Raw genomic sequence first — 56,659 nt, forward strand, 5'->3', positions numbered from 1 at the left:
CAGCAGGATCCGATAGGGCTGGCGGGCGGGATCAACCTTTACCAGTATGCGCCGAATGCGCTGGGATGGGTGGATCCGTGGGGTTTGAGTAGGTGTAGTCTTAAAGGAAAGTATAAAGAAATTGATAAGGCAGAATTACCTGATTGGATAAGGGATTCTTTCAAAGATGGAGAATATAAAACAGTTTTAACAACTGAGGATGTGACCTTGTATCGCGTTTTTGGTGGTAATGCGAAAATAGATGGCTCATTTGTTGGTACATCTCCGGCGCTGAATAAAATTCAGGCGAAAATAGATGCTGCACTTTTACCGGAATGGAAAAATACCAGACAATTCGAGGCAACTTTAAAAATCCCGAAAGGAACGATTCTTCAGATTGGGAAAGTTGAGAAGCAGATTATGAAATCTGGTGCAGTTCTTGAGGGTGGGGTGGACCAGATACTGCTTCCGCACGGATATCCTGTCAGTTGGATAACTGATGTTAGATTTTTATAATTGAGAAATTAACTATGAACAAGCAACAACTATTGGTTGAAATAGATAAGACATCTTCTTACATAGAAGGAGTTATGAATGGCGAAAATAAAGGGAGGTTAATAGTATTTATTGATGAGTTGAAGTTGCTTAAAGTTAAAGTTATGAATAACAGTATTATGAATAATCCTTTAAGAGGTTTTCCGCGTCGCTATGCTGAGATGTATAACGATTACCTCCATGCAATAACGGATGTAATGAGCAAAATTGAAAAGTCTGTCGATGCATATTTGGATAGCAACTAATTCTTGCTTTAGTATTAATGGCTTTGCCTTAATGAAAAGAGGTGGGCGAATCCTGTGGTTGCGCTTATACCTTTTTATATTGTTGTATACTTAGTAAAATAAGAGAGTGCTTTAACTAAGTTTTATTGGCTTTGTTTCTTTTTACTGACTAGAATGTGATAGTTGTCACTTTATTCTAATTAGATTGGAAATTGTTATTCTTAAATTAAATATAATTATAAATAATCTTACATCCATTGTTTACTACAGTATGATCAGCATCCATGATATGGTGCTGTAAATATCCAACAGATGTATGCTGGTCATAGGGCAATAGAGTTCGATAAAATCGATATTTTACCGGAGAGAGAATGATAGATTTTTTTCCTACAGTGAGGTTTTAGATTTTCTTGAAACATTTTTCCAAAAAAGGATTAAAAATGAAGAGTATCGTGAGGAGATGAACGCTATCATTGATGGTAGTCGTAAAAATAAAACAGTTTCAATACGGGCTATAGATGTTTGTTTTATGAATTATCGTAAGGTTATGGGTGATTTTAGTCTTCCTACAGATGAGGAGATGGAAATCTGGAAGCAGTTATTTAATTTTTGGCAGTGATGCTTGAATTAATTCAAGTGAATGTCGAGTTGTGCTTCGCTTTACAGTGGGTATTTAATTGCCATGTTTAGATGATGATTATTTTTAAAATATTTTCTTTATATGGAATGCAAGTCCTCTATTAGGGCTTTTGAGTCAAAGTTGAGTAATGGAATGGCTGTTTTTTTGTGCAATCAAAAAAGGTAAGCTTGTTATTATATCACCTGCATAATGATATGAAGTTTTGGTGCGGTAATAATGGTTTTTCCATTTCGCATTTCAATATCTAAAAAACTCTCTTTTTACCCTGTTGAGCCTATAAGGAGATAAAATGAACCTGCCAGGAATGAATCCCGAAAATAACTTACCGGGTTATGACATCGCAAGACTAACCGGTTATGGGGCACCTGATTTTGATTTCAAAGCGCTGGGTGCAGCAATGGATTGTACCCGGGAGTTTTATCAGGCTGGCATCATCTATGCAGATGGCGCACAGCGTTATCTTGTCCGGCCTGGTCAGCGTCATCCTAATGGCCAAAGTGGTATCGTCACACATCTTATTGTGACCAAAACGCCTAAGCAAGCCACAGCGTCTGATACGGGCAAGTCACTGAGTGAAGCAGTCAGCGCGACCTCAATGGGCACGGAGATTGCCTCGACCGTTCTTTCCTGTGGTGCCATGATTATCACCGCTGGCGTGGCGGTTATCGGTGCTTCAGCAACGCCGATAACGGCTGGCAGTAGCGGCGTGCTTGTCGCCATTGGTTATGCCGGTGCTGCGGCAACAGGTGTGCAGTGTATTAATGGTATCTACCGGGTTTATGATCTCGTCGAAAACGGTGGTGAAAACGTCGCGTGGCTGGACTCTCAGGAGTGGTACGTTGCCACTTCAACGTCTCTTGACCTTATTTCACTTGCCAGTGTGGGCGGTGCATTAAAAGAAGCCCTGGCAACATGGCGAGCGATGAAATCGGTCTCTTCTTTAAAAGCTACGGAGTGGCTCAGGAACTATCCAAGGCAGGACAGGGCGCGGCTTACTGAATTAATCATCAAGGCACAAAACCCGGGTATAACTAATAAAGAGCTCAAAGCCGCCATCCGTGCAGGACTTTATCCAAAACGTTTCCCTGTAGAGCCGGTGCAAAAAGAACTTGTTAAGCAACTCGCACAGGTCGTCACCAGTGCAGCGGCTGTGGCTGGCAGTGCTGTCAGTGGTATCATTGCTGCTCCAGGTAACGTCCCGCGTACCGGACGCTACATCGTGGGAACAATCCAGTCACTGGCGGTAATTTAATGCAATTTTTATCATGGCTTATTGGACGTAATATCACTGAACTCCTGCAACAGGGGCGCGAAATAGATCAGGCAATCGCACGGCAGGATGATTCCATACTTGCCCGATCTACTTCAGAGCTTGAGCGCTATTTTAAACAGCCTTCTGAGGCGCTGCCCCGGCAAAATGGCTTCCCCGTTGCAATTGTGCTGATGCTGTTACTGGTTGCATTTGCATTTAATCTGCTGACATTTCTGCACGCTTTACCTCCTCTGAGTCCACAGATACACGCGTTGAGTTATTTTGTTCCCTCAATTGTTGTTATTGGCGCGATACTCACGTCCAGTTACCTGCTTGCGCGAGGCCATACAGCGGGTGTGGCGGGACTGGCTTATGTCTGTGCAATATTGCTTATATCGACTGTTTTACTCCTGAGCTACAGCGTTGTTACTGCTAGCCACTCGGGCCTGTGGCTGATTCTGGCACTCGCTGCTTTAGTGGGTGCTCGCTGGGTACTGAATGGGCAGGGTTTCGTCCTGTTTGCCATTTACTGCCGGACACAACGCCTTGCCAGCGTCGCCCGGCAGCGTCGCATGAAATAACCCATACGGGTCTGTAGTGCTGTTATCGCGGAATATCCATTCCGCGACTCTCGTCATACCATCCACTTTTCTCTCAAACCTTAGGCCTGAAACTAAAAGCCAGATGTAAGTTACTCCCTGGTGAGTATTGATGATGAGAATAGCTCTGCGATATTCAGGTTTCCCTGGCTTGATTTCGATTTAGGTAACAACCTCAACCCTGAAGAGTGCGACGATATCTTTTCAGCAGACATCATGTAACTACGATAATGCAGGTTGTTTGTTGCCTTATAATGACTTGCAGCCAGGTTTTGAGCAGTTGCGACGGGACAATGCAGGCAACCCATTGGATTGCCCCATACGGGTTCAGACATCATGCATAAGCGCCGTGAACTATATCCGCTGGAAAAATGATATCCATGGTTATCACACCCGGGAAGGATGACGGTCAGACCCACTGGCACTTCCGTTACGAGGGTGAGCACCGCCTGACGGACGTCATCAGCGAGCCACGGGACCGTAATAAGCCGCGCACTAAGGTGAGTTTCCGCTACGATCCGCTTGGGCGTCGTATCAGTAAAACCAGCCAGCAACTATTACAGGGAAGACCGTCTGGCAACGCCGTCACGACGCGCTTCGTGTGGGAAGGCTACCGCCTGCTGCAGGAAATTCACGACGGCACTTTGCTGACCTATGTATACAGCGACAGCCAGAGCTATGAACCGCTGGCGTGTATTGATGGGATGGAAAGCCTGGAGATTTACTGGTTCCATAATGCGGCCAACGGAATGCCGGAGCTGCTGACTAACAGTAAAAGGACAAAAAGCCTGGGAAGGTATCAACAGCCCATGGGGCAAGCTGCTGCGCGAGTCCAGCCAGCGGATGCCGGGCTACGATCAGAACCTGCGTATGCAGGGCCAGTACCTGGACCGGGAAACCGGACTGCACTACAATCTGTTTCGTTATTATGACCCGGACAGTGGCCGGTTCACCCAGCAGGACCCGATAGGGCTGGCGGGCGGGATTAACCTTTACCAGTATGCGCCGAATGCGCTGGGATGGGTGGATCCTTGGGGGTTGATGAAGTGTAAAGACCCTGCGAAAGAAGCAACTAAGTGGCAGGGGCCACATAACGATAACTATCCATTCATAGATGTTTATGAGAATACAGTTATAAAAAAAGGGACGATACTTTATGCGCTTCATCCGAATGGAGATCAGTTACCTGCTTATACTGTGAGTCATCCTACTGTCAGACAATATAAAGGTAATCCACTTGGCTATCATGAGGCTTTGCAGGTTAAATTGGACCCAAAATATCCAATGCGTTCAAAGGTAAGAGCATATTCTGTTACAGAAGATATATATGTAGCCAGAGGACGTGCTGAAGCTAATCCTCAACATGGTAAGGGAGGGGGGCTGCAGTTCTATATTCCGGAAGAAGCCCGACTTAAACTGAAACCTGGGAAAGTAATTGACATATGAAAAAAATGAATTTAGACGAGTCAAATGGAGCTTTACTTATTGATGGAAATGAAATAGATCTTTCCTCTTACAGTGCCTTTACTAATTCTTCATTTTTTAAATGTGCTGATGATTTGACACCTTTTGGGAAATATTATTTTTTTTCAAAAGATGTCCTTTGGCATAATGAACCATTTTTTGTGGAGTTCAGACCATCCGTTTTTTCAATTAAGGGTAGTGTTTTTCTTACCAGCAAAACTGGTGAATTTTTTAAGAATATGAATGATTGGGAAAAAAGAGCAAACTTAAATATTTTAAAGGGAGAAGAGAGTAGATTGTTTGCATGGGTGCTAAATAGATACCCTAGTAATTATAAAGGTACAATAGAAAACCCTCCTTATGGTCATGTTTGGAGTTTTACATGGGGAGAAATAACAGTGCAGTCAGATACAAACGCATTTGAATGCGGGATATACATTAAATGGAGCTTAATTTAAATCTTCATGTTTTGCTTATATTTCAATGTAAAATATTTGTGTAAAATCATCATGATGATGCACTAATATTTGAAGGTTAAACGTGACTCAGAATGGAGTTGTAGCCGCTGGCAATAAGGTTTTCATTACTGCTCCATCTGAAAATATTAATGGTTTTAACCGCTGGTTTTATTGCTACAGATCAGCTCTGTTGTCGCATAAGTAAAACAACCTAAATTTGATTTAGAAAATACCTTCGGGCAGCTACATAATCCCGTGCTTTATGCTAGATGGTTCTCACCTGCTGTAGGAAATCTCCGACGGCTTTCCGCTGACCTACGTTTACAGCGACAGCCAGAGCTATGAGCCGCTGGCGCAAATGGATGGAGTTGAAAGCCCGGAGATTTACTGGTTCCATAATGCGGCCAACGGAATGCCGGAGCTGCTGACTAACAGTAAAAGGACAAAAAGCCTGGGAAGGTATCAACAGCCCATGGGACAAACTGCTGCGTGAATCCAGCGAGCGAGTTCCGGTGTTGGAGCAGAATCTGCGGATGCAGGGCCAGTACCTGGACCGGGACAAATTTGCTTTAGCAAATTTGAACATCGCTTCAGCGATGGCCCCAAGGGGGTGAGGCACCGAAGGGGCCGAATCAACCGGACTGCACGACAATCTGTTTCGTTATTATGACCCGGACAGCGGACGGTTCACTCAGCAGGACCCGATAGGGCTGGCGGGCGGGATCAACCTTTACCAGTATGCGCCGAATGCGTTCAGCTGGATTGATCCGCTGGGGTTGAGTAAATGTATAGGCCAAAGCAAGTCAGATCCATATAAAGGATGCGTCAGCGTATTTAAAAAAGTCGCACTCCGAGAAAATTAAGAAAGAAAACGTTGGAGTCTTTCAAAATAGATTCAATCAGATTTCGTAAAGCGACTGACTCACAATACGGGTTAAGATATTATGATGGTGTCGATGCTAAGGCGAGACGTACATATATTTTTGAGACATTCCCTGCTACTCCAAAAAGCCTGGCAGTGAAAACAGAATGGAATCAGATGACTAACGTGTCTCAGTTTAAAGTTAAGCCGGGTTCTGTAATTCTTAAAGGAAGGGCATCATCTCAGGGAGTCGGTTTGCCCGGCGGGAAGATGCAAAAATACATAACCGATCTCAATAACTTATTAGATTTATGAAAATGACAAAAGTAAATAAGGCAGTTGCAAAGATACAAAAAGCTATAGGTGAGCTTGATAAAGCTATTATCACTAAAGATACAAAAGTATTATCCGTAAGTTCCGTATCTCAACTTTCCAAATTTAAGGAAGCTTTTTTTGTTATATTAGAAACAATCAAATCGGATAATATCCCCCCTAAAAATGAAAGGATTATAAGTATATCAAGAATTATAGTTGATCAATGGCCTTTTTATCTTGAGTTGGGAAATATAATTATCGATGCAGAACAAGCTTATAAGGAAATATAGTTAAAAAAGCCGGAATTGGTCTAAATGATACTTTCGGCATTTACGTCAGTTACCCGTCGTCAGGGTAAGACAGCCCGCCTCCTCCCGGACGATAACAGCCTGCCCGGTCTAAAGCCCTGTCTCGGCCAGCCACCTACCCGCGATGCTGTACTGAGCGGTAATAAAGGGTGCCCGCCTTTTATTACCGAGCTAAAATCGACTTAGCCCAGCACGCGCTTTGCCTGGTACTGCAGTACATTGCGTCAAGGATCGACGTCACGGGCATCTGTTCTTCTTAGTCACTTTACCCGACTGCTTCCAACTTACGCGAGGTTCGTGATGCAAATGGTGGGGGCAGTACATCGACAGCAAAGCCGATGATGTGGGGGAATATGTGTATGCGGAAAACGTTATGAACCGCTGGCGCAGGTCGACAGCTATCAGCAGCAGGCAGAGGTATATGAGTATTACACAGAGATCAACAATCTGCCGGACAGGGTGATGGATGCACAGAATGACACCGCTTGGCAGGACACATTTGCCACCTGGGGTCCCAAAAAGCGGGAAAGCAGCGGCCTTGAGTGCGAAACGGGTCTTCAATATAACATTTTCCGGTACTATGATCGTGCTGGGTGCGTTATATGCAGCTATAGACAGGTTAGTGGCGATGCAATTTTTTATAAATACCACGGAAAAAATAGATTAGGTAGTGATTTTGATTACGTCACCAATAAGAAATATACTTCTGAGACAGAATTAAGGAAATATCTAGCCATTCTAAAATAATGGGGCGTCAAAATAGATAAGGTTACTACTTTTAAGCCTCAAAAATGAAATGGATTACTGAAGGTGCTGCTGCTCCGCAAATAAGTACTAACCGGCTTGAATTTTTGAAAAGGGGAGACTGTCAGGGACTGATAAGTATCAAGAAGTTATCAAAATCCACAAAAATCAGAACAGATTAAGTGAGTTTATAATAAAATGAATATATATAAAGCTATTGAGGTTTTAATCGAGCTGAATGTCTTAGTAGAGAGAAAGAACAAATTACAAGGAAAGAAGCTTTACAAATCAGCAATTGATATTTTAAAAGACGAAAGTTCTTCAATCATTGATTTAGAGCTTTTATATAGGAATTTTTGTGGGTATTTGGCTCATGGTGAATTTGATGATGAAGAGTATCAAAAAGTATTGCAATTGATCAGTTTTTTAGAAAAATAAAATCTCATTTGTTTAGATTTTTTTAAAATAGACATAATAATCAAATTGTAAGGCTGTTTTAGCTTTGAGCCAGCAGGCCGAGCAGTAGATTACATTTAAATATGATGCTCTGGGTCGCATTGTTGCTGAACAGGGGAGCGGGGCGAACTGGCTTAAGAGTATGACGAACTGGGAAATTATACTGCACTGACACTGCCGGATGGCAGCAACTTGAAGCAGCTTTACTACGGTAGCGGCCATCTACTGAGCATCGCATTAGATAATCTGCCGCGCATGTCATGCATAACCGCGTCACCGAGCTGAATGGTATTCGCTGGCAATACGATATCCATGGCCGTACCCCGGAGAAAGATGACGGGCATATCCGCTGGCCTTATCGCTATGATGGGGAGCATCGCCTGAAGAATGTCATCAGCGAGCCGCGTGACCGTAACAAGCCGCGCACAAAGGTGATTTTTCGCTACGATCCGCTTGGGCATCGCATCAATAAAAAACCAGTCAGCCGCTGTTACAGGGGAGACCGTCGGCCAATGCCGTCACGACGCGCTTTGTATGGGAAGGCTACCGTCTGCTGCAGGAGATCCACGACAATACTGCTGCGCGAGTCCAGCCAGCGAATGCCAGTCGTTCAGCTGAACCTGTGGATGCAGGGCTAGTACCTGGAGTAATTTTGCTTCAGCAATTTTGAACATCGCTTCAGTGACGGCCCCACCGGGTGAGGCACCTCAGGGGCCGAATCAACCGGACTGCACTATAATCTGTTTCGTTATTATGATCCGGACAGTGGACGGTTCACTCAGCAGGACCCGATAGGGCTGGCGGGCGGTATCAACCTTTACCAGTATGCGCCGAATGCGCTGAGTTGGGTGGATCCATGGGGGGTTGAGTCGGTGTAGTAGTGGAAATAAGGATAAATCGCATTTCTATGTTGGGTCAGAAGGGCCATGTGCAATACTTCCTTCAACAGGTTATAGGTACATGAGGTATTTAAATGATGATGGGACACCAGAGAGATTTTTAGAATCAACCCTTTAGACTAAGTCTGCGCGAATTAACTATTTTGGTTTCAAAAAATTCGAAAGTGGAAGTGCTACTCGTGATGCTTTCCAAATTAAAGGTCGTGATCCGAATGATCCTTAAGATATTTCATGGAGTGATGGCAGATCAAGAGTCATGTTTGACACCTTACAACTTTATGAAAATGGCCTGCTTCAGTCTGAAGTTCCTGGAATGTTTGGTAATAAAGAGTGGGCTCCTCTTGAACCATTTACCTAAGCTTACCCAGAATAGGGAAAGAATGGGGTTCCACAACTTATTTTTGATAGAAAAACAGTAATATTTGATGACATTAAAATTCATCCAGAGAACAAAAATGAATCTTGATTCTTATAATGAAGTGTTAGACTACCTTAATGAATATTTCACATTAAGAGTTAAAGATGAGAGTTATCTACGTGAACTGAGAGAGTTAGTAGAGGGGTCTAGAAGACAAAAAACTGTAACTATCAGACCCATGCAGATACTTTTTTTGGATTATGTAAAAAAATATAATGACTATAACGTTGCCACTATTGAAGAAGAAAAAGAACTGTGGAGAGATCTTTTAGGTTGCTGGCAATAATCAGGGATGAATTTGTCATTATAACTTGCTCAGTCTAGCGCAAGATTTTCCCTTGATGAAATGTTTGCGCTGGTGGGCGAAATTAACCAATTCCCTTAATAAAAGTGACATCAAGATGTAAGCCAAAATTTGGTAAGGGTGGAGTCGAAAAATGTGTGCAGACAATAGAATGGTACATTTCGAGGAAGTAAACATATTGTCGGAGGAGTGATGGATTATTTTTCGCATAATGAAGTTTTATATTATCTTGAAGTTTTCTTTAAAAAGGAAATAAAAGATCCTGCCAGCTTAAAAGAAATGTTGCTAATGTTACAATTGTGCCGGGAAAATAAAACAGTCACAATCAGGGCCATAGATCGATTTTTTATGAATTACAGGAAAAAGTTTGAGGATTACACTGTACCTACTACTGAAGAAGAGGAAGTCTGGAAAAGTTTACTCAATGCATGGCAATGATGATTTATCGTTTTCTATCCGGCAATAGCTTTTTAAGCGGCCAAGCCACTTGAGTAACCGTCATTTATTATTGCCTTTTTAATTCACAACTACATAAATACTTATTGTTAAAGGATATCGTTCTCATCAAAAAAATTTCGGTCGTTTAATTGCAGACAGGAGCGAGCAGGCAATCCGAGTAGACGTAAACGACGGTGAGTTTTGGATTCAGGCATCGCGCTGCTGGTCGCACCGTCAGGTTTTTTTCAGTGTCGTATCTCTTAGCGCTACATAAAATATAGTTATTTTGTGTGTTACCTCGGTTAAAGGAAATGGCAGTTTTTTAGGAATCAGTTTTATAAATTTCTTCGGAGGATTGATTGAATTTAAACAAAATAAATTTAACCTGCATGTTTGATGGTGCAGTGCGTGAAGTAGAGGTTCACCTAATAAGTGGTGTCAAATGTATCATGAAGGTTAATATTGAAAGTAAATATCAATTGAATGCTGAAGGTGATGATTTTTTTGAGTGCTTCAAAAGAATAAGGGAGTTGGATAAAAATATAGTTTATTATTGCAAAGGCGCTAAAGTTAATGTACTCCCCTCACGAATGACAAGACAAATGTCTAAAGGGCTGAGTGCCTATGAAACGAGTTTAGGAGTTCCGGCTCGTAAAGGATATTTAGTTAATATATTTGACTATGCAAATGAGGGATTAGCCTTCGACCCATCAGAGCAGGATGAATATGAAGCAAAGTGGTTTTCGTCATTAAGTAATGAAATTTAATCCTTTTTATTGTAAAAGGGAAATGTAATGAGGCTTTAAACTCTGTCTGCTCCTTGAACCATTAGTCCTTCTGGATATACACACGGGTGTCCACGATAATCTTTTATGCTATTATCACCTCGCTGACGGTCTTTTGAGGTAGATGGACCCGGTAAGAGTTCCTGCTGAAAAAAAGTTTATGTTGGTGAGGTCGGGGCCCATAATGGTTTTTATTTGGGAGGCACTTAGCAAATAACAATTCACAAACTATGGGATGTGCCTGGTTTTAAAATTGCTGATAAATGGCTATTATTATGATTGTAGAAATAAAAATAACATTAAAAGATATAGCTATGTTGTTACGTAAAAATGGGGGCGATGATATTGCTAATAATCTGGATAAATTGCTCAAAGTAGCTGATTACAACACTGACGATTTTGTCAGAGGGGCTAAAATGTTACTTGGTGGAATGGGAAGTTTAAATGACATTGTTTTAAGCAAGGAGGGGGTGCCACTTATTTAAGATAATAATAAGCTAGAGGCTCTAAGGAGAGATCTTTATAATATATGTTCATCATATAAGTCTGGTTCGTAATTTTTAAGGCCGCAAGTTATCCCACGATCCTTTCGGCTTTAGTTCATCTCTCTACCAGATACAACATGCCAGGTCATGCTGCCTGATTTGTTTAATCTCACGTACTTATCACTATAACCTAGCAGGCCGTCCTCTTCAGATGGAACGCGCAGAAGGATGGCAAGAGCGGTTGCACTGGAGTGAGAACGGACCGCCGCTGGCCTATGAGTCGTCTGATGGCAAACGCAGTGAGTTCCGTTACGACACTGTCGGGCGCTTGATCGCCAGCCGCAATGCAGAGGGGGAGACGGTTCAGCGATGCTGGGACAGCCGTTGCCGGTTGACGGCGCTGCAAAACGAGAAAGGCGAGCAGTATCAGTTCGAGTGGGCCGCAGATTCTCTGTTGCTGGCTCATGTCGGGCTGGCTGGCGTTGCTACGCGATACGACTATGACGCGGCGGGCCGCACAGTATCACGTACCTTTGCTGCCGGGCATCCTCAGTCAGTCATCCATCGCTACTACTGGAGCCGGGCAGTGCAACTGCTGGCGCGGACCACGCCGGAAGGCCAGACGCGCTATCACTACACGATAATCCGTTCAGCCAGACATTATGGAACTACGATAACGCCGGCCAGCTGTTGTCCCAGGAGGGCGCACAGCCGGGTAATGAGCAGTGGCGCTGGGATGGCGCAGGCAACCCGCTGGATCGCCATAATGCCGCGCATGTCATGCATAACCGCGTCACCGAACTGAACGGTATCCGCTGGCAGTACGACATCCATGGCCGTACTACGGAGAAAGATGACGGGCATACCCGCTGGCGATATCGCTACGATGGTGAGCATCGCCTGACGGACGTCATCAGCGAGCCGCGTGACCGTAACAAGCCGCGCACTAAGGTGAGTTTCCGCTACGATCCGCTGGGACGCCGTATCAGTAAAACCAGCCAGCCGCTGTTACAGGGCAGGCCGTCCGGGAACGCCGTCACGACGCGCTTCGTCTGGGAAGGCTATCGCCTGTTGCAGGAGATCCACGACGGCATTCCGCTGACCTACGTTTACAGCGACAGCCAGAGCTATGAGCCGCTGGCGCGTATTGATGGTGTGGAAAGCCCTGAGATTTACTGGTTCCATAATGCGGCCAACGGGATGCCGGAGCTGCTGACTGACGGTGAAGGGCAAAAAGCCTGGGAAGGGATCAACAGCCCGTGGGGCAAACTGCTGCGCGAGTCCAGCCAGCGGATGCCGGTCGTTCAGCAGAACCTGCGTATGCAGGGCCAGTACCTGGACCGGGAAACCGGACTGCACTACAATCTGTTTCGTTATTATGATCCGGACAGCGGACGGTTCACCCAGCAGGATCCGATAGGGCTGGCGGGCGGGATTAACCTTTACCAGTATGCGCCGAATGCGCTGGGGTGGGTGGATCCGTGGGGGTTAAGTAGGTGTAGTGTTAAACCAACCAAGCGGTTACCTGAGGCTGAACAAGGACAATATAATTATAGAGGGATACATAAAGGTCATCCTGAATGGGATAATGCTTTGAATGGAAAAGTTGTACCGGGTAATGTGTCTTCTAAAATATCTCCGGAAGAGCATAACTTTGGTGGTGTGTCTGGAAATAGTCCATACACTTCCTGGACTGATGATCCTGCTGTAGCGCGAGGATTTGCCGGAGCAGACGGTGTTGTGCTCAGAGTGAAAACGGGCGCGCCTAAACCAAGTGATGCTTGGTCGTGGGAATATTCTTTTGATGAATGGATGGAACGTGAGATATTAATGAAAGGAGTTCGGTTTGGCGATGTGGAGGTGTTTTTACCATGATTGACTTAAAAGTGTCTAAGCTAATTGATAAGCATTTCCCTGAGGTTTATAAGCATTTATTGAACGAGAACGGTAATAATAAAATTGCTGCTTTTGAATGCAGTAGAGAAAATGAATTGCGTTTGATGAAAGTTCATTATGAGAATGCTAAACGTTCAGGGCTAAATGCGATAGGTTTAGAAAACTTAATTATTGGGTTGAAGGAAAATCATGATGATGTAGTTTTCCTTGTTAACATAAAAAATCGGAGGTATTTTTTCAAATTGTACTTTAACAATAAGTTACAAGACCTATTAGGGTATGTGGTTTTAGAATTAAGAAAAAAAACAGAAGAGGAGTTACGTTGGGGGCGTGAAGTTTTGGGTATTAATAATAAGCATCCTGATATTTGAAATTATTAAATACTGTTTATAATAAGCGATCTTTTCGGGGTTTATCATATCCAATGACTTATATTCATAATATTTTTTCAAGAAAGTAAAAGTCTGAGTAACAAAATCCGCAACATACCTGCAATGTGTCAATGGTATCTACCAGGTTTATGATCTCGTCGAAAACGGTGGTCAAAACGTAGCGTGGCTGGACTCTCAGGATTGGTACGTTGCCACTTCAACGTCCCTTGACCTTATTTCACTAGCCAGCGTGGGCGGCGCATTAAAAGAAGCTCTGGCTACATGGCGAGCGATGAAATCAGTCTCTTCTTTAAAAGCAACGGAGTGGCTCAGGAACTATCCAAGGCAGGACCGGGCACGCCTGACCAAATTAATCATTAAGGCACAAAACCCTGGTATTAGTAATAAAGAGCTTAAAGCCGCCATCCGTGCAGGACTTTATCCAAAGCGTTTCCCTGTAGAGCCAGTGCAAAAAGAACTTGTTAAGCAACTCGCGCAGGTCGTCACGAGTGCAGCTGCTGTGGCTGTCAGTGCTGTCAGTGGTATTATTGCTGCTCCGGGTAACGTGCCGCGCACCGGGCGTTATGTAGTAGGAACAATCCAGTCACTGGCGGTATTTTAATGCAATTTTTATCATGTCTTATTGGGCGTAATCTCACTGAACTGTTGCAACATGGTCGCGAAATAGATCAGCTGATTGCACGGCAGGATAATTCCGTACTTGCCCGTTCCACCACAGAGCTTGAGCGTTATTTTAAACAGCCTTCTGAGTCGCTTCTTCGGCAAAACGGCTTCCCGGTTGCACTAGTGCTGATGCTGTTACTGGTCGCATTTGCATTTAACTTGCTGACGTTTCTGCATGCTTTACCTCTGCTTACGCCACAGATACACGCGTTAAGTTTTTTTGTTCCCTCAATTGTCGTTCTTGGCGCGATACTCACCGCCAGTTATCTGCTTGCGCGAGGGCATACATCCGGTGTTCAGGGGCTGGCTTACGTCTGGGCGGTGTTGCTCATATCGACCGTGTTACTCCTGATCTACAGCGTTGTTACGGGTAGCCACTCGGGTCTGTGGCTACTTCTGGCACTCGCTGCTTTGGTGGGTGCTCGCTGGTTACTGAATGGGCAGGCTTTTATCCTGTTTGCCATTTACTGCCGGACACAACGCCTCGCCAGTGTCGCCCGGCAGCGTCGCATGAAATAATCGACACTCGTCCTTAGCGCTGTCATCGCGGAACAACCGTTCCGTGACTCTCGTCATACACTCCACTTTCCTCTCAAACCGATGATCCTCCGCTAGCCCGGTTAACCCCATTAAGATGGTAATAACGTGAAGAGGTTATCAATCCCTTATCCTTTCCGGAGAGTGTTACACTGGGGTCTATTACGATAAGGAATACACGGATTTTTATGAAAAAAACGACACATCAAAGAAAAAGTGTTCTGTTAATACTGAGTTTCTTTTTGTTTAGCGGGTTCGCAGAAGCGAAGATGCAAAATAAAGATATGTGGAGCTTTATCCCTCAGTTGAGTGCTTCACTTAAATCTCTCTCTGTGAAAGATCTTACTCAGTTTCCGCTGGCACTGACATTAGAAACCCAAAATGATTACATCAACATTTATCAGGCTAATTCGATAAAACTGGAAGATGATGCGAAAATTACTGATATTGAGTTGCGTGTCAGTAAATCATCCGGCGACGTCGCCCCTTTTCTGAGCTTTTCTCCCGATGGTAAATGCACAACCCTTGATGATGTCAGAAAACACTATCCGGGGGTTAAGTTGAGTGACTATCCTCGTGGCCAATCTGAAAATGAAGTAACTAGCTACTCATCTCCCCCGGATATGGATGGTCAGGTAATCACATTTTCTTTTGCTGTCAAAAATCCGGATTGCCTGAGTAAAGTGATCATCACGGCTAAAGAGTGAAGCTGGTGATGTTGAACATATTTCCGATTCAGCACGATAGTAATTGCAGCATAGTGACGCTTAGCACCATACGTTCCAGAAGCGTACAGCCTCACAGCGGCTACACCGGGTAATGGCTCGGTCTCGTCCAGTCCAAAACCTCTAAGGCAGCGCGGTTTGTTTCTAATGCCTGGGCTGGATGCGGCATTTCCTAATTCTTCGAACATAAATATTTTAAGAGAACTATATGACCGAGATGCTATTTAGTGACTATGGGATTGATATCGTAGTAAGAGATGGAGTTTTCTATATTCAATATGATGATGGCGGTTTAGTCAGTAAAGAGATTGAGTCTGAAATAAGTAAGGACGAAGCACTCAAAGCTCAACGTAGCCCGGCTGATGCTAATGAAATCATTTTGTTAACCCAAGTCAGAGATGGAATTAACATTGCTAAATTTTAAGCGTACTATACGGGCCTGATTATGTGAGTTTTGCCAGGGACATTTTATGTGCTTCTGCTCTTAATTAATCCGCCAAAACCTCTTTCAGCAATCAATGCTTATAAATATTCAACGCCATAGAAAATGATGCTTACAAGGTCAGATAAAGAATCAGACAGGCCGTATTTATCATTATGAATTTCATTTATCACTTAGGTGTAGATACGATGACTCAGCAAGCGTTAAGGGAGCATCTGTTTTATTTAATTAATAAATATGTTCCGGAAAGCAATAGAAGTGATTTCTTCGAAAGTATTCTAAAAGATGATCTTCCTGTAAAAGGGATTCTTGCAGACCTGAACAGGGTAAAAGATGTCACTATGGATGAAAAAGATGGAGATTTATTAAGAGAGATTTATTTTAATTTTTGCTAAAAAGCGGCAAAGATCGTGCGTTTCAGCGACTTATTTTTTTATAGACGTATTGGAGCGAAATCAGCTGCATGATGATGACCGGATTCCACACCAACACCAGGTCAGTGAGGGAAGACTGTCTGGTCCTGCTGCAACTGGAGCTGGTTCATTTAAAACGGAGAGTGATTTTATGATGGATCTCTTTAGTGGACTGTCGTTGAAGAGGTAAGGGCAGAGTTATGATCGTGTCTCAATCTGTAATAACAAGGACGATCTTTTAAATATGAGATTAAAATACGCAGCGGGAGAACTGGTTTTTAATGACTCGTTGATTGTAACCCCAAAAATAACTAAGCATGAGTTAATGGTAACTCCTGGGTTTATCTGGGAGCCATGGCCAGATAATGGCGGGGACACAGTTTCATATAGAATTATTTTCCCACTTAAAAGCAATAACAGTGGCGATATTTATTTGGTTGTCAATTTTATTGAACCCGGGAACTCAGCCGCTTTAATATCGCACTGGATTTTTGCACCAGAAAAATTGTTGATGGGTGAGCAGAAAAGCCTGACTGGGGACGTAACTCAAAGATTAAAACGTTGGTTTAAGGAACAGGCGAGAACTTCATTACCTTTAAGCGGGGCCTGGGGCAGCATTGATGTAGCTTATGATGTTTATAACAGAACGGCTACAATCAATTGTCACTATCGTTCAGGCTGAGCTTAATATGAAGGATGATATATTCTTGTTAATGGATTTAGCAACAAAAAATGAGTACTCAATTCCAATGAAGGGCATCAGGTACAAATTTGACAGCATGGAGAAACAGCCACTTACACAAGATGACTGGCATGATATGGATACGTTAATGCACTATTTTGGTCCTTAGCGTTTGCTAAGCAACGAAGAGACACGACTAAGAAATGTTGTAGCGCTTTACCACCACGCAATTGAAAAGGAATTTATATGATAGATCTAAGATTATCAGATTCTGAACTCAGAACATACGCCAGGAAATATGCGCATCTACTTCCTGAGCTATCGCCTCAACTCATCAACCGGATGGCTTACGAACATCAGCCAATGCCTGATGAAAAGCCCGTAAAACCTGAGTGGATGTATACGCTGAAACAACACATTTCTGACGTTGAAGCCTTAGATAAAGCCAAAGGTTTACTCATGGGACTGGCTGTTGGTGATGCAGTGGGGACCACTCTGGAATTCCAGACTCGCGACAGTTCTCACATTTACGATATGGTGGGCGGTGGTCCTTTCAATCTTAAGGCCGGAGAGTGGACCGATGACACCTCAATGGCACTGTGTCTGGCAGAAACGTATATTGAAAAGGAAAGTTGTGACACTGCTTTATTCAGGAAAAAGTTAATTCAGTGGTACAAAACGGGGCATAATAGCGCGAATGGAGTTTGTTTCGATATCGGTAATGCGACCCGCTATGCTCTCGAACAAGTAATTAAACATGGTACTGATTGGATTGGTAACACCGCCCCTGATACAGCAGGGAACGCCTCGTTGATTCGTCATGCACCCGTAGCAATTTTTAGGCGAAAATCATTCATTGATGGCTGGCGTGATGCCAAAAGACAATGTATAGCAACACATCGAGCACCAGAGTCAATAAATAGCTGTCAGTACTTAAACTCCATTTTACATTACCTTTTAAATGGTTTAGATAAAAATGAAGCCTTCGCGCCTCATAAAATGTCTTTAATGGTAAGACCTCTGATCATCAATGCCGGTGAATATAAAGAAAAGCATCGTGACCAAATTCGCTCCTCCGGTTACGTTATCGACACACTGGAAGCCGCCTTATGGGCTGTCTGGCATACAGACAATTTCAAAGATGCCATTTTGCTGGCGGCAAATCTTGCTGATGACGCTGATAGCGTGGCAGCCACCGCAGGCCAGTTAGCAGGCGCATTGTATGGACTGTCAGGCATTCCTGCACAGTGGGTTGATAAAATAGTCGATAAAGACAGAATCCTTTCGATGGCAGAAGAGCTGTTTCACCTCGCACCGGAAGAAACGGATTAATTTCGACATCCTGTTTCAGGCAGGGGATTCTTTTGTTGCGCTGATATAACCCGGAAGGGTCGCTGGCATTCGTTATGAATGCTCTCACCAGCGGCCCGGCGTTAGATACTCCGTAAGCCATTTCCTCCCCTTGCCCATATTCATCCTGCCTGCCCGAACGCAATCTTTTTCCTATGACCCACCCCTTGCTTGAACCCATTCCCTGTGCCAAACCCCCTGAAAAACTCACCCATCATCACTATTCCCTCTGGCTATAACCTGCCGTTATACCCTCCTGCTAAACAAGCATTCGTCACCTTTCAGAACGCATGAAATAGTGGTTTCAGAACCTGATCTTTTGGCTGAAACGAGAGACAACATGCTAATCCCACAACCCTATTTACTCTTTCTTGGCGATGTTACCGATCCCCTCGCGGCAAAAACGGCGCGCGGTATTCATATCTGGCGGCCGGAGCAGTGCGTTGGCGAAATTAAACTGCCGGGCTGCACGGTCAGTCTGGGTCTGGATGAACTGGATATTCCCGGCGCCAAAGCACGTGGCGCGAAAACGCTGGTGCTGGGCACGGCGAATGCCGGCGGCTATCTGCCTGCACACTGGCTGGAAACGATTAAAAGTGCCATTCAGGCAGGTATGAATGTGGCCAGTGGTCTGCACCATCGGCTGGTGGACGAACCGGAACTGGTCGCGCTTGCGCAGGTTGCTGGCGTTGAGCTGTTCGACCTGCGTCATATGCGTCCGGCGCTCAGTGTGGGCAGCGGTAAGAAGCGCTCAGGTAAGCGCATCCTGACCGTGGGTACGGACTGCTCTGTGGGCAAGATGTACACCTCTCTGGCGCTGGAAGCGGCGATGCGTGCGCGCGGCATGAAAGCTGATTTTCGTGCCACGGGACAGACCGGTATTCTGGTCGCAGGGGAGGGTATTGCTGTGGATGCGGTCATCGCTGACTTTATTGCCGGTGCCGCAGAAGCGCTGTCACCGGCGAATGACGAGGACCACTGGGATATCGTTGAAGGGCAGGGATCATTGTTCCATCCCTCCTATGCGGGCGTGAGTATGGGGCTGATGCACGGTGCGCAACCACACTGGCTGGTGATGTGTCATGAAATGGGACGTCCCCATATGCGTCATTTGCCACACCAGCCCATGGTCAGCCTTCAGGCGTGCGTGGAAGCCAATCTGCGTGCCGCGCAGGTGACCAGTGAGTCGGTTCAGCTCGCTGGCTTTGCAATCAACACCTCCAATTATAGTGAAGAAGAGGCGCTCGCTTATTGTGCCGAAATCAGCGCTGAGTTCGGCTTACCGGCCACGGATCCGGTGCGCTTTGGTATTGATGAGATCGCCGCACTGCTTCAGGAGCGTGGCTGAAATGCGACAGTTGCAGATTGAGGTGGTGGAGCTGCCGCTGGCGCGACCCTTTGCTATCGCACGCGGTACCCGAACCGCCGTGACGGTCATCCGGGTCACACTGGAGCAGGAGGGTTTCATCGGGCAGGGCGAATGTACCCCGACGGCGCGTTACGATGAGTCGCCGGATAGCGTTCAGGCCATGCTCGAAGCCGTTCGTACTGAGGTAGAGTCGGGCCTGAGCCGTCATGATCTGCAACAGCGTTTACCCGCCGGTTCTGCGCGCAACGTGCTGGACTGTGCGCTGTGGCGACTTGATGCCGCCCGGGCGAATCAGACGCTGTGGCAAATGAGTGCGTGCTCTCAGCCTGAGTCAGTCATTACGGCAGAAACCCTTAGCCTGGATACGCAGGAAAATATGGCTCTCGCAGCGGCGGATGCCGTGTCACGAGGCGCCATCCTGCTCAAAATTAAGCTCGACCGCAGTGAGATTCTGGAGAAGGTGGCGGCGATTCGTGCAGCGGCACCGCATGCCACGCTCATTATCGACGCCAATGAAGCCTGGTCGGGGCTGGAACTGGAAAGCCTGCTGGTGGCACTGAAGGCCTTCAATATTGCGATGGTCGAGCAACCCCTTCCCACCGGACAGGATCATGACCTGCAACGCTTTAAGCATCCCATACCAGTCTGTGCCGATGAGAGTTGTCATACGCGGGCGGATATTGCCGGATTACGCGATCGTTACGAAATGATCAATATCAAGCTGGATAAGTGCGGTGGCCTGACGGAAGCGCTGGCGATGGCGGATGAAGCCCGGACGCTGAATATGCGCATCATGGTCGGTTGCATGCTGGGCTCGTCACTGGCCATGGATGCAGCATTGCCCGTCGCGGTTAACGCAGAGTTCGTGGATCTGGATGGCCCCATCTGGCTTGCCGCCGACAGTTCTCCTTTTTTGAGCTACTCCGAAGGCCGCATCTGGCTATAACTCTGCGAGGCGACGATGACGGACACACAACGTACTTCTCCTGCAACCCGCGCTGCCTTGCCATCCCCCGTGCTGGCGATTCAGGATCTCAGCGTCTCGTTTCATGGACGCAGCGGTGAAAATCAGGCGCTCAAAGGCATCAGTTTTGCCATTCATCCCGGTGAAATTGTCGCTGTAGTGGGCGAAAGCGGCTCCGGTAAATCGGTCACGTCGCTGGCTGTGATGGGCCTGCTGGCAAATAACGGCCGAATCGATCGCGGCAGTATGCAGTTTTGCGACCGGAGCGGAAACGTGCATGCGTTAGAAACGCTGGATGACGCTCAGCGCCGCACACTGCGTGGCCGTGAAATGGCGATGATCTTTCAGGAGCCCATGACGTCGCTGAATCCGGTGCTGCGCGTTGATGACCAGCTTATGGAGGCATTACGCGATCACCATCTGTGTGACAAAAAGCAGGCCCATGCGCGCGTGCGTGAACTGCTGCGACAGGTGCGAATCGCCGATGTGGATCGCGTCATGAAAAGCTATCCGCACTCGCTGTCAGGCGGCATGCGGCAGCGTGTGATGATTGCGCAGGCCCTTGCCTGTGACCCGCAACTCCTGATTGCTGATGAGCCGACCACTGCGCTGGATGTCACCGTTCAGGCGCGCATTCTCCATATTCTGCGTGACCTGCAACGCGAGAAACAGATGGCGGTGCTGTTTATCACCCATGATATGGGCGTGGTAGCGGAAATCGCCGATCGCGTGGTGGTCATGCTGCGTGGCGAAGTGGTCGAGCAGGGAACCGTATCTGAGATTTTTGCCGCCCCGAAGCACGCTTATACCCAGGCGTTACTGGCGGCAGTGCCAAAACTCGGCGATATGCGGGAACACACGTGGCCGCAACGCTTTCCTCTGCCGGGTGCGGGCGAGGCTGTGCAAAGCGAACAGCAAACCGCTCGCTATGATGTCGCGCCGCTGCTGGATGTGCGCGGCCTGAAAGTCTATTACCCGATCCGCAGCGGCATCTTTTCAAGCCTTACGCATCATGTGCATGCAGTGGAACAGATTGATTTCAGTCTGTGGCCCGGTGAAACCCTGGCCATCGTGGGTGAAAGCGGCTGCGGCAAATCGACCACCGGACGGGCGCTGATGCGCCTCATCAACAGTGAAGCTGAAAGCATTCATTTTGAAGGAAAGGAAATCTCTGACCTGAAAGAGGCCGCGTTCCAGCCGCTGCGCCGTGAAATCCAGATGGTGTTTCAGGATCCTTATGCCTCACTGAATCCCCGCCTGACAGTGGGTTTTACCATTGCCGAGCCATTGCTATTACATGGCATGGTCTCTTCACTTGAACAGGCTTCCCCACAGATTGATGCGCTGCTGAAGAGCGTCGGTCTCCTGCCAGAGCATGCGCGTCGTTATTCGCACGAATTTTCGGGTGGTCAGCGTCAGCGTATTGCCATTGCCCGCGCTATGGCGCTGAAACCGAAAGTCATTATTGCGGATGAGGCGGTATCGGCGCTGGATGTCTCAATTCAGGCACAGGTGGTCAATCTGATGATGGACCTGCAGCAGCAAACGGGCGTGGCATGGATTTTCATCTCTCACGATATGGCGGTCGTGGAGCGTATTGCGAATCGCGTCGCGGTGATGTACCTCGGCCAGATTGTGGAGCTTGGACCACGTCAGTCGGTCTTTAATCAGCCGCAACATCCCTATACCCAACGTCTGCTGGCTTCCGTGCCAGTCGCCGATCCAGAGAACCGTCAGCCCCGTCTTTTCGATGACAGCGAAATTCCCTCGCCGCTGCGTAAGGTGGGTGAAACGGTCACTAAACCCCGTTATCGCCAGGTTGCGCCCCAGCATTGGGTCGCTGACGGCATTGCATTGTAATTATCCTCAACGACCAGGAGAATCTATGAAAACGCTGTTTCGCCGTACTTCGCTAACCCTCGCATTGACGACGACGCTGGTCATGACTGCGCAGGCACAGGATCTGCGCATTTCAATGTATGCCGATATCACGGGGCTGGATCCACATGACACCTCAGATAATGTCAGCTACTCGGTGCAGAGCGGCATCTTTGAGCGGTTGTTCCAGTTTGATCCCGCGATGAAGCTGCAGCCCTGGCTGGCGACCGGTTATACCTCTAATGACAGTGCCACCGAATTTACGCTGACGCTGCGCAAAGGTGTCACTTTCCAGGACGGTACCCCGTTTGATGCCGATGCGGTCAAAGCAAACCTTGATCGTCTGGCAGATCAGAAAAAAGGGCTGAAGCGTAATAGCCTCTACAAAATGATCGATAAGGTCACGGTAATGGCACCCGACCAGGTAAAAATCGATCTGAATCAGTCGTTCGGGGCCTTTATCAACACGCTGGCGCATCCTTCGGCGGTGATGTGGAGTCCATCCATTCTTAAGCAATACCCGGACGAAGCGCAGTTGCGACTGCATCCGGTCGGCACCGGTCCGTTTAAATTTGTTAACTGGACACCGGGCAAAGCGGTCACGCTGGTGAAGTATGACGGTTACTGGCAGAAGGGATGGCCTAAAGTTGACCATGTCATCTTCTCGCCGAGTCCGGAAGATGCGACACGCGTCGCCGCATTAAAATCGGGGCAGGTGGATGCCATCTGGCCACTGCCTTCAGACCTGATCGCCGCCGTGAAACAGGACAGCCATCTCTCCATTCAGCGCGATCCGAGCATTTATCTCTATTACATGGCGATCAACACGCAGCACAAGCCGCTGGCGGATGTTCGGGTGCGTCAGGCCATCAACTATGCGATTGACCGTAATCTGTGGCTGAAAGTGGCCTTTGCCGGTCTGGGTAAACCTGCCACATCCGCTATACCGGAAGGCGTACAGTTCTACCAGAAACAAACCGATCCTGAGTACAGTTATGCGCCGGATAAGGCCAAAGCCTTGCTGAAAGCGGCGGGCTATCCGAATGGTCTGGATCTTAAGCTCTGGGTGACCAATGCCACGGCCAGCGTCCGTGCCGCTCAGGTGCTGAAAGCGCAACTGGCCACGGCAGGCATTCGGGCCACGGTGACGCCGATGGATTCCGGCACGCGCAACGCTAAGTTGTGGGGTGTACAGGACCCGAAAAAGGCCGAGTTTGACCTCTATTATGGTGGCTGGTCGACCTCAACAGGCGATGCCGACTGGGCGCTGCGTCCGCTGTTTGCCACCGAATCCTGGGTGCCGACCTCCTATAACGTCTCCTACTTCAGTAATCCTGACGCAGACAAAGCGATTGCAGCCGGGCTGGCGACGGCCGATCCGGCAAAGCGCGGCATTGCCTATGCACAGGCGCAAAAGGTCTTGTGGAAAGAAGCGCCGGTGGCGTTCCTTGGTACGCCAGACAACCTGGTGGGCAAGCGTAGCACCCTGAGCGGCGTTTCAATGCTGCCTGATGGCAATTTCCTGTTCACTCAGGCGTCCTTTAAATAAGACGGTTCTTCTCTCGTCACCCCTCCCGAAAGGGGCGGAGACGTGAGGAGGCCAGTCACACCTCATTTCAGGGAATGGCATGTTTGCATACATCATTCGCCGATTACTGGAGATGATCCCGGTTTTGCTGGTGGTCTCGTTGCTGGTATTCGGTTTTATCAAGCTCATGCCGGGCGACCCGGCGCGCGCTTATGCCGGACCGGATGCGCCCATCGAGGCCATCGAGGCGGCGCGTCAGCATCTCGGGCTTAACGATCCGCTGCCGCAACAGTATCTCCACTGGATCGGCAGCCTGTTGCAGGGCGATCTGGGCACCACCTATCGCACTCAGCAACCGGTGCGGGAGGTGATCCGACAGGGCTTTATGCCGACGCTGTGGCTGGCTTTAGCGGGTTTTACCTGGTCGGTTATTCTCGGGTTGTTATTCGGCGTGATGGCGGCCCTGAAACGGGGAAGATGGCAGGACTGGACGCTGATGAGCGTGGCGGTAGGCGGTATTTCGATGCCCGCCTTCTGGCTGGGGCTGTTGCTTATTCAGTTCGTCGCGATGCCTTTTGGGCTGTTTTCGGTCAGCGGTTTCAACCAGGCCAGCGATATTGTCCTGCCCGCTATCACGCTGGGTTCGTCGGTTGCGGCGGTCATGGCGCGCTTTACCCGTTCGGCCTTTCTTGAGGTGGCGCAGGAAGATTACGTGCGCACCGCCAAAGCCAAAGGACTGCGTAACCGGCTGGTAACGTGGAAGCATGTGATGCGCAATGCGCTCATTCCGGTGATTACCATGCTGGGTCTGCAGTTCGGTTTTCTGCTGGGTGGCTCCATCGTCGTCGAGAGTGTTTTCAACTGGCCAGGGTTAGGCTGGTTATTGATTGAGTCGATCAAAGCGCAGGATCAGCCGGTGATTCAGGCACTCGTGATGCTGTTCGTGTTTGAATTTATTGTGATTAATCTGCTGGTCGATCTGCTTTACGCGGTGGTCAATCCGGCCATTCGTCTGCGACAGGAGCCGAAATGAGTAGTCAATCGCTGACTGACAACCCGCCTCAGATCATTCGTTCGCCGTGGCGTGATTTCCTGCATGCCTTCGTGCGTAACCCTCTGGCACTGGTCTCAGGCGGCTTTGTGCTGCTGTTGATTGTGGTGGCGATCTTTGCGCCCTGGCTGGCGCCCTGGGATCCTATGGCCCCGGACTGGATGGCGTTATCGTCACCGCCAACGGCGGCACACTGGATGGGGACCGATGAACTGGGGCGCGACCTGCTTAGTCGCATTATCTATGGCGCGCGTATTTCGCTCTATATCGGCGTGCTGTCGGTGACGATCGGCATGCTGGTCGGGGTCATGTTCGGGTTACTGGCGGGCTATTACGGCGGTTGGGTTGATATGTTGATCATGCGCGGTGCCGACGTCTTATTCGCGTTTCCCGGCATGTTGCTGGCCATTGCGGTGGTGGCGCTGCTGGGGACGGGCCTTAACAATGTCATTATCGCGGTCGCGGTATTCAGCGTGCCGGTATTTGCCCGCATCGTGCGGGCATCGACGCTCTCTCTGAAGCAGGCTGCCTATGTTGAAGCCGTACGCTGTGCCGGTGCGCCAGACCGCGTGATTATTCTGCGGCATATTCTGCCCGGCACGCTCTCCAGCGTAATTGTCTATTTTACCATGCGCATTGGTACCAGTATTCTGACTGCGGCGGGCCTGAGTTTTATCGGACTGGGTCCGGAGCCAGACGTGCCGGAATGGGGCAATATTCTGGCGATGAGCCGCAGCATGATGATGGCCGGATCCTGGCACATGAGCGTATTTCCAGGGCTGGCGATTTTTATCACCGTGCTGGCATTCAATCTGCTTGGCGACGCGTTGCGCGATACACTCGATCCCAAACTCAAAGGCTGACGATGGATTACCAACAACTACAGCGCGATCTGCTGCTTGATCGCTGGCGTAACCTGCGTCAGCTTGGGCAGCCACGAAGCGCCTGCGGACCCACTAATCGCATCAGCGATGTTGCGGGCGTGCGTGTCGGACATTACACGCTGAATGAAGGCGAAAAGCAGACTGGCGTCACCGCTATCCTGCCGCCGGGCGATAATCTGTTTCTCACACCGCTGCCGTGTGGGGCTGAGGTGCTGAACGGCTTTGCGAAACCCGTCGGACTGGTTCAGATAGAGGAACTTGGCGTGCTTCAGACGCCGATTCTGCTCAGTAACACGCTGGCGGTTGGCACGCTGTTTACCGCGCTGGTGCGCGATGCCATCCGTCATAACCCGGAACTGGGCCGGACGTTGCCCACGGTGAATCCACTGGTGCTGGAGTGCAACGATGGCTGGCTGAATGATATCCAGGCGCTGGCAATCAGTGAGGATATGGCTAAGGCGGCGCTGCAGACGGCCTCCGCAGACTTCGCGCGTGGCAGCGTCGGCGCGGGACGCGGGATGAGCTGTTTCAGTCTGAAAGGGGGCATCGGAACCGCCTCACGGGTAATTCCTTCACTCAACGCCACGCTTGGCGTGCTGGTATTGGCCAATTTCGGTGCGCTGGAGGCACTCACACTGGATGGCGTCCGGGCGGGCGAGATGATTGCGCCGCTGCTCGCCGGAGAGGCGCCGCAGCGTGATGCCGGCTCTGTCATCATCATCATGGCAACAGATGCCCCGCTGGACACACGGCAGCTAAAGCGCATCGCGAAGCGAGCCGGTGCCGGTCTTGGAAGGCTGGGCAGTTACTGGGGACACGGCTCGGGCGATATTGCCGTGGCGTTTTCCACGCAACCGCTGCCACTGCCGCCACAGGACGACACGCTGGAGCCGCTGTTTGCTGCCGCAGCGGATGCAACGGAACAGGCTGTACTCGATGCCTTGTTGAGCGCAGAGGCTGTTACTGGCTTTCGCGGTCATCATCGTCCCTCACTGACGCAGATTCTGGATAAATTAACCTCATGAAAATTTTTATCTCGGCCGACATTGAAGGTATCGCGGGGGTCATGCGCCCGGAGCAATGTTCACCCGGCCACCCGGAGCATCAGATCGCCCGTGGTCTGATGGAGCAGGAAGTGAATGCCGCGATTGCGGGTGCGTTTGCGGGTGGGGCAACCGAAGTGGTGGTTGCAGACAGCCATGCTCAGATGACCAATTTGCGTGCGGAAAATATCGATCCCCGCGCCCGACTGGTGCAGGGCAAACCCCGCTGCCTGTCGATGGTGGAGGGGATAGAACAGCAGACGTTCGACGGGCTGTTTCTGGTGGGATTTCACAGCGCAGCAGGTGAATCTGGCGTACTGGCGCATACCATTAACGGTCGGGCATTCTGGCGTATCCATATTAATGATCTGGTGATGGGCGAAACCGATATTTATGCGGCTGCCGCTGCTGAACAGGGCACGCCATTGCTGCTGGTCACGGGTGACGATCAGTTACAGAGCTGGATAGCGGAATATTACCCAGCGGTCGATTACGTCTGTGTAAAGCGCGCCATTTCGCATACCTGCGCGGAATCGGTCAGTCCGCAGGCGGCACAGCATGCGATCGCTGCCGCGGCAAGTGCCGCACTGCAACATCTCCATCAGGTGAGCACAACCCGCCTGACGGCACCTTACACGATGCGGCTTCAGGCCACTAAACCTGTACTGGCCGATCTGTTCAGTCTTATCCCCGGCGTCACGCGCCTTGATGCCGTTACCGTGGCGTATCAGGCGGAGAAAATGGAAACGTTGATCAGCTTACTCAGTGCATTCTCCTATCTGGCGAGTACGCAGTCGTAGCAACTTTATGCCGGGGCTGCACTGGTTTTGCGGTACAGTTTTTGCAGCAGGATAATGATTGCTCTCACTCTCCGCCGGTACAGCTGGTTGAAGAGGCCTCCGTGTCCGGTATTCCATCCAGGGTAAATCATCATGCGGCTCCGCCATATAGAAGTCTTTCAGGCCATCGTACAGACCGGCAGCATCAGCGCAGCGGCGCGCCTGCTGAATGTGTCGCAGCCGAATATCAGCCGTGTGCTGAATCACGCTGAACAGCAGCTGGGATTTGCGCTGTTTGAGCGACGGCTACAGGGAATGAGTGTGACGGCAGAAGGGCGACGTCTGCTGCCTGAAATAGAGGATCTCTGCCAGCGCCTGCAATCCATTACCCAGCTCACCGAACAGCTAAGGCGTGGCGAAGGGCAACTCGTTCGCGTTGGCGCCGCTCACGCGTTTGGTCAGATGGTGATGGCTCCCGCGCTGGTCACCTGGCGGCAACAGATGGCCTCGGTCAGTGTGGAACTGGTCACCGAGCACTTCAGTACCTTATGCCAGATGATTCTGGATAATCAGCTCGATTTCGCGCTGGTCTTTGGTCAGCAGGTCGATGCGGATCTTCTGGCCGAGCCTCTGTTTCAGTCCTCCATGGTGGCGCTGCTACCGCTCACTCATCACTGGCATGAACCCGTTACGCTGGAGTGGTTGTGCAACAATAATTTACTGATGATGCAGGCGCAGGATCCGCTTGGACGCGTACTTCACCGTGCGCTGCGCGATAAGAAACTGAACCCCGCCGTGTCATTGTCGATTAAAACCTATTCGGTCATTGCAGATATGGTGCTGGCAGGCGGCGGCACGGGCGTCGTGGATCTCTTCACCGCCTGCCGCTATGCCGAACAGTTAAAGCTGCTGCCCATAGCACAACCTCTGCCGTTTGAAGTGATGCTGATCAGCCGCCGTGACCAGCCGCAGTCGCAGTCCACTCTGCAACTTAAGCAGGTCATCCGTAACAGGCTGTGGGAGATCGCCCGGCAGTGTGAGGCGCAGTTTATCCGTGGCTGAACAGGTGCCGTTTCAGGTGAAGAGAAGGGGAAGAGGGTGCGCTCAGGTAGCTTTAGATTCTTTTGGCGGGTTTTGCAGAAGAAGGAGAGGAGCTAAAGCAGTAAACTTTTAAGTCATGATTCCAGCGTTGCGGGAATCTGCTGACAGACACTACTGTGAGAGCGTTAAAAAGAAAAACCCACGCCATTGCGTGGGTCTTAGCGAGTCTGTCAGGTTTTATGGGGTTGCTTAAACCGCATGAAAAAATCAGACGTTAAACAGGAAGTTCATCACATCGCCATCTTTCACGATGTACTCTTTACCTTCTGAACGCATCTTGCCGGCTTCTTTCGCACCTTGCTCGCCTTTATAGGCGATAAAGTCTTCAAACGCGATGGTCTGGGCGCGGATAAAACCTTTCTCAAAGTCGGTATGGATTTTACCGGCTGCCTGTGGGGCTGTTGCGCCAACCGGGATGGTCCATGCACGCACTTCTTTCACGCCAGCGGTGAAGTAGGTCTGCAGGTTAAGCAACGAGTAACCGGCGCGGATCACGCGGTTCAGGCCCGGTTCTTCCAGTCCCAGTTCGGCCATGAACTCGTCACGGTCTTCATCTTCCAGCTCAGCAATGTCAGACTCAACAGCGGCACACACAGGCACCACCACAGAACCTTCTGCTTCGGCGATAGCGCGCACCTGATCCAGGTACGGGTTGTTCTCGAAACCATCTTCATTGACGTTAGCAATGTACATGGTGGGTTTCAGGGTCAGGAAGCTCAGATAGCGGATGGCCGCTTTGTCGTCTGCATCCAGATCCAGTGAACGCAGCATGCCTGCTTCAGAAAGATGCGGCAGGCATTTTTCCAGTGCAGCCAGCTCGGCTTTGGCATCTTTGTCGCCGCCTTTGGCTTTCTTCTGCACACGCTGAATCGCACGTTCACAGGTCTCAAGATCGGACAGGGCCAGTTCGGTGTTGATCACATCAATATCTTCAGCCGGGTTCACTTTACCCGCCACGTGGATGATGTTGTCGTTTTCAAAGCAGCGCACCACGTGGCCGATCGCTTCGGTTTCGCGGATGTTGGTCAGGAACTGGTTGCCCAGGCCTTCACCTTTTGACGCGCCTTTCACCAGGCCCGCGATATCGACGAATTCCATGGTAGTCGGCACCACGCGCTGTGGCTTAACAATCTCAGAAAGCTGGTCGAGACGCAGGTCAGGCATTGGCACCACACCGGTGTTTGGCTCAATGGTGCAGAAAGGGAAGTTAGCCGCTTCGATGCCCGCTTTAGTCAGCGCGTTGAACAGAGTGGATTTACCGACGTTCGGCAGGCCCACGATACCGCATTTGAATCCCATGGTTTGATACCCTTTATAACTGGATGGACAGCACGTCAGGCGACGGACTGTCGGAGACGAATAGAAAAATTTCGCGCATTATACACGGAATCACGACGATTCGGGCGTTTAAGCAGGCTTGAAGGCGTGCAGCCGGTTCATCGCCTTGATGCGATCCTCTTTCAGCCACAGTTCGGTGCAGCGCACCGCTTCATCAATGGCATCATCAATCAGCTTCTGCTCACTGGCAGGCGGCTTGCCCAGTACAAATCCGGTTACCTTATTGCGATCGCCGGGATGCCCGATGCCGATGCGGAGCCGATGAAAATTGTTGTTGTTGCCCAGTTTGCTGATGATGTCTTTCAGACCGTTGTGACCGCCATGGCCGCCGCCCTGCTTGAATTTCGCCACGCCGGGTGGCAGATCAAGTTCATCGTGTGCCACCAGAATCTCTTCCGGCGCGATGCGATAAAAGGTCGCCATCGCAGCAACCGCTTTACCGCTCAGGTTCATAAAGGTGGTCGGCACCAGCAGGCGCACATCCTCTCCGGCGATCATCAGGCGGGCGGTGTAGCCGTAGAATTTGCCTTCCTCTTTCAATGACTGATTGTGGCGCTCAGCCAGTAAATCAAGATACCAGGCACCCGCATTGTGGCGCGTGGCGGCATATTCAGCGCCCGGATTGGCAAGGCCCACAATCAGTTTAATGCTGCTCACAATGATTATCCTGCTGTTATTGCGAAAGGGCGTTAGTTTACTTCGCCACAGCCAGGATGACAAAGCACAAGCGCCTAAATGGTTCAGTGAAGTGATTAATCATTTTCTATCTAAATCAACAGGCTGGACTCAGGGCCAGGGAATGCTTTATGACTGATGTGTGATCCAGTCCGCAACGTAATCTTTACCCATTGCCTAAACTTATGGCACTTAACATTGTGTGCGGTCATTTTCTCATAAGGATGGGGGTGCAGCATGAAATACCAACACTGCCGTGTAGCAGGTAACAGCTTGATGGTACTGGGATTAGTGACAATGGTGCTGGGCGTCGGCTTCTCAATTATTAATCAGCTCCCCTCACTTGATCTGCCACAACTTCTGGCTCAGGGGGCGATTTTAGGCATCTTTATTGGTGCGCTGCTATGGCTGGTGGGCGCCGGTCTGAGTGGTCGTGAAAAGGTAGAAGATCGTTATTACTGGCTGCGTCACTATGACAAACGCTGCCGCAGATCGCACAACTCACATCATTAAGTGAGTGCAGCCGGGACCGGATGCTGCGCAGTGCAGTTCCGGCCACTGGCTTTCGCGTGATAAAGCGCCGCATCTGCCAGTGCCAGTAAATCCTCAAAGCCCTGATGCGGTTGGGTCAGCGTTGCGAATCCAATGCTGACTGAATAGGTAATCTCATTGGGCTGTGACTTACAAACCGCCAGTCGTGTCGCTTCACACCAGGCTTCCGTCTCCTTTGCTCCGGCCGGGATTATCGCCGCAAACTCCTCTCCACCCAGCCTTGCAAAGCGCCCGTCAGCAGGCATCAGCTCTCTGACAATGCCGCAAAAGTGGATCAAAATCTGGTCACCCTGCTGATGCCCATACCGATCATTAATGCTCTTGAAGTGATCAAGATCGAACAGGATTGCACTATAAGGCCGGTTCTGACGGCGGCAATGCGCCACAATTTTTTCTGCTTCGTTAAATAAAGCACGGCGATTCCAGGCGCTGGTCAGCGGATCGTGCAGGGAAGTGTGTTTCAACACGCTCTGCATCCGCTCATTCACCATGGCCAGAATGGTAAATGTCAGGCCAATGACAAACAGAATGGACTCCAGAATCACGTAAACCGAGAAGTCCGATCCGCCAATGGCACCATGCCTGGTACTGGCAATGGCGCTATCCAGAAAAATGCGCGCCAGATGAAACAGCAGGTGAATCCACAGCAGCAACTGTGCAGGCCAGAAAGTCGATTTTAGCGAGTCACGAGCCAGCCAGACCAGTTGAATAAATGCTGCGGTATAGGCCATACAGGCGATACACAGCACAAATACTCGCCTGGGCAAGCTGTAATAGAAGGCCGGAAAGCAGCAGAGGAGTGCCCAGAGCAGCGCGCCCAGCAGCCAGTGGGTACCGATGGGTTTGCCACTCAAGCGCCGCAACGCATTTAACAATCCGCCATAAGCCAGCATCACTAAAACATTGCCCACCGCAATCGGCAGAAAATGCAGACCACTGCTGCGCAGGCTACTTAAGAACACGGAAATCAGGGTAAATATCAGCGACAGGCAGGTGAAGCCCAGAACGCGGTCATACTGCGATCCAATCCAGGCAAAGACCATGATGATGCTCAGAAACCCCAGTACATAAAGCTCGCAAATAAATAAGGTATAGATATCGAGGTTCATGAGGGCCGGGTTCTTATTAAAATTGCGTTGCAAATTACCACTTAACGGCATCGGGCAGAAGCGGGGAACGCAGCGTTTTACTAAAAGAGTGAGTGGCGTTGAAAATAGGGGATAGTGGGGAAATTTATCGCGGAAAAATCAGAAAAAGAAGTGCGTTAGTCGGGCGACTGGCTGGCTTAAAAAAACCGGGCACAGGGCCCGGTTCCGCGAAGAATTAATGCTCGAACATCGCCGAGATCGATTCTTCGTTACTGATGCGGCGAATCGCTTCGGCCAGCATGCCAGATAAAGTCAGCGTGCGCACATTCGGCAGTGACTTAATCTCGTCAGACAGTGGGATGGTATCGCAGACGATCACCTGGTCCAGAACGGATTTACGCAGGTTTTCAACCGCATTGCCGGAGAAGATCGGGTGCGTCGCGTAAGCAAACACGCGTTTAGCACCACGCTCTTTCAGCGCTTCAGCCGCTTTGCACAGCGTGCCGCCGGTGTCGATCATGTCGTCGACCAGCACACAGTCGCGGCCAGCAACGTCACCAATAATGTGCATCACCTGAGAAACGTTCGCGCGAGGGCGGCGTTTATCAATGATAGCCATATCGGTGTCGTTCAGCAGTTTAGCGATAGCACGGGCACGTACTACGCCACCAATATCGGGAGAAACAACAATCGGGTTTTCCAGACCGATCTGCATCATATCTTCCAGCAGGATCGGACTGCCAAATACGTTATCAACCGGGACGTCGAAGAAGCCCTGGATCTGCTCGGCGTGCAGGTCAACCGTCAGAACACGGTCAACACCGACGCTGGAAAGGAAGTCTGCCACTACTTTTGCGGTGATTGGCACACGCGCGGAACGCACGCGGCGATCCTGACGGGCATAACCAAAGTAGGGAATGACTGCGGTAATACGACCAGCAGAAGCACGACGCAGCGCGTCGACCATCACAACCAGTTCCATCAGATTATCGTTGGTGGGGGCACAGGTGGACTGGATGATGAAAATATCACCACCGCGTACATTTTCGTTAATCTGTACGCTCACTTCACCATCACTGAAACGTCCTACAGCGGCGTCTCCCAGGCTGGTGTAAAGGCGGTTGGCAATACGTTGTGCTAGTTCCGGGGTGGCGTTACCAGCAAATAGCTTCATATCAGGCACGAGAAGAACCTCAGGCTTTGCGTCCAGAGAATGAACGGCATGACAGTAACCGGCGCGTACAGTCATGTGCGTTCACACGGGTGTGTTGATGCGAAACGTGCAGTGTCTGGAACGTGGTGACACTGTCACGCAATCGCTAATCGCCTCGCAGGGTACGCTGTAGCGGCGAAACATTTACGCCCCGGGCTACAAATCCGCGCACCCCATTCGGGGCAAGCTCCAGCACCTGACGGGCAGCAGACTCAGTGTCGAATTCAGCAAACACACAAGCGCCCGTGCCAGTCAGGCGTGACGGCGCGTATTCTAGCAGCCAGGAAACAAGCTCATCAACCTTACGAAAACGTTTTCTTACCACTGCTTCACAATCATTGGTGAAGGGTGCAGCTAAAAGCGTCGATAAACTGCGCGATGGGGTATCACGCGTCAGTTCGGGGTCGTTGAATACCACTGGTGTGCTGATGTTCACGCCGGGATGAGCGACAAGATACCACTTTTCTTCCGGCTCTGCGGGCTGAAGTTGTTCACCCACTCCCTGCGCAAAAGCCGCGAAGCCGTGCACAAACACCGGCACATCCGCGCCCAGTTTCACGCCAATTGCTGCCAGCTCATCCGGTGTGAAGCCGGTTTGCCACAGATGATTCAGCGCCACCAGTACGGTAGCAGCATCCGATGAACCTCCACCGAGGCCGCCCCCCATGGGCAGATGCTTCTCAATGGCGATCTGTGCGCCAGCACGAGCAGGCAGGCAATGCTTATTCAGGGCTGCCTGTTTCAGCCTATTTGCGGCGCGCACAATCAGGTTATCTGCATCCGCGACGCCTGCCACCGGCGTTAACAGCTTAATGGAATCGCTGTCATCAACGGTAATCTGCAACTGGTCACCGTAATCCAGAAACTGAAACAGCGTCTGCAGGTTGTGATAGCCGTCGGGACGACGGCCAGTGATGTAGAGAAAAAGATTCAGTTTTGCCGGGGCAGGCCAGTGGGTGATCATTGAACGGTCCAGCCGTCCATACGCAGTTTAATTCGCTGATCACCCTCTTTCAGCTCCAGGCTGGACGGCAGCGGTGGGGTAACTTTGCTATCGTAACCCGCAATAGACACCTGCCAGTTCTGGCCGTCGCGGCTGTAGTTCAGGCTGCTTAGCTGATAGTTCTCGTTAAGCTGATAATCGGTGGCATCGCCAGGCAGACCCATCATCCACTGGCGCAGGTTTGCCAGCGGAATGTTCATGCCAGTAAGTTGCGAAATCATCTTCTGTGCATCATTGCTGACGTAACGCTTGCCTTTGTTATCGACGATCTGCACCACCGAGCCCTGTGCATCAAGCTGCAGTTCGGTACTGCCCAGTGGATTGGTCAGCAGCAGGCGATAGCGATCAGGCGCGGTCTGTTGCCAGTTGAAGCGGGCATAGACTTTCTGCTTGTCAGAGAGGTAGGCAAAGGCACCGCGGGTCTGATAGTGCGTAACCTTTGAGACCGCCTGCTGATGCTGTTGCCACTGTGGCGCGGTAACGCTGGGGCCCGGGCCTTGCGGTTTGTTGACGCTACAGGCCGCCAGCAGGACGCTGGCAAGGGGCAAAAGGCGCAACAGATTGCGTGGTGTATTAAGCATCAAGTGGTCATCTCCTCGGACACATGTATTTTTCGTAACGGATAACGCTAACCGTCCCGGTTTTAACCGTCAATGCTGTTATGCAGCAAATTGCGCACGATCGGGTTAATCTTATTACAGTCATAGCCTTTGTATGGCTTTTCTTGATCTGCCGCATCTTGTAGAATGCGCATCACAAAACCCTGACATTATTGGGACATCCCAACTAAAACCGCCATGACGCTGCTCGCTCTCGGAATCAATCACAAGACAGCCCCCATTGCTCTGCGCGAACGCGTCTCGTTCGGGCCGGAGACGCTTGAGCAGGCGTTAAACAGCCTGTTATCACAGCCCATGGTGCAGAGCGGCGTGGTGTTGTCCACCTGTAACCGGACTGAACTTTACCTGAGTGTAGAGCAACAGGCCGACTTACAGGCGCGTCTTGTGAGCTGGTTATGTAATTATCATCAGCTGGATGAAGAGGATGTACGCAACAGCCTCTACTGGCATCAGGATAACGAGGCGGTCAGCCATCTGATGCGCGTCGCCAGCGGACTCGACTCCCTGGTACTCGGTGAACCCCAGATCCTCGGTCAGGTAAAAAAAGCGTTTGCTGACTCCTCGCGCGGTCAGGCACTGAGCAGTGAACTGGAGCGCATGTTCCAGAAAACCTTCTCTGTGGCCAAACGCGTGCGCACAGAAACCGATATCGGTGCTAACGCGGTCTCGGTGGCGTTTGCCGCCTGTACGCTGGCCCGCCAGATCTTCGAATCTCTCTCTTCCGTCAATGTATTGCTGGTCGGCGCAGGCGAAACCATTGAGCTGGTGGCGCGTCATCTGCGTGAGCATCAGGTCAAAAATCTCATCATCGCCAACCGTACCCGCGAGCGCGCTGAAACGCTGGCGGCGGAAGTGGGTGCGGAAGTGATCACGCTGGCGGAGATCGATGCCCGTCTGGCTGAAGCCGACATCATTATTTCGTCAACCTCCAGTCCGTTACCGATTATCGGCAAGGGAATGATGGAGCGCGCCCTGAAAGCGCGCCGCAACAAACCGATGCTGCTGGTCGATATTGCGGTGCCGCGCGACGTAGAGCCGGAGGTGGGCGATCTGCCTAACGCTTATCTCTACAGCGTGGATGACCTGCAGGCGATCATCGAACAGAACCTGGCGCAGCGCAAAGCGGCCGCGGTTCAGGCCGAAAGCATCGTGGTTCAGGAAAGCAGCGAATTCATGGCGTGGCTGCGCTCACAGGGCGCGGTGAATACGATCCGTGAATATCGTTCTCAGGCGGATGAAATCCGCGCTGAGCTGGAAGGCCGTGCGCTGCAGGCGCTGCAGCAGGGTGCCGATCCGCAGAAAGTCATGCAGGAACTGGCGCACAAGCTGACCAACCGTTTAATACATGCTCCAACCAAATCACTTCAGCAGGCCGCCCGCGATGGCGATAATGAACGCCTGCAGATTTTACGCGACAGCCTGGGTCTCGATTAGGTACACCGCTGTCGCCACCTGTTACGGGAATCCCACATTTAAATGAAGACCTCTATAGTTGCCAAACTGGAAGCCCTGCAGGAGCGCCACGAAGAAGTGGAAGCGATGCTGGGCGATGCTGGCGTGATCGCCGATCAGGAGCGTTTCCGTGCGCTGTCACGCGAATATGCCCAACTGACCGATGTGACCCGTTGCTTCCGCGACTGGCAGCAGGTACAGGAAGATATCGAAACGGCGCAGCAGATGCTCGACGACCCTGAAATGCGTGATATGGCGCAGGAAGAGTTGCAGGAAGCGCGTGAGAAAAACGACGTGCTGGAGCAGCAGTTGCAGGTTCTGTTACTGCCGAAAGATCCCGATGATGAGCGCGCCTGCTTTATTGAAGTGCGCGCCGGCACCGGCGGCGACGAAGCCGCGATCTTCGCCGGCGATCTGTTCCGTATGTACAGCCGCTATGCCGAAGCGCGTCGCTGGCGCGTGGAGATCATCAGCGCCAACGAAGGCGAGCATGGCGGTTACAAAGAAGTCATTGCTCGCGTGACCGGCGACGGTGCCTATGGGCGCCTGAAGTTTGAGTCAGGCGGCCACCGTGTGCAGCGTGTACCGGAGACCGAATCTCAGGGCCGTATTCATACCTCAGCCTGTACCGTTGCCGTGATGCCGGAAATTCCGGAAGCAGAACTGCCGGAGATCAATGCCGGTGACCTGAAAATCGATACTTTCCGTTCTTCTGGTGCAGGCGGTCAGCACGTTAACACCACCGACTCCGCGATTCGTATTACCCACCTGCCCACCGGCATCGTGGTGGAGTGTCAGGATGAACGTTCACAGCATAAAAACAAAGCCAAAGCGCTGGCGGTGCTGGGTTCGCGTATTCACGCGGCAGAGATGGCCCGCCGTCACGCTGCCGAAGCCAGTACCCGCCGCAACCTGCTGGGCAGCGGCGACCGCTCTGACCGCAACCGTACCTATAACTTCCCGCAGGGCCGCGTGACCGATCACCGTATCAACCTGACGATCTACCGTCTGGATGAAGTGATGGAAGGCAAACTTGACAGCCTGATCGAGCCGATTGTGCAGGAATACCAGGCGGATCAGCTGGCGGCGCTGGCTGGTCAGGATTAATGGATTTTCGTCACTGGCTGAAACAGGCGGTTGCCACGCTGTATGGTGGTGACAGCCCGAAGCGTGACGCAGAGATCCTGTTGGGTTACGTGACCGGCAAGTCACGCAGCTGGTTAATTGCCTTTGATGAAACGGTGCTCAGCGATGAACAGCTGGCGCAGCTGAATAGCCTGCTGGCGCGTCGTGCCCGGGGCGAACCGGTAGCGCATCTGGTGGGCGAGCGCGAGTTCTGGTCGCTGCCCTTACGCGTCACTGATGCCACGCTGATTCCGCGTCCGGATACCGAACTGCTGGTTGAACAGGCGCTGGCGCATCTGCCTGCGACACCTTCGACCATTCTGGATATGGGCACCGGCACCGGAGCGATTGCGCTGGCACTGGCCAGCGAGCGCCCCGACTGTCAGGTGACCGGCGTGGATCGCATTCAGGCCGCCGTTGAGCTGGCAGGCAGTAATGCGCAGCAGCTCAGCCTCAGCAACACTCGCTTTCTGCTCAGTCACTGGTTCCAGGCTCTCACGCCGCAGCGCTTTAGTCTCATCGTCAGCAATCCGCCCTATATTGATGCCAGCGATAGTCATCTGGAGCAGGGTGACGTGCGTTTCGAACCGCGCAGCGCGCTGGTGGCCGATGAGGCGGGACTGGCGGATCTGCGCACGCTGATCGAGCAGGCACCTGCGTGGCTGCTACCCGGCGGCTGGCTGCTGCTGGAGCATGGCTGGCAGCAGGGCGAAGCGGTGGCTACGCTGATGCGGCAGAATGGCTATCACGCCGTTGAAACCGTCAACGATTACGGTGGCAATCCACGAGTCACCTTAGGTCAGTTCCCCTAATAAAAGCGCTTTAAAAAGGATTTATAATGGTCGCCTTTTATCCTCTGATTAAAAATCTGCACATCTTAACCGTCGTGCTGACCGTGACGCTGTTCCTGCTGCGGTTTTACTGGCTGCGCTGTGGTTCGGCAATGATGACGAAACGCTGGGTCCGCATTCTGCCGCACATTAATGACACGCTGTTACTGGTGACCGGCGTCTCGCTGGTGATGATTACTCACTTCTATCCCTTCACGCCGCAAGGAAGCTGGCTGACGGAGAAGCTTTTAGCGGTTATCATCTACATCGCCTTAGGATTTGTGGCATTGAGTCGCCGTCCACGCACTGATCGCACCCGCTGGATCGCTTTTCTGGTGGCGTTACTCGCCCTGGTGACCATCATTACGCTGGCGCTGACTAAAATGCCGTTATGGGGATAGTATGACCTCGACCGAACAATTAGATTTCAGCCAGACACCGCTGTGTGAAGCGGTGATTGGCGCTACGCTTGCCATCCGCGCCGATTTTCCGGCGTTGTCGGTGGAAGCGCAGCTTGCGGCGTTAGTCGCCGAAGCGCGTGACTATGTCAGCCACGCTGAAGATGCGGATATGCAGCTGGAAAAGCTGCTTGAGCTGTTTTATCGCCAGTGGGGATTTCGCGGCGCCAGCGGTGTCTACAAGCTTTCTGATGCGCTCTGGATCGACAATGTGCTGAAGACGCGTCAGGGCACGGCAGTGTCACTGGGCGTTATCCTGCTACATATTGCCGCCGAGCTGGAACTGCCGCTGATGCCGGTGATTTTCCCGACGCAGTTGATTCTGCGTGCGGACTGGATTGATGGCGACAAGTGGATGATCAATCCGTTCAATGGAGAAACCCTTGACCGGCACACGCTGGAAGTGTGGCTCAAAGGCAACATCAGCCCGACCGCGCGTCTGTATGATGATGACCTCGACGAAGCGAAGACCGTCACCGTGATGCGCAAAATGCTCGACACGCTTAAAGCGGCATTGATGGAAGAGCAGAAGATGGAACTGGCACTGAACGTCAGTCAGGTGCTGTTGCGTATTGATCCGGATGATCCCTATGAAATTCGCGACCGCGGTTTGATCTACGCGCAGCTGGAGTGCGAACATATCGCGCTGAATGATTTAACTTACTTCGTTGAGCAGTGTCCTGAAGACCCGGTCAGCGAAATGATCAAAGTTCAGATTCACGCAATCGAACAAAAACAGGTCACGCTGCACTAAGCGGACCCACTGAAAAGGAAAGGGCATGACACAGAAAGTCGTGAGTATTGGCGATATCAACGTCGCAAACGATCTGCCATTTGTACTGTTTGGCGGGATGAACGTGCTGGAGTCACGCGACCTGGCGATGCGCATCTGCGAACACTACGTCAACGTGACCACGAAACTCGGTATCCCTTACGTCTTTAAGGCGTCGTTTGATAAAGCGAACCGCTCCTCAATTCACTCTTATCGTGGCCCGGGCCTGGAAGAAGGGATGAAGATTTTCCAGGAGCTGAAGCAGACTTTTGGCGTGAAGATCATCACCGATGTTCATGAAGCGTCACAGGCGCAGCCCGTGTCAGAAGTGGTGGATGTGATTCAGTTGCCAGCTTTCCTGGCGCGTCAGACTGATCTGGTAGAAGCGATGGCAAAAACCGGCGCAGTTATCAACGTTAAGAAGCCGCAGTTTGTCAGCCCGGGTCAGATGGGCAACATCGTTGATAAGTTCGCTGAAGGTGGCAACGAGCAGGTTATCCTGTGCGATCGCGGCAGCAACTTTGGCTATGACAATCTGGTTGTCGATATGCTCGGCTTTAACGTGATGAAGAAAGTCACCAAAAACAGCCCGGTGATTTTCGATGTGACCCATGCGCTGCAGACGCGCGATCCGTTCGGTGCAGCATCAGGCGGTCGTCGTGCTCAGGTGGCTGAGCTGGCGCGTGCCGGCATGGCGGTCGGCATTGCCGGTCTGTTTATCGAAGCGCATCCGGATCCGGAACATGCCCTGTGTGATGGCCCATCCGCGTTGCCGCTGGATAAGCTGGAGCCATTCCTGGTGCAGATGAAAGCGATTGACGATCTGGTGAAAAGCTTCCCGGAACTCGATACCAGCAAATAAGTTTGCTGAAAAAAAAAAGAGCGATTACTCGCTCTTTTTTTTCGTCTGAAGCCCGCTGCCGTTACAGCATGATGGTCATCAGATATCCGATAAACAACGCCAGATGGGCGGCACCATTCAATACATTGGTGCGTCCGGTCGAGAAGGAGAGCTGACAGAGAATCAGCGACGCCATCATAATCACCATCTGTGGCGGCTCCAGACCGAATATCAGCTCCTGTCCGGTCAGGGTGGCGATAATGGTTACTGCCGGTACCGTCAGGGAGATAGTCGCCAGCACCGAACCAAAGAACAGGTTCATGGCGCGCTGTACCTGATTCATCAGCACAGCCTTAATTGCGCCGAGCCCTTCCGGCGAGAGGATAAGCAACGCCACCAGGAAGCCGGTAAACTGTGCCGGTGCATTCAGGTCTGTCAGCAGGCTTTCCAGCGTATTGGCGTTCATCTTGGTCACGGCAATGACCGCAATCAAATGCACGATCAGCCAGATAGTGTGCCAGACGCTGCTGTGCGCCGAAGGTTTGCCATGATGCGGATCCCCATCATCACTCTCATCTTCATGCTCATAAACAAACAGGCTCTGGTGGGTTTTGGTCTGAATCAGCAGGAAAACGCCATACATTGCGGCTGAGATCGCCGCGATGAGCAGGGCCTGGGTGACGGAGAAATTACCGCCCGGCAGCGCGTTAGGAAATACCAGCACCAGAATCGCGAGGGGAAAGATAGCGATCAGATATTGTTTCACGCCCGCCAGATTGACGTACTGCGTCGCAAACTTATTACCGCCCAGCAGCAGCGCAAAGCCGACCAGCCCGCCGGTCACAATCATCACAATCGAATAAAGCGTATCGCGCATCAGGCCGGGTGCGGCATCGCCTGTCGCCATCAGCGCCGAGATCAGACTCACTTCCAGAATGACGACAGAGAGGCTCAGAATCAGTGAGCCATAGGGTTCGCCCAGCCGGTGGGCCAGCACATCTGCATGTCTCACCACGCTAAACGCGCTGCTCAGAATGGCAATCAATGCCACTAAGTTGATACCGACGACAACGGGAAATGCGGTGTTAGCACCAAAAAAATAGAGTATACCCAGCGTGATAAGGGGAAATATCAGCGAGAATTCCTTGTGACGAGTTTTTTCATGTGAAGGCATTCACCATCCTCTCTGGTTAATAATTATCCGGACACAGCGGGGGCTGCTGTTAGAAATATAATCAGTTTTAGGGCAGTGCGCAGTTTATCTTTTCACCGGCCCTGACAGGAGAAATTTACTGGTTTTTACTTAAGTGCAATAACCTTTTGAAATGATATTAACCTGATGTTATCTGGAATATTGCAATATTAATCAGGATACAACAAGTTTGACCTATGCACCTATCCTGACGATATATGTCACAAAAATAGCATTTTAATCTAAATTTCAGGGATGGACTCATATTTTTAAACTGAAGTGACGATAAGTACAGGTTTGCGTTTTTTTACTGTTGCGCCAGGCTTAACCAGAAACACTAAACCGCGACGATAAACAGAGGAAAAGTTATGCCTTACGATAAACGAACCGACTTACCCGACAACGTTAAGCACGTGCTTCCTGCGCATGCGCAGGATATCTATCAGCAGGCATTTAACAGTGCGTGGGATCAATATAAAGAGGCGGAAGATCGACGCGGCGATGATTCGCGGGAAGAAGTGGCGCATAAGGTCGCCTGGTCAGCCGTGAAAAAAGAGTATGAAAAAGGGAATGACGATAAGTGGCATCCTAAAGCGTAATCGCCTTGCTAGTCTGTTCACGTCAAAGGGCCAGGATTATCCAGCCCTTTTTTTCGACTTCGCTATCAGGTTTATCTGGTTTTTTTTAACCTGCGACCGGAATCACGCTTGAAACCCCGCGCGTAAATAGATTAATGTCAATTTAATGAACGAAACGCAGCGCCGTTTTGGAGATCATGTTACAGGAGCACTTTCGCAGGACGCCGATGACGTTGAGGAGGTCGCATTGCTTACCCGGGAATTTCTATTAAAAGCGGATTGTAAAACATCATTCGGGGATATCGATGAGACGCTACTCTGGAGTTGCGAGCAGCGCGCCGCCTCGCTGGCCGCCACGCTGGCCTGCCGTCCCGATCACAGCCCTGTCTGGATCTTTGGTTACGGCTCACTGATGTGGAACCCGATTTTTGAGGCGGATGAAGTTGCATCCGGTTCGCTGGAGGGCTGGCATCGTGCTTTCTGCCTGCGGCTGATCGCGGGACGTGGCACTGCCACGCATCCGGGGCGCATGCTGGCGCTGAAACAGGGTGGCCGCACAACCGGACTGGCATTTCGTCTGCCGGAAGCGCGCTTACATGAAGAGCTGGCGCTGCTGTGGAAGCGTGAGATGATCACCGGCTGCTATTTACCGACCTGGTGCGAATTACAGCTGGAGGATGGCCGCAGCGTGACTGCGCTGACCTTTATTATGGATCCACGTCATCCGCTTTATGAATCGGACTCCTGCCCGGAGGCGATTGCGCCGCTCATTGCTGCGGCCAGCGGCCCGCTGGGTTCGAATGCGCAGTATCTGTTTGCACTGGAAGAGGAACTCACCCGTCGTGGCATGGAGGAAGAGAGCCTGAGCCGGCTGGCGCATCAGGTGCGGACGCTGCAGCAATCCTGTCTCAAACAGGCCTGAATCAGGCCACAGGCGAATCAGCAGCGCAGAAGCCGCATAGAAAAGGGCGCGACACTGTCGCGCCCTTTTACGATCGATCCGGGGATTACTTGCCCGGATTGATAAGCCAGGTTCCAGGCTTATCAATGGTCAGGGATTGGGTATGCGTCTCACTGCCATTTTGAACGTCTATTTTGTACTGCCCGGCCGCCAGATTCAGCGCGGCAAATCCGCTGCTGCCAGGCTTCACCTCGACCTGCTGTCCGTTGAGCACTACGCTTTCACCGCTTTCCAGCTTCAGATAGACCGTCGCCAGCGCGGCAGGAACGGCTGCGGCTGGCGGCGTCGATGCAGGTGCCGGGTGCGTCACGGCTGAGCTGTTGCTGACCACATCTGGCATTGCCGTGTGGCGATTAGCCAGCCAGATGGCGACGACCACTGCCAGGATAGCCACGGCCGCCAGACTCAGCAAGACAGGTGACAATTTGCGCACCGCACGCGGGGTAACAGGCTCCGCTGCGGCTGCAGCATGATTCATCGCCATCACAACCGGCGGAGTCGCCTCAACGACCTCTTCGATCGGCATAACCGGCGGCTCGCCCGGCACCGGGAAACTGTTGACCACGGCCTCAACATCACTGACCGGCAGATCGATCAGTGCGGCAAAGGCGTCGATGGTTTGCGGGCGATCGCCAGGTTTCATTGCCAGCGCGCAGTCAATGGCGTGCAGCAGCGGCAGCGAGTAGCCTTCCGGCTGGCGTTCCACCAGCGGCTGATAATTATCTTCAATGCAGCGCACCACGCTCACCGGCGGGGGATTACCGGTAATCAGGCTATGCAGCACCGCGCCCAGGGCGTAGATATCCGTCCAGGGTCCCTGTTCAACTTCACCCTCTTCGCTGTACTGTTCGATGGGTGCAAAGCCAGGCTTAAGCATGATCTCCGTTTCGTCAGAGAGGTTGCCGATCTCCTTACGCGCCGAGCCGAAGTCCAGCAGTACGGGCAGCTGATTCTCCTGAAGCTGAATGTTGTCGAGGGAGATATCGCGATGCAGATAGCCAGCCTGATGAATCGTGCTGATAGCACCCAGCAGCGGCGGCAGCAGACGGCGGATCCAGGCTTCAGAAATCGACGCCGGGCTGGTAACCTGCCACTCTTTGAGCGTCATGCCACTGTAGTAGAGCGTGCCCATATAGGCCGTGCCGTTCTGCTCCCAGAAGCGCAGCACGTGCAGCAGTCCCGGATGATTAAATCGGGCCAGCAGACGCGCCTCCTGAATAAAGCTGTTCAGTCCGGCATTAAACAGTTTCTGAAAACGCTCTCCGCGCAGTTCCAGTGACAAATCGGCGGCACGAACCGCCAGCGACACCGGCATATACTCTTTTATAGCAATTGTGCGTTCGAGCTGGTGATCCCAGGCGCGATAGACAATGCCGAAGCCACCGCCTCCGATGACTTCCTTGATCTCAAACTCATTAAAACGGTAGCCGTCAGGCAGGGCATTCGGAACAGTTTTCGTATTATCATTTGCCGACATAGTGAACTCTCTGTACACGGCCTGATTGCCAGGCTGCGCGGTAATTAATTGATGTTACGCCAGGCACCAATGGCAGGATCAACCAGATCCGCGTGCAGGGTGTCGATAAGTAACACATTCACTTTTTGCTGTGGCATGAAATAGGGCGCCCACTGGCTGCGCAAGGTATCGACTCGCGATTTCACCGCGTCAGCATTCTGCTGCGCAGCATTCTTATCCATTTTAATCAACAGTGCGCCATTGAAGCGCCAGACATGTTGTCGTGCATCAAAGGGCAGGACCAGCCAGCTATCTGAGGCGTCCGGGCGGGTCACAATCATGCGCTGATTATTAGCGGCGATGACCTCAAGCTTGCTGTCCGGAATCGCCAGGTTGGCGATGGGATAGCCCTGATAGAAGGTGACAGCGACCGGCGTGGGATGTTCCGGGGTCACCAGCGTCAGCTCACTCTTGCCCTCAGCCCAGCCATCCGGCGAGCAGTGCTGCTTGCTGACGTCCGGTATAAACAGCGTCTGAGCATTTTCATTCCAGGCGGTGCGGAAGTGACAGCCGCTGGGGAGATCAAAATGTTGCAGCGGCGTGCTATTGGCAGGCCGTGACAGGTCAAGTGGTGCGGCGTTGCTGTCACTGGCGCTAACGGTGGCATCCGCCATCACAATAGGGCGCCAGTTCTGCAACTTGCTTGCGCTGCCGCTGGCCATGACGCCACCTTCTTTGTTGGTCATCTGCCAGGGCAGTTCATCCAGTAATCCGCACTGATTGGCGAGCAGGGTGCCGACGCGCGGTAAAAAGGTGGTCAGCACGGCGGAATCCTTACTTTTACCGGAGACGATGCGCAGCGGCAGCGTCTCTTTACACCAGTCGTCGGGCGCTTTGCTCACCACATTATCGATGTAGACCTCCAGCGCCAGGCTGGGGGAGTAGACCACCCGATAATTTTCAGCCTGGGCATTAAAGGCAATCAGCAGGGTGATGATGCCGGGCAACCACAGTTTCATAAGGATCCTTGGAATCAAAAACGAGGCGGCAGAAAGCGCGCCGAATCAGCCAGTGAATAAAGCAATGTTGCTTCTTCCGGCTCACCAATCCAGACCGCCAGTGCGCTGAGATTATCTTTCTTCACGTTGCGGCTCACCGCCTGTTCCATCAAAGCCAGCCACTCTTCACACGCATTCACCATGCGCAGCGCCTGTTCCATTTCATCACTGGTCAGATTCAGCCAGAAGCCGTCGGTACAGACCAGAAAAGCATCGCCATCTTCCAGCGCAATCTCTTCTGAAAAGCTCACTAAGCGAGACGGTTCAGCGCCGAGCGCATTATAGAGTAAATTACTGTTAATGCCGGTATTTTCATAGCCTGCATCTTTCAGTTGCTGGGCCAGACTGTGATCGCGGGTGACCTCATGAAGCGCGCCGCGGCGGAAGTGGTAAACCCGGCTGTCACCCGCATGCGCCCACCATGCACGTTGTTTATGGCGGTCAATAAACAGGGCCGCTAGCGTCGTACTCATGCGTGAATATTTCGGATTTTTACCCTGTGCCTCGTTCAGCGCCAGGCGGCACTGCTCAATCGCCTGACGGGTCATTTCCGGCGTAAAACCGTCATGCGCCTCTATCTGGCTGAGCAGGGTGTCGCGCACCAGCTGCGCCGCGATCTCCCCGCCAGGCAAACCGGCTACGCCATCGCAGACCACAAAACAGGCTTTATGCTCATCCAGCGCCGTGCCGGTGCGATCCTGATTTTCATCGCGTAAGCCCTGCTGGCAGCGGCTGGCAAAAACAATTTTCATGTTTCATCTACCCGCGTCTGCGAGTCCTTGTACTGATTCACCTCCATGTCATAGGCATGAAGAAAGGCCTCGCCAAACAGCGTGTGGAAATCATCTTCAATCTCCCCGGCAGTTCGCTGGTAATTACGCATGAAGTAGTCCCACAGCGCCGCCTTTTTGACGGTGGAAAATGGCAGCTTTGATACCACGCCATCGGCACGCGCCTGCTCTTCCAGACGCTGTGGATTAAAGGATTGCAGCATTGCCGCAATAATGGCGCGGATACCGGCAATCATGCCCAACTGGTGGGCCTGCAAATCGACCAGTGCATCACGTACTGCCTGTTCCGGCGGCATAAAACCGGGCATCTGGCTCTGGTACATCTGCATCAATACAGTTTTACCGGAGGGCAGGATCTTGAACGGATTATTGGCTTCGTTCAGGATCATCGTCATGTCTGCTTTTACGCCACGCTTGAGAATGGATCGCGACGAGAGCAGTGCCACGGTGCCCTGAGAAAACAGGCTCAGCATCCGGCCAGTAATCCGCATCTGCTCTTCGTCAATCGGTGTGGCATGCACATTGCTGAGCCCCATGCCGTCCAGCAGGGCGGCGATGAGCCGATCCTGATCCACCGGCTGTGTCATGAACGCTTTCTGCGGCTCACTGGCCTGCGGATCGATGGCCAGACGCGCATCGTTGTGGCGCTCGTGGCGTAAAGGAGGAGAATCGTTGACCAGCAGCCGATCCTCAACTTCATGATGTTCGTGAATGCCCAGCGGGTTTGCAGGCTCGGCGCCGTCGCCAGCAAACAGCGCCAGGGGATCGTTTCGCGCGTCATTGCAGGCGGGATCACGCACTTCCAGGGCATAGTCACCGATGCGCAACGCATCGCCATGCTTCAGAAGCACCTGCATGCCGCGCCCCAGGGCGATGCCGTTATGTTCTACCGGCGTCACGCTGCCCTGATTGGTCAGGCGACACTCTCCGTCATGTGACAGGTGAACCAGTGCCTGCAGACGCGAAATAGCCCGCGTCTCATCAGGCAGCACCAGATCGTTGTCCTGACTGCGGCCAATGGTGCCCCCAGGCGGTTGAAACGCAACGCTTTTGACCGGGAAATCCGCGGTGCTTTGCACAATGGTAAATTGCATGAGTTATCCCAGATTAAACAGCAAACGCATCCGGCCTCACTCGAACATCGGAGGATAGAGGCCATTACGTCCCGGCAGTGAACCTGCCGCCGGGTTGAACAGTAACGAAAACAGTTGCGCAGTGAGATTGCCGCTGTGCTTGTGGGTCGCATGGACAAACCCATCACTACGATTACTCCACCAGTAGCTCATGTGCTGCTGAGGGTCAAAGCGTTCAGCCACTTCACGCCAGCTCAGCGTGCAGGGCAGATCCTGAAAGCCGAGCACATCCATAATTTCAGAAGGCTTTCTGGCGGGAACCAGCAGCGGCGGCAATGCCTGAATCTGCTGCTCTAACTGCTCACCATCCAGCGGGGTCTGAACAGCCTGTAGCAGCGTCGCGCCCAGATCCTGAAACCAGTCACCAGAGATGGTCAGTTGGGCCGGATGCCACTGCGCCAGTGGAAAGCTGTGCAGTGCCAGAAGCGGCCAGGCGCGTCCAACACGGTCACAGGAGGGCAGTAAACAGCCCATCTGTATCTGGGGTCGGGTCGCGGTCACCGGCAGGACAAAATTCCACACTGGCGCGTGAAGGAAGTTCGCGCTACTGGACCACGCCTGCTGATGCCAGTGCATCAATCCCTGCTGGAACCAGTGATTCCAGGGGCTAATCTGTTGCTCGCTCAGCCGACGGTGCAAAAAGTCACCGGTCGATGGCAGTTTGCCATACCAGCCGGGGGCGATGTAAGCAGCCATATTCACCTCACCGTTACTCGCTTTGCGAGTGTGATGGCGGGGCCTGGTGCAGCGGCGTAACCGCCAGCATGTCACCTTTCTGGCCCGCAATGTTCAGATTCTCCGCCAGCTTACGCATCATTAATGCATTATCCCGTGCATAAGGCGATGACTGAATCTGTTGGTCCAGCAACTGGCTCAGGTGCCAGTCGAGTTGCTGCAGATCGCGGGCGCTTACTGTGTCGGGCAGTGAACGCTGTAAATTTTGCAGCAGCCAGGCCCGCAAAAATTCGCCATCGTAGTTTCGCGGCTGATAAAGCATCTGATAGGCGCGCAGCGCATTGCGGCTGTAAGCGTTATCATCACCGGGATCGTTACGCAGAATGTTAGTGATCTGCTGTGCTACCCGCGGCAGCAATAAAGACTTAAGCGCATTTTGATAAAGCACCCAGGCGGCATCGCTGACCTGGCTACCGCGATATAAACCCGCCCGCATGGTAAGCGGTGGATTATCGAGAGAAAAACGTTCTGAGAGCGGTAGCTTTACCAGGTTGTTCAGAAAGGGTAGCAGATCAAAAATATTATCAGCAGGCTGATGAATCACCTGCTGACTCTGCTCGCGTATCGCCGGTACCCGCGCGGCAACCTGTTGCAGATAATGTTGATTCTGATAGTAGCTGAAGCCCCAAAGGCTGGAGGCGATCAGAAGTGCGCCGGCCAGTACGCCATAGCCAATCCAGTGGAACAGCTGATTACGGTACTCCCAGCGACGATTACTGCCCGCCAGACCGCTTTCTTTGAAAATCAGATCGCTGAGCAGGTCACGAATAAAGAAGCTCTGGCCTTTGTTGCCGGGAATCGGACTGTTGCGGTTAACACTGTCCCAGGCCGCAATGGAGTGATCGCCCGCCTGACGTAACTGCAGTTTGCGGCTCAGTTCTCCCATCACCCGGTCAAACGGCAGGCCTTCCTGCGTGCCACTGGTGAAAAACAGGCCACGCGGGCTCCAGGCGACCGCATCCTGATGCTCAGAAAAAACGATATCCAGATATTCGTTCAGGAGTGGACGCAGTGAGGCAAACTCCTGCGGGAAGAGGAAGCACTCTGCACGCGCGTTCAGATCGCGCTCCTGGGTCATCTGTCCTGACAGATGCTGCTGGAGATTCTCTTCCAGCCGCTGGAACTGCTCGCCAAAATTGCGGTGCCAGTCATCTTTGTGCGGCTTACCCGAATCCCAGTTAAAGGTGAAGCCCCAGATAGCGTCACGCCGCGCTTTATCCATAGAGCCAAAGTAGCTCATAAAACCTTTCAGCAGGTCGGTTTTAGTGACCATCACATAGACCGGGAAGTGAATGCCGGTCTGCTGATGCAGTTCCGCCATCCGCTCGCGCAGCGCGCTGGCCTGGGCGAAACGCGCCTCGGCGGAATCACTCAGCAGATCGGCAACGCTAATGGTCATGATGACACCGTTGATCGGCTGACGAGTGCGATAGCGTTTCAGCAGATTGATAAAGCTGTGCCACTCCGCAGCATCGCGCACGCGCTGGCTTTCCTGCAACGCATACCGTCCGGCGGTATCGATCAGCACTGCACTGTCAGTAAACCACCAGTCGCAGTTGCGGGTGCCGCCAACGCCACGAATCGCCTGCTGGCCCAGGGTGTCAGTGAGCGGAAACTCAAGACCGGCATTAAACAGCGCGGTAGTTTTACCGGCACCGGGCGCACCCATCACCAGATACCAGGGGAGCTGGTAGAGATAATTGGCGTTAAAGCGAGACAGTAAACTGCCGCTGTGACGGCGTCCAAACTGCGTGCGTTTCAGCTGCAACGCGGCTTCGCTGAAGCGCTGGTTGAGCCGCTCATCTGTCATCTGGCGCTCGGCAGGATCGTCGTTATCCGACAGCTGAAGTTGGGTCAGTAAGCGACTGTTAAACCAGGCACGATAAAGCGACGGAATGAGTTGAAACAGGATCCAGAGAAAATAGAGCGCACCTACGGTGAGCTGGCGGGGCAGAACCGGTTCCAGGGGGCGTGACTGGCCCCATGACCAGAACGGGCCGAGCATCCAGACCAGGCAGCTCAGCGCCGTAACGCCAATAAAACTCCACAGCAGGCGATGTGTTAACAGCAGGCGAAGTGAGGCGCGCATTATTGTGCTCCTTGATGATTACTGAGCGTTTCAGGCGCGGCAAACAGGGTAATTTCAACGCGACGGTTGCGGGTCCGGTTTTCGCTGCTGTCATTAGGCAGCAGCGGATCGCTATCGCCACGGCCTTCAGAGCGAACGGTATGACCGTCGTTCAGCTGAACCTGTAACAGCTGAGTGATCGTGCGGGCGCGGGCAAAGGAAAACTCATAGCTGGAGGCAAAGCGGCTGTTATCCACCGGATGATCGTCGGTAAACACCGAGACCAGGATGGTCCCTTTGACATCTTTCATCGCGTTTGAGACGCGCGCCAGCAGCGCCCGGCCCACCGGATTGATCACCGTACCTTGCTCAGCAAACAGTTTGTCCGCCGGAATAATCACTTTGCTGCCAAAGGCGCCGTCACTGACTTCAAGCTGTCCGGCCGCAATCACATCATTCAGGCGCTGACGGAGGTCCAGCAATGCCTGTGGCGAAGAGGGTCGGCGGCCCGCGGTAATTTGCGGCAGGGGGGTCTGATAGATGGCGCGCAGCAGGGGTTCGGCGGCATTGCCAAGCCGCCAGTTTAGTCCACTGTAGATCAGGCAGCCAATCAGCGCGACCAGCATGGCACAGGCCCAGAGCGGTACCATGGGACGGGCAAGAGTGCTCACCAGCGGATGAACTTCTACCAGTGGCGGTTGCGGCGTCTGGCGCTGAGCGCGCGTTTCATCAATCAGGCTTTTCAGGCGATTACGGATGCCGTCGCACTGGTTGCGACCATTTTCGCTGCCGCGATAGCGGCCCTCATAGCCCAGTAGCAGGCAGTACTGCACGACTTCCAGCAGCCAGAGATGCTGCTGCGGGCTCTGTGAAATGCGTGACAGTAGCTGAAAGAATTTTTCACCGCCCCAGCTTTCATTGTGGAAGGTGACCAGCATGCCGTTGCCAGACCAGACCCCGCGCGTGCCCCATGGGGTCTGCGCCGCGGCTTCATCCAGCGCAGTGCAGATGCAGTAACGCGCGCCGATAATCATCTCAAAAGGCAGCCCTGCCTGTTTACAGCGTTGTTCAAACTGGCGGATTTCATCGATCAGAGACTGGCGCAGACCCGCAGGGTCGTCATGTGTGGCTGCCTGACGAATTTGTACTACCGCGTTCAGTAGTGGCGCCGCAGCCTGAAGTAATAGATTCTCATTGCCTGAGGGGGGCGCCTCACGCGCAGGGGATTCCACAGTCATTAATTAGTGATCTTCCAGCCAATGGCTAATCCCTGTACCCACAGCCCGGGACGGTGCTGCAGGCAATATGCGCCGGATTTCATATTCAGTCTAAGATCCAGGTCGCGGTATCGTTAGTCCGACAGGCTTTGCTGTCACCGCCAACGGCTACGCAGACCTGCTTGGTTTTGCGGGGACGGGGACGGTCGCTCTGCACGGTCGCATCATAACGATCGCTCGCGACGCCTGCTTTTAGCGGCACATAGCCGATCAGTGGACCGTCAGCCTGGTCGGCAATGGCCAGCCAGCTGTGTTCCACATTACCCAATACTTCAAAGGGTTTACCCGTTTCGAGATAACGAACGACTTTGCCGCCGTAGTCAGGCGAGGTCATCACTGATGCACCATAGAGCGCGCGCCAGGTCTGGTTAACGGGTTCAAATTCAGTCGGTGCCGCGACAGCGTGTCGATGGACCAGTTTGACGCCGTTAATTTCGCTGGTGACCAGCGTATCGTCAGTGACGGGCGGCGGCGGGGCCTTACAGCCTGCCAGGGTAAGGACCGCCAGCAGTGTTAACGCAAGACTCTTTTTCACCATGTTCCTCGTGATCTCATCAAAGTAATTGCATGTTGCCGGACCCGATGTCATGAGGCGCTGTTTGTCGCGCCGCATCGTGCCAAAATTCTGTGTTCCAAAAAAATGTCAGTTTACATCGGGATAGTAACGCTTTTAGTCTACCTAAGACTTTTGAGAATTCAAACCATTGCACCCACTGCCGATGCGTGATAGTGGGCACTTTACGTGCGGGTTTTGAAGCCAGAAAAGCGCCAGCAGATATGATAGTTAAAGTTAACTGAATTATCGCGGCAACAAACTGCCTGAGAACAGTGCCGCGCATTCTGACATGCAATTAATCCGATTGGAAACTATTAAGTTTTACTAATAACTTGTTGTCGAAAAATTTTATCGATTTGCGTTAAGAATATTATCAAAATCAGAATTTACGCCCTGTTCTGGTCCGCGTTTTTACCGAAAGCGGCACGCCTTTTGCTTCTCAAAGCTTTTAACCGCACAGAGGTGAGCAATGGGTAATGCCATGACATGGCTGCAGGCATCGCGTGATAGCGATATTGCCAGTCTGCAACGGTTGCTTGAGACAGGTGAGTTGATAACCGCTATCAGTGAACTGGTTCATCGACTGCAGCGGGAACGTGGCGCAAACAACCTCTGGATCTGCTCAAATGGCGCGCTCTTCAGCGCCGAACGTCACGCCCGTCAGCAGGAGGTCAGTGCCAGCCTGCAGCATTTTTACCGGGCGCTACCGCCCGCCGTTGCGCAGCCTGGCTTTAGCCGCTTTTGCAATCTGATTGCTTCGGCCCTGCAGGCGCTGGACGGATTACCCGCGCTGCGTGAGCAGATCAGCCAGCGAGAGCATGATCAGGCTGCAGCGATGTCCGCGTTTAATCAGGTTATTCGCACCTTACTTAATCTGGTCTTTGAAGCCGCCGACACGGCAAGCTATCCCGCGATTTCCCGTGCGCTTATCGCGCTGTTCAGTTTTATGCAGGGCAAAGAGCTGGCCGGGCAGGAACGGGCAATCGGAGCTGCGGGCTTTGCGGCGCGTCATTTCACACCCGATCAGCGTAGCCAGCTGGTGGCCCTGATTGCGGCCCAGGAGCAGAGTTTTGCCACTTTCCAGGAATTTGCTGACAGCGCGACCTGCGAACGCTGGCAGCCGCTGTCTCAGGCCAGTCGGGACATTGAACGTCTGCGGCGCATCGCCTGTACCGGAGGGCCCTGTGATGAGACCGGCGCACTCCACTGGTTTTCTCTGCTCTCCAGGCGGCTCGATCAGATGAAAACCCTTGAGGATGCCCTGACAGCTACGCTGATGCAGCGCTGTCGTGAAGCGATTGATCAGGCGCACCAACAGCCGATGTTCACGATGGTACAGGGCGACAGCAACTTTTCGCTTTATGTCTCCGGCGCTGACTGGCTGCATGGTGCAGCTGCGCTCAACAGTGACGGCCTTGCCCCGCAGCTCGGGCGCTCGGTGCTGTCGCTGATTGGAGAACAGTCGCAGCGTTTGCAGCAGCAGACGAATGAGCTGGCGTCAATGCGTGCCTCACTCGACGAACGTCGGGTGATCGATCAGGCCAAGCACTGGCTGATGCAGCAGCAGGGTTTCACCGAAGAGGCGGCCTGGCAGGCGCTGCGCAAAAGTGCGATGAATCAGAATAAGCGGGTACTGGAGATCGCGCAGGCGGTGCTGGCGGTGGCGAAGACTCTGAACACCTAACCCGGATGAGGTAGCTGCACAGCGTTTGTGCGTGATCTGCGTCAGAAACGTGCAAAAACGGTTAATTTATCACCAGCCTCTTCCCGCAGATCGGCATTCACGCGGCTTCGGCGATCTGGCACACCCTTTGCTTTAACCTTACAGAGAGTACGCATTGCTCCCGCCAATGGCGGTGGGGTCAGTGCTTTGGATAAAGGCGTCCATCCGCAGGCTTCGGCTTGTCGGAGGACGCCTTTTTTTATTTCTGTTCAGGGGCAACATGATGAGCAAAACGCCTTTTTCACTGACACGACGTCAGGCGCTGATCTCCGGTGCTGCACTGGGTGCGGCCTGGATCGTTCCGGGATTACGAAATGCAGTCTGGGCGGCAGGTTCCGATGCGCCAGAAAAGCCGCAGGTGCGGGTGGGCTTTATTCCGCTTACCGACTGTGCGCCCGTGGTCATGGCGTCGGTCAAAGGCTTCGACAAGAAGTATGGCCTGACGCTGGCGGTCAGCAAAGAGGCGAGCTGGGCGGCGGTGCGCGACAAGCTGACCTCCGGTGAACTGGATGCGGCGCATGTGCTCTACGGCATGATCTACGCACTGCAGCTGGGTGTGGCGGGACCGCAGCACGACATGGCGAACCTGATGACGCTCAATCACAACGGCCAGGCGATCACCCTCTCGAACCAGCTGAAAGCCAGTGGCGTCACCGATGCGGTCAGCCTGAAAAAAGCCGTGGATGGCAGTCCCAAAGGCAGCCTGACTTTCGCGCATACCTTTCCCACCAGCACGCACGCTATGTGGCTCTACTACTGGCTGGCTAATGCCGGCATTCATCCGTTTAACGATGTGCGCACCGTGGTCGTGCCGCCGCCGCAGATGGTGATGAACATGAAGATTGGCAACATGAGCGGCTTCTGCGTCGGTGAGCCGTGGAACCAGCGTGCCATCAGCGACAACATCGGTTTCACCGCCGCCACCAGCCAGCAGATCTGGCCGGAGCATCCGGAAAAAGTGCTCGGCACCCGCGCGCAGTGGGTGAAAGAGAATCCTAATACGGCCCGCGCGCTGACCGCCGCGGTGCTGGAGGCGGCGCGCTGGATTGATGCCTCAGACGATAACCGCCGTGAAACCGCGCAGGTGTTAGCCGGGCGGGCCTGGATCAACACCAAAGTGGAGACGCTACAGGGGCGAATGCTCGGCCAGTATCAGAACGGGTTGGGGCAGTCCTGGCAGGACGCGCACCCGATGCGCTTCTTCGACAACGGCAACGTCAGTTTTCCGTGGCTCTCCGACGGCATGTGGTTCCTGACGCAGATGAAACGCTGGGGCCTGCTCGCCAGCGATCCCGACTACCTTACCGTGGCCCGCCAGATCAACCGTATCGACATCTACAAACAGGCGGCCAGCGCAGTCGGGCAGATTGCACTGCCCGCCAGTGAGATGCGCAGCAGCACCCTGATCGACGGCAAAGTCTGGGATGGCAGCAATCCTGCCGCCTACGCCGCCAGTTTCGCTATCAAACGTTAAGAGAGGTTGTTATGAGAACTGACGCGCGCGCGCTGGCTCAGCCGGAGCAAACCCCCGACAGTGCCACCGTAATTCCGTTACAGGTCACCCCGAAAGCCGCCGTTCGTCCGGCACGTCTGCGTCCGTTTTTGCAGCGCTGCATTCCGGCTGCGGGCGGCCTGCTGCTGATGTTGCTGGTGTGGCAGATCGCCGCCTTGTTTGAACCCTCGTTTCCTTCGCCTTACGCGACCTGGCAGGCTGCACAGGTTCTGTTCGCTGACCCGTTCTACAGCAATGGCCCCAACGATCAGGGCATCGGCTGGAATGTAATGGCCTCGCTGCAGCGCGTCGCCATCGGCTTCGGCCTGGCCGCGCTGGTGGGCATTCCGGCCGGTTTTCTGCTGGGACGCTTTACCTTTATGGCGCGGATGTTCAATCCGATTATCGCTCTGCTGCGCCCGGTCAGCCCGCTGGCCTGGCTGCCGATTGGACTGCTGCTGTTTCAGCGCGCCGAGCCAGCCGCCAGCTGGACCATTTTCATCTGTTCAATCTGGCCAATGATCATCAACACCGCCGAAGGGGTGCAGCGCATTCCGCAGGATTACCTCAACGTCGCGCGGGTGTTACAGCTCTCTGAATGGACGGTGATGCGCCGGATTCTGCTGCCCGCCGTGCTGCCTGCGGTGCTCACCGGCGTACGTCTCTCTATCGGCATCGCATGGCTGGTGATCGTCGCCGCCGAAATGCTGACCGGTGGTCTGGGCATCGGTTTCTGGATCTGGAACGAGTGGAACAACCTCAACGTGGCAAACATTCTGATCGCCATTCT

Annotated in this window: 57 protein-coding genes and 4 pseudogenes (1 of these 61 cut by a window edge); 46 read left to right on the forward strand and 15 right to left on the reverse strand. The window is 52.2% G+C overall.

What is annotated here, in order from left to right:
• The 34 genes and pseudogenes from Q7C21_RS16980 to Q7C21_RS17145 all read left to right on the forward strand — a co-directional run.
• Nucleotides 1-495: pseudogene (locus Q7C21_RS16980) on the forward strand (type IV secretion protein Rhs); the annotation flags it as partial.
• Nucleotides 496-509: 14 nt separating this feature from the next.
• Nucleotides 510-779 carry a hypothetical protein gene (locus tag Q7C21_RS16985; RefSeq protein ID WP_008926138.1) on the forward strand — a complete coding sequence of 90 codons (270 nt, stop codon included), beginning with the start codon at nt 510-512 and terminating at the stop codon, nt 777-779.
• Nucleotides 780-1,218: 439 nt separating this feature from the next.
• Nucleotides 1,219-1,377, forward strand: a complete 159-nt coding sequence (locus Q7C21_RS16990) for a hypothetical protein (protein WP_231001685.1) — start codon at nt 1,219-1,221, stop codon at nt 1,375-1,377.
• A gap of 310 nt (nt 1,378-1,687) precedes the next feature.
• Nucleotides 1,688-2,650, forward strand: a complete 963-nt coding sequence (locus Q7C21_RS16995; RefSeq protein WP_008926140.1) for a hypothetical protein — start codon at nt 1,688-1,690, stop codon at nt 2,648-2,650.
• On the forward strand, nt 2,650-3,231 hold the full coding sequence (locus tag Q7C21_RS17000) for a hypothetical protein (protein WP_375150948.1): 582 nt from the start codon (nt 2,650-2,652) through the stop codon (nt 3,229-3,231). Before Q7C21_RS16995 ends, Q7C21_RS17000 begins: the two co-directional genes overlap by 1 nt.
• 171 nt (nt 3,232-3,402) lie before the next feature.
• Nucleotides 3,403-4,695, forward strand: a pseudogene (locus Q7C21_RS17005) (RHS repeat domain-containing protein); the annotation flags it as partial.
• Nucleotides 4,692-5,171, forward strand: coding sequence for a hypothetical protein (locus Q7C21_RS17010; RefSeq protein WP_071591708.1), 480 nt, complete (start codon nt 4,692-4,694; stop codon nt 5,169-5,171). The pseudogene Q7C21_RS17005 and the gene Q7C21_RS17010, both read left to right, overlap by 4 nt.
• A gap of 232 nt (nt 5,172-5,403) precedes the next feature.
• Nucleotides 5,404-5,959 (forward strand): annotated as a pseudogene (locus tag Q7C21_RS17015) (RHS repeat domain-containing protein); the annotation flags it as partial.
• Nucleotides 5,960-6,350: 391 nt separating this feature from the next.
• A complete protein-coding gene (locus Q7C21_RS17020; RefSeq protein ID WP_033762819.1) occupies nt 6,351-6,638 on the forward strand; it encodes a hypothetical protein in 288 nt (95 codons plus the stop codon).
• Nucleotides 6,639-7,598: 960 nt separating this feature from the next.
• Nucleotides 7,599-7,838, forward strand: coding sequence for a hypothetical protein (locus Q7C21_RS17025; protein WP_033762817.1), 240 nt, complete (start codon nt 7,599-7,601; stop codon nt 7,836-7,838).
• A 278-nt stretch (nt 7,839-8,116) separates the two neighbouring features.
• Nucleotides 8,117-8,494 carry a hypothetical protein gene (locus Q7C21_RS17030; protein WP_003852829.1) on the forward strand — a complete coding sequence of 126 codons (378 nt, stop codon included), beginning with the start codon at nt 8,117-8,119 and terminating at the stop codon, nt 8,492-8,494.
• A 102-nt stretch (nt 8,495-8,596) separates the two neighbouring features.
• Nucleotides 8,597-8,734 (forward strand): RHS repeat-associated core domain-containing protein, encoded by a 138-nt coding sequence (locus tag Q7C21_RS17035; RefSeq protein ID WP_231001607.1) that lies wholly within the window; start codon nt 8,597-8,599, stop codon nt 8,732-8,734.
• Between the two features lie 476 nt (nt 8,735-9,210).
• The gene (locus Q7C21_RS17040) at nt 9,211-9,459 is read left to right on the forward strand and encodes a hypothetical protein (protein WP_375150949.1); all 249 of its coding nucleotides are present in this window, start codon (nt 9,211-9,213) and stop codon (nt 9,457-9,459) included.
• A gap of 210 nt (nt 9,460-9,669) precedes the next feature.
• Entirely contained in the window at nt 9,670-9,915 is a 246-nt protein-coding gene (locus Q7C21_RS17045) for a hypothetical protein (protein WP_375150950.1), read from the forward strand.
• A 359-nt stretch (nt 9,916-10,274) separates the two neighbouring features.
• A complete protein-coding gene (locus Q7C21_RS17050) occupies nt 10,275-10,682 on the forward strand; it encodes a hypothetical protein (RefSeq protein ID WP_375150951.1) in 408 nt (135 codons plus the stop codon).
• 281 nt (nt 10,683-10,963) lie between these two features.
• Nucleotides 10,964-11,185, forward strand: coding sequence for a hypothetical protein (locus tag Q7C21_RS17055; protein WP_375150952.1), 222 nt, complete (start codon nt 10,964-10,966; stop codon nt 11,183-11,185).
• A 178-nt stretch (nt 11,186-11,363) separates the two neighbouring features.
• Nucleotides 11,364-13,060, forward strand: a pseudogene (locus Q7C21_RS17060) (RHS repeat domain-containing protein); the annotation flags it as partial.
• On the forward strand, nt 13,057-13,452 hold the full coding sequence (locus tag Q7C21_RS17065) for a hypothetical protein (protein WP_140915787.1): 396 nt from the start codon (nt 13,057-13,059) through the stop codon (nt 13,450-13,452). The pseudogene Q7C21_RS17060 and the gene Q7C21_RS17065, both read left to right, overlap by 4 nt.
• 292 nt (nt 13,453-13,744) lie before the next feature.
• Nucleotides 13,745-14,074, forward strand: coding sequence for a hypothetical protein (locus Q7C21_RS17070; RefSeq protein ID WP_375150953.1), 330 nt, complete (start codon nt 13,745-13,747; stop codon nt 14,072-14,074).
• Nucleotides 14,074-14,655, forward strand: a complete 582-nt coding sequence (locus tag Q7C21_RS17075; protein WP_375150954.1) for a hypothetical protein — start codon at nt 14,074-14,076, stop codon at nt 14,653-14,655. The genes Q7C21_RS17070 and Q7C21_RS17075 overlap by 1 nt, the downstream gene beginning before the upstream one ends.
• A 206-nt stretch (nt 14,656-14,861) precedes the next feature.
• Nucleotides 14,862-15,380 (forward strand): hypothetical protein, encoded by a 519-nt coding sequence (locus Q7C21_RS17080; protein WP_375150955.1) that lies wholly within the window; start codon nt 14,862-14,864, stop codon nt 15,378-15,380.
• A gap of 226 nt (nt 15,381-15,606) precedes the next feature.
• Entirely contained in the window at nt 15,607-15,822 is a 216-nt protein-coding gene (locus Q7C21_RS17085; RefSeq protein WP_375150956.1) for a hypothetical protein, read from the forward strand.
• Nucleotides 15,823-16,028: 206 nt separating this feature from the next.
• A complete protein-coding gene (locus Q7C21_RS17090; RefSeq protein ID WP_033784561.1) occupies nt 16,029-16,235 on the forward strand; it encodes a hypothetical protein in 207 nt (68 codons plus the stop codon).
• 262 nt (nt 16,236-16,497) lie between these two features.
• The gene (locus Q7C21_RS17095) at nt 16,498-16,935 is read left to right on the forward strand and encodes a hypothetical protein (protein ID WP_375150957.1); all 438 of its coding nucleotides are present in this window, start codon (nt 16,498-16,500) and stop codon (nt 16,933-16,935) included.
• A 246-nt stretch (nt 16,936-17,181) separates the two neighbouring features.
• Nucleotides 17,182-18,267 carry an ADP-ribosylarginine hydrolase Tri1 gene (gene tri1, locus Q7C21_RS17100; protein WP_375150958.1) on the forward strand — a complete coding sequence of 362 codons (1,086 nt, stop codon included), beginning with the start codon at nt 17,182-17,184 and terminating at the stop codon, nt 18,265-18,267.
• A gap of 358 nt (nt 18,268-18,625) precedes the next feature.
• Nucleotides 18,626-19,633 carry an N-acetyltransferase DgcN gene (dgcN, locus tag Q7C21_RS17105; RefSeq protein ID WP_375150959.1) on the forward strand — a complete coding sequence of 336 codons (1,008 nt, stop codon included), beginning with the start codon at nt 18,626-18,628 and terminating at the stop codon, nt 19,631-19,633.
• A 1-nt stretch (nt 19,634) separates the two neighbouring features.
• The gene (gene dgcA, locus Q7C21_RS17110; RefSeq protein ID WP_375150960.1) at nt 19,635-20,600 is read left to right on the forward strand and encodes an N-acetyl-D-Glu racemase DgcA; all 966 of its coding nucleotides are present in this window, start codon (nt 19,635-19,637) and stop codon (nt 20,598-20,600) included.
• Nucleotides 20,601-20,615: 15 nt separating this feature from the next.
• Nucleotides 20,616-22,478 carry a dipeptide ABC transporter ATP-binding protein gene (locus Q7C21_RS17115; RefSeq protein WP_375150961.1) on the forward strand — a complete coding sequence of 621 codons (1,863 nt, stop codon included), beginning with the start codon at nt 20,616-20,618 and terminating at the stop codon, nt 22,476-22,478.
• A gap of 25 nt (nt 22,479-22,503) precedes the next feature.
• Nucleotides 22,504-24,045: a glutathione ABC transporter substrate-binding protein gene (locus tag Q7C21_RS17120; RefSeq protein WP_375150962.1), complete on the forward strand. Its 1,542-nt coding sequence runs from the start codon at nt 22,504-22,506 to the stop codon at nt 24,043-24,045.
• 79 nt (nt 24,046-24,124) lie between these two features.
• The gene (locus Q7C21_RS17125; protein ID WP_003850806.1) at nt 24,125-25,057 is read left to right on the forward strand and encodes an ABC transporter permease; all 933 of its coding nucleotides are present in this window, start codon (nt 24,125-24,127) and stop codon (nt 25,055-25,057) included.
• On the forward strand, nt 25,054-25,938 hold the full coding sequence (locus Q7C21_RS17130) for an ABC transporter permease subunit (protein ID WP_140033503.1): 885 nt from the start codon (nt 25,054-25,056) through the stop codon (nt 25,936-25,938). The genes Q7C21_RS17125 and Q7C21_RS17130 overlap by 4 nt, the downstream gene beginning before the upstream one ends.
• Before the next feature lie 2 nt (nt 25,939-25,940).
• On the forward strand, nt 25,941-26,984 hold the full coding sequence (locus tag Q7C21_RS17135) for a P1 family peptidase (RefSeq protein ID WP_375150963.1): 1,044 nt from the start codon (nt 25,941-25,943) through the stop codon (nt 26,982-26,984).
• On the forward strand, nt 26,981-27,802 hold the full coding sequence (locus Q7C21_RS17140) for a M55 family metallopeptidase (RefSeq protein ID WP_039660403.1): 822 nt from the start codon (nt 26,981-26,983) through the stop codon (nt 27,800-27,802). Before Q7C21_RS17135 ends, Q7C21_RS17140 begins: the two co-directional genes overlap by 4 nt.
• A 132-nt stretch (nt 27,803-27,934) precedes the next feature.
• Nucleotides 27,935-28,843, forward strand: a complete 909-nt coding sequence (locus Q7C21_RS17145) for a LysR family transcriptional regulator (RefSeq protein ID WP_140033501.1) — start codon at nt 27,935-27,937, stop codon at nt 28,841-28,843.
• A gap of 246 nt (nt 28,844-29,089) precedes the next feature.
• On the opposite strand, the gene ychF is transcribed toward Q7C21_RS17145, so the two are convergent.
• Both ychF and pth read right to left on the reverse strand, forming a co-directional pair.
• Nucleotides 29,090-30,181 (reverse strand): redox-regulated ATPase YchF, encoded by a 1,092-nt coding sequence (gene ychF, locus Q7C21_RS17150; protein WP_003850816.1) that lies wholly within the window; start codon nt 30,179-30,181, stop codon nt 29,090-29,092.
• 108 nt (nt 30,182-30,289) lie between these two features.
• The gene (gene pth, locus Q7C21_RS17155; protein WP_003850818.1) at nt 30,290-30,877 is read right to left on the reverse strand and encodes an aminoacyl-tRNA hydrolase; all 588 of its coding nucleotides are present in this window, start codon (nt 30,875-30,877) and stop codon (nt 30,290-30,292) included.
• Nucleotides 30,878-31,132: 255 nt separating this feature from the next.
• Here pth and ychH point away from each other — a divergent pair, with 255 nt between their 5' ends.
• The gene (gene ychH / locus Q7C21_RS17160; protein ID WP_008926152.1) at nt 31,133-31,408 is read left to right on the forward strand and encodes a stress-induced protein YchH; all 276 of its coding nucleotides are present in this window, start codon (nt 31,133-31,135) and stop codon (nt 31,406-31,408) included.
• Here ychH and Q7C21_RS17165 read toward each other — a convergent pair.
• The 4 genes from Q7C21_RS17165 to lolB form a co-directional block, all read right to left on the reverse strand.
• Nucleotides 31,405-32,556: a GGDEF domain-containing protein gene (locus Q7C21_RS17165; protein ID WP_003850823.1), complete on the reverse strand. Its 1,152-nt coding sequence runs from the start codon at nt 32,554-32,556 to the stop codon at nt 31,405-31,407. The genes ychH and Q7C21_RS17165 overlap by 4 nt on opposite strands.
• Nucleotides 32,557-32,770: 214 nt before the next feature.
• Nucleotides 32,771-33,718: a ribose-phosphate diphosphokinase gene (gene prs / locus Q7C21_RS17170; protein ID WP_003850825.1), complete on the reverse strand. Its 948-nt coding sequence runs from the start codon at nt 33,716-33,718 to the stop codon at nt 32,771-32,773.
• A gap of 136 nt (nt 33,719-33,854) precedes the next feature.
• Nucleotides 33,855-34,712: a 4-(cytidine 5'-diphospho)-2-C-methyl-D-erythritol kinase gene (gene ispE / locus Q7C21_RS17175; protein WP_008926154.1), complete on the reverse strand. Its 858-nt coding sequence runs from the start codon at nt 34,710-34,712 to the stop codon at nt 33,855-33,857.
• Nucleotides 34,709-35,332: a lipoprotein insertase outer membrane protein LolB gene (lolB, locus tag Q7C21_RS17180; protein ID WP_008926155.1), complete on the reverse strand. Its 624-nt coding sequence runs from the start codon at nt 35,330-35,332 to the stop codon at nt 34,709-34,711. The genes ispE and lolB overlap by 4 nt, the downstream gene beginning before the upstream one ends.
• A gap of 216 nt (nt 35,333-35,548) precedes the next feature.
• Here lolB and hemA point away from each other — a divergent pair, with 216 nt between their 5' ends.
• The 6 genes from hemA to kdsA are packed head-to-tail and all read left to right on the forward strand — an operon-like array spanning nt 35,549 to nt 40,870.
• Nucleotides 35,549-36,805, forward strand: a complete 1,257-nt coding sequence (hemA, locus tag Q7C21_RS17185; protein WP_003850831.1) for a glutamyl-tRNA reductase — start codon at nt 35,549-35,551, stop codon at nt 36,803-36,805.
• A gap of 42 nt (nt 36,806-36,847) precedes the next feature.
• The gene (prfA, locus tag Q7C21_RS17190; protein WP_003850832.1) at nt 36,848-37,930 is read left to right on the forward strand and encodes a peptide chain release factor 1; all 1,083 of its coding nucleotides are present in this window, start codon (nt 36,848-36,850) and stop codon (nt 37,928-37,930) included.
• Entirely contained in the window at nt 37,930-38,760 is an 831-nt protein-coding gene (prmC, locus tag Q7C21_RS17195; protein ID WP_039660399.1) for a peptide chain release factor N(5)-glutamine methyltransferase, read from the forward strand. Before prfA ends, prmC begins: the two co-directional genes overlap by 1 nt.
• A gap of 26 nt (nt 38,761-38,786) precedes the next feature.
• The gene (locus Q7C21_RS17200; protein WP_003850837.1) at nt 38,787-39,179 is read left to right on the forward strand and encodes a SirB2 family protein; all 393 of its coding nucleotides are present in this window, start codon (nt 38,787-38,789) and stop codon (nt 39,177-39,179) included.
• 1 nt (nt 39,180) lies between these two features.
• Nucleotides 39,181-39,990, forward strand: coding sequence for an invasion regulator SirB1 (gene sirB1, locus Q7C21_RS17205; RefSeq protein ID WP_003850839.1), 810 nt, complete (start codon nt 39,181-39,183; stop codon nt 39,988-39,990).
• Between the two features lie 25 nt (nt 39,991-40,015).
• The gene (kdsA, locus tag Q7C21_RS17210; protein ID WP_003850840.1) at nt 40,016-40,870 is read left to right on the forward strand and encodes a 3-deoxy-8-phosphooctulonate synthase; all 855 of its coding nucleotides are present in this window, start codon (nt 40,016-40,018) and stop codon (nt 40,868-40,870) included.
• A 61-nt stretch (nt 40,871-40,931) separates the two neighbouring features.
• Here kdsA and chaA read toward each other — a convergent pair whose 3' ends face one another.
• Nucleotides 40,932-42,023, reverse strand: a complete 1,092-nt coding sequence (gene chaA, locus Q7C21_RS17215) for a sodium-potassium/proton antiporter ChaA (RefSeq protein WP_003850842.1) — start codon at nt 42,021-42,023, stop codon at nt 40,932-40,934.
• A 386-nt stretch (nt 42,024-42,409) separates the two neighbouring features.
• Here chaA and chaB point away from each other — a divergent pair, with 386 nt between their 5' ends.
• Both chaB and Q7C21_RS17225 read left to right on the forward strand, forming a co-directional pair.
• Nucleotides 42,410-42,640 carry a putative cation transport regulator ChaB gene (gene chaB, locus Q7C21_RS17220; RefSeq protein ID WP_003850845.1) on the forward strand — a complete coding sequence of 77 codons (231 nt, stop codon included), beginning with the start codon at nt 42,410-42,412 and terminating at the stop codon, nt 42,638-42,640.
• 226 nt (nt 42,641-42,866) lie between these two features.
• Nucleotides 42,867-43,541, forward strand: coding sequence for a gamma-glutamylcyclotransferase (locus tag Q7C21_RS17225; RefSeq protein ID WP_003850848.1), 675 nt, complete (start codon nt 42,867-42,869; stop codon nt 43,539-43,541).
• A gap of 85 nt (nt 43,542-43,626) precedes the next feature.
• Here the strand turns inward: Q7C21_RS17225 and Q7C21_RS17230 are convergent, their stop codons facing one another.
• The 8 genes from Q7C21_RS17230 to Q7C21_RS17265 all read right to left on the reverse strand — a co-directional run bounded on the left by Q7C21_RS17230 (nt 43,627) and on the right by Q7C21_RS17265 (nt 52,636).
• Entirely contained in the window at nt 43,627-45,057 is a 1,431-nt protein-coding gene (locus tag Q7C21_RS17230) for a serine/threonine-protein kinase (RefSeq protein ID WP_008926159.1), read from the reverse strand.
• Between the two features lie 44 nt (nt 45,058-45,101).
• A complete protein-coding gene (locus Q7C21_RS17235) occupies nt 45,102-46,055 on the reverse strand; it encodes a hypothetical protein (protein WP_003853126.1) in 954 nt (317 codons plus the stop codon).
• Between the two features lie 14 nt (nt 46,056-46,069).
• Nucleotides 46,070-46,846, reverse strand: a complete 777-nt coding sequence (locus Q7C21_RS17240) for a PP2C family serine/threonine-protein phosphatase (protein WP_154926174.1) — start codon at nt 46,844-46,846, stop codon at nt 46,070-46,072.
• Nucleotides 46,843-47,979: a type VI secretion system-associated FHA domain protein TagH gene (gene tagH / locus Q7C21_RS17245; RefSeq protein ID WP_375150964.1), complete on the reverse strand. Its 1,137-nt coding sequence runs from the start codon at nt 47,977-47,979 to the stop codon at nt 46,843-46,845. The genes Q7C21_RS17240 and tagH overlap by 4 nt, the downstream gene beginning before the upstream one ends.
• 36 nt (nt 47,980-48,015) lie before the next feature.
• A complete protein-coding gene (gene tagF, locus Q7C21_RS17250) occupies nt 48,016-48,714 on the reverse strand; it encodes a type VI secretion system-associated protein TagF (RefSeq protein WP_078804338.1) in 699 nt (232 codons plus the stop codon).
• A 13-nt stretch (nt 48,715-48,727) separates the two neighbouring features.
• On the reverse strand, nt 48,728-50,842 hold the full coding sequence (gene tssM / locus Q7C21_RS17255; RefSeq protein ID WP_039660396.1) for a type VI secretion system membrane subunit TssM: 2,115 nt from the start codon (nt 50,840-50,842) through the stop codon (nt 48,728-48,730).
• Nucleotides 50,842-52,059: a type IVB secretion system protein IcmH/DotU gene (icmH, locus tag Q7C21_RS17260; RefSeq protein WP_003853120.1), complete on the reverse strand. Its 1,218-nt coding sequence runs from the start codon at nt 52,057-52,059 to the stop codon at nt 50,842-50,844. Before icmH ends, tssM begins: the two co-directional genes overlap by 1 nt.
• A gap of 85 nt (nt 52,060-52,144) precedes the next feature.
• Nucleotides 52,145-52,636 carry an SH3 domain-containing protein gene (locus tag Q7C21_RS17265; RefSeq protein ID WP_181162208.1) on the reverse strand — a complete coding sequence of 164 codons (492 nt, stop codon included), beginning with the start codon at nt 52,634-52,636 and terminating at the stop codon, nt 52,145-52,147.
• Nucleotides 52,637-53,123: 487 nt separating this feature from the next.
• Here Q7C21_RS17265 and Q7C21_RS17270 point away from each other — a divergent pair, with 487 nt between their 5' ends.
• The 3 genes from Q7C21_RS17270 to ntrB form a co-directional block, all read left to right on the forward strand.
• Nucleotides 53,124-54,338: a nitrate- and nitrite sensing domain-containing protein gene (locus Q7C21_RS17270; protein ID WP_375150965.1), complete on the forward strand. Its 1,215-nt coding sequence runs from the start codon at nt 53,124-53,126 to the stop codon at nt 54,336-54,338.
• A 262-nt stretch (nt 54,339-54,600) separates the two neighbouring features.
• Nucleotides 54,601-55,851: a CmpA/NrtA family ABC transporter substrate-binding protein gene (locus tag Q7C21_RS17275; protein ID WP_033743252.1), complete on the forward strand. Its 1,251-nt coding sequence runs from the start codon at nt 54,601-54,603 to the stop codon at nt 55,849-55,851.
• An 11-nt stretch (nt 55,852-55,862) separates the two neighbouring features.
• On the forward strand, nt 55,863-56,659 hold the 5' portion of the coding sequence (gene ntrB / locus Q7C21_RS17280; RefSeq protein ID WP_003853116.1) for a nitrate ABC transporter permease. The gene runs 76 nt beyond the window's last position; 797 of the gene's 873 nt are visible here — the first part of the coding sequence; the start codon lies at nt 55,863-55,865; its stop codon lies beyond the right edge, outside the window.

This window comes from Pantoea sp. ANP04 (assembly GCF_041982285.1).
Lineage (GTDB): Bacteria > Pseudomonadota > Gammaproteobacteria > Enterobacterales > Enterobacteriaceae > Pantoea > Pantoea eucalypti.

What these genes read in the sequence shown, in the direction of transcription:
- Q7C21_RS16985 (WP_008926138.1), top strand. Translation starts at nt 510, where the DNA reads ATGAACAAGCAACAACTATTGGTTGAAATAGATAAGACATCTTCTTAC.
- Q7C21_RS16990 (WP_231001685.1), top strand. Translation starts at nt 1,219, where the DNA reads ATGAACGCTATCATTGATGGTAGTCGTAAAAATAAAACAGTTTCAATA.
- Q7C21_RS16995 (WP_008926140.1), top strand. Translation starts at nt 1,688, where the DNA reads ATGAACCTGCCAGGAATGAATCCCGAAAATAACTTACCGGGTTATGAC.
- Q7C21_RS17000 (WP_375150948.1), top strand. Translation starts at nt 2,650, where the DNA reads ATGCAATTTTTATCATGGCTTATTGGACGTAATATCACTGAACTCCTG.
- Q7C21_RS17010 (WP_071591708.1), top strand. Translation starts at nt 4,692, where the DNA reads ATGAAAAAAATGAATTTAGACGAGTCAAATGGAGCTTTACTTATTGAT.
- Q7C21_RS17020 (WP_033762819.1), top strand. Translation starts at nt 6,351, where the DNA reads ATGACAAAAGTAAATAAGGCAGTTGCAAAGATACAAAAAGCTATAGGT.
- Q7C21_RS17025 (WP_033762817.1), top strand. Translation starts at nt 7,599, where the DNA reads ATGAATATATATAAAGCTATTGAGGTTTTAATCGAGCTGAATGTCTTA.
- Q7C21_RS17030 (WP_003852829.1), top strand. Translation starts at nt 8,117, where the DNA reads ATGCATAACCGCGTCACCGAGCTGAATGGTATTCGCTGGCAATACGAT.
- Q7C21_RS17040 (WP_375150949.1), top strand. Translation starts at nt 9,211, where the DNA reads ATGAATCTTGATTCTTATAATGAAGTGTTAGACTACCTTAATGAATAT.
- Q7C21_RS17045 (WP_375150950.1), top strand. Translation starts at nt 9,670, where the DNA reads ATGGATTATTTTTCGCATAATGAAGTTTTATATTATCTTGAAGTTTTC.
- Q7C21_RS17055 (WP_375150952.1), top strand. Translation starts at nt 10,964, where the DNA reads ATGGCTATTATTATGATTGTAGAAATAAAAATAACATTAAAAGATATA.
- Q7C21_RS17065 (WP_140915787.1), top strand. Translation starts at nt 13,057, where the DNA reads ATGATTGACTTAAAAGTGTCTAAGCTAATTGATAAGCATTTCCCTGAG.
- Q7C21_RS17070 (WP_375150953.1), top strand. Translation starts at nt 13,745, where the DNA reads ATGAAATCAGTCTCTTCTTTAAAAGCAACGGAGTGGCTCAGGAACTAT.
- Q7C21_RS17075 (WP_375150954.1), top strand. Translation starts at nt 14,074, where the DNA reads ATGCAATTTTTATCATGTCTTATTGGGCGTAATCTCACTGAACTGTTG.
- Q7C21_RS17080 (WP_375150955.1), top strand. Translation starts at nt 14,862, where the DNA reads ATGAAAAAAACGACACATCAAAGAAAAAGTGTTCTGTTAATACTGAGT.
- Q7C21_RS17085 (WP_375150956.1), top strand. Translation starts at nt 15,607, where the DNA reads ATGACCGAGATGCTATTTAGTGACTATGGGATTGATATCGTAGTAAGA.
- Q7C21_RS17090 (WP_033784561.1), top strand. Translation starts at nt 16,029, where the DNA reads ATGACTCAGCAAGCGTTAAGGGAGCATCTGTTTTATTTAATTAATAAA.
- Q7C21_RS17095 (WP_375150957.1), top strand. Translation starts at nt 16,498, where the DNA reads ATGAGATTAAAATACGCAGCGGGAGAACTGGTTTTTAATGACTCGTTG.
- tri1 (WP_375150958.1), top strand. Translation starts at nt 17,182, where the DNA reads ATGATAGATCTAAGATTATCAGATTCTGAACTCAGAACATACGCCAGG.
- dgcN (WP_375150959.1), top strand. Translation starts at nt 18,626, where the DNA reads ATGCTAATCCCACAACCCTATTTACTCTTTCTTGGCGATGTTACCGAT.
- dgcA (WP_375150960.1), top strand. Translation starts at nt 19,635, where the DNA reads ATGCGACAGTTGCAGATTGAGGTGGTGGAGCTGCCGCTGGCGCGACCC.
- Q7C21_RS17115 (WP_375150961.1), top strand. Translation starts at nt 20,616, where the DNA reads ATGACGGACACACAACGTACTTCTCCTGCAACCCGCGCTGCCTTGCCA.
- Q7C21_RS17120 (WP_375150962.1), top strand. Translation starts at nt 22,504, where the DNA reads ATGAAAACGCTGTTTCGCCGTACTTCGCTAACCCTCGCATTGACGACG.
- Q7C21_RS17125 (WP_003850806.1), top strand. Translation starts at nt 24,125, where the DNA reads ATGTTTGCATACATCATTCGCCGATTACTGGAGATGATCCCGGTTTTG.
- Q7C21_RS17130 (WP_140033503.1), top strand. Translation starts at nt 25,054, where the DNA reads ATGAGTAGTCAATCGCTGACTGACAACCCGCCTCAGATCATTCGTTCG.
- Q7C21_RS17135 (WP_375150963.1), top strand. Translation starts at nt 25,941, where the DNA reads ATGGATTACCAACAACTACAGCGCGATCTGCTGCTTGATCGCTGGCGT.
- Q7C21_RS17140 (WP_039660403.1), top strand. Translation starts at nt 26,981, where the DNA reads ATGAAAATTTTTATCTCGGCCGACATTGAAGGTATCGCGGGGGTCATG.
- Q7C21_RS17145 (WP_140033501.1), top strand. Translation starts at nt 27,935, where the DNA reads ATGCGGCTCCGCCATATAGAAGTCTTTCAGGCCATCGTACAGACCGGC.
- ychF (WP_003850816.1), bottom strand. Translation starts at nt 30,181, where the DNA reads ATGGGATTCAAATGCGGTATCGTGGGCCTGCCGAACGTCGGTAAATCC.
- ychH (WP_008926152.1), top strand. Translation starts at nt 31,133, where the DNA reads ATGAAATACCAACACTGCCGTGTAGCAGGTAACAGCTTGATGGTACTG.
- Q7C21_RS17165 (WP_003850823.1), bottom strand. Translation starts at nt 32,556, where the DNA reads ATGAACCTCGATATCTATACCTTATTTATTTGCGAGCTTTATGTACTG.
- ispE (WP_008926154.1), bottom strand. Translation starts at nt 34,712, where the DNA reads ATGATCACCCACTGGCCTGCCCCGGCAAAACTGAATCTTTTTCTCTAC.
- lolB (WP_008926155.1), bottom strand. Translation starts at nt 35,332, where the DNA reads ATGCTTAATACACCACGCAATCTGTTGCGCCTTTTGCCCCTTGCCAGC.
- hemA (WP_003850831.1), top strand. Translation starts at nt 35,549, where the DNA reads ATGACGCTGCTCGCTCTCGGAATCAATCACAAGACAGCCCCCATTGCT.
- prfA (WP_003850832.1), top strand. Translation starts at nt 36,848, where the DNA reads ATGAAGACCTCTATAGTTGCCAAACTGGAAGCCCTGCAGGAGCGCCAC.
- prmC (WP_039660399.1), top strand. Translation starts at nt 37,930, where the DNA reads ATGGATTTTCGTCACTGGCTGAAACAGGCGGTTGCCACGCTGTATGGT.
- Q7C21_RS17200 (WP_003850837.1), top strand. Translation starts at nt 38,787, where the DNA reads ATGGTCGCCTTTTATCCTCTGATTAAAAATCTGCACATCTTAACCGTC.
- sirB1 (WP_003850839.1), top strand. Translation starts at nt 39,181, where the DNA reads ATGACCTCGACCGAACAATTAGATTTCAGCCAGACACCGCTGTGTGAA.
- kdsA (WP_003850840.1), top strand. Translation starts at nt 40,016, where the DNA reads ATGACACAGAAAGTCGTGAGTATTGGCGATATCAACGTCGCAAACGAT.
- chaA (WP_003850842.1), bottom strand. Translation starts at nt 42,023, where the DNA reads ATGCCTTCACATGAAAAAACTCGTCACAAGGAATTCTCGCTGATATTT.
- chaB (WP_003850845.1), top strand. Translation starts at nt 42,410, where the DNA reads ATGCCTTACGATAAACGAACCGACTTACCCGACAACGTTAAGCACGTG.
- Q7C21_RS17230 (WP_008926159.1), bottom strand. Translation starts at nt 45,057, where the DNA reads ATGTCGGCAAATGATAATACGAAAACTGTTCCGAATGCCCTGCCTGAC.
- Q7C21_RS17235 (WP_003853126.1), bottom strand. Translation starts at nt 46,055, where the DNA reads ATGAAACTGTGGTTGCCCGGCATCATCACCCTGCTGATTGCCTTTAAT.
- Q7C21_RS17240 (WP_154926174.1), bottom strand. Translation starts at nt 46,846, where the DNA reads ATGAAAATTGTTTTTGCCAGCCGCTGCCAGCAGGGCTTACGCGATGAA.
- tagH (WP_375150964.1), bottom strand. Translation starts at nt 47,979, where the DNA reads ATGCAATTTACCATTGTGCAAAGCACCGCGGATTTCCCGGTCAAAAGC.
- tagF (WP_078804338.1), bottom strand. Translation starts at nt 48,714, where the DNA reads ATGGCTGCTTACATCGCCCCCGGCTGGTATGGCAAACTGCCATCGACC.
- tssM (WP_039660396.1), bottom strand. Translation starts at nt 50,842, where the DNA reads ATGCGCGCCTCACTTCGCCTGCTGTTAACACATCGCCTGCTGTGGAGT.
- icmH (WP_003853120.1), bottom strand. Translation starts at nt 52,059, where the DNA reads ATGACTGTGGAATCCCCTGCGCGTGAGGCGCCCCCCTCAGGCAATGAG.
- Q7C21_RS17265 (WP_181162208.1), bottom strand. Translation starts at nt 52,636, where the DNA reads ATGGTGAAAAAGAGTCTTGCGTTAACACTGCTGGCGGTCCTTACCCTG.
- Q7C21_RS17270 (WP_375150965.1), top strand. Translation starts at nt 53,124, where the DNA reads ATGGGTAATGCCATGACATGGCTGCAGGCATCGCGTGATAGCGATATT.
- Q7C21_RS17275 (WP_033743252.1), top strand. Translation starts at nt 54,601, where the DNA reads ATGAGCAAAACGCCTTTTTCACTGACACGACGTCAGGCGCTGATCTCC.